Genomic DNA, 57,671 nt, shown 5'->3' with positions numbered 1-57,671 from the left:
CGGGCGATAATTGAGGACGAACCACATTACCGCCGCGATCGCCAGTGCATAGAGAAACGGCAGCGGCACGAAGCCGAATAGCCGCGTCTGCCCGAGCGCGAGAAAACTAGGCGGGATCCCCTTGTAGATGACCTGCCCACCCGAATACACCAACACAATGCCGGAGAGCACGCTACCCACGCCAAGGCTCACGACCAGCGAATTAAGCTGAAGATAGCCGACCAGCACGCCCATCAGCAGGCCGATCAGCGCGCCAATTGCAAGTACCGCGACCAGCACGAGCGGCCACGGCCACTGATTGTTCGACTGCAGTCCCGCCGTGAACATCACGCCGAGACTTGCAACGAACCCCGGGGCGACATCGAACTGGCCAACAATCATCGGCACCATCACGCCGACGGCGATAAGGCTGAGAACGGCGCCGTCGCTCATGATCGAACCCGCGTTTTCCAGCGTGGCGAACGATTCGGGCCGAATGATGGAGAAGAAGCCGACCAGCACTAACAACGCAATCAGCAGGCTGTAGCGGCTGAGAAAAACGTTGACGCGACGCATGTTGATACCCTCCAGCAATAAAAATTGATTGTGGATCGCACGACCACGTTAGCGCTCATACACGGCGCGATTTATCACCTCGTGCGTTAACTGCGCGCCCTGGTATTCGCCGACGACCTGTCCGTCACACATGACGATGACTCGATCGCAGAAATCGACCAGGATGTCGAGGTCGGAATCAAACACGAGCGCGCCGATTTTTTTCGCCTCGACGACTTCGCGGATCGTGTTAAAAATCTCCGTGCGCGCACCGATGTCGATGCCCTGCGTCGGCTCATCTAGAATCAGCAGTTGCACATCGCGGCGCAACCACTTGCCAAGCGACACTTTCTGTTGATTGCCACCTGAGAGGTTTTCGATCGGCGTGCTGATGCTTTCCGTCTTCACGCTCATCGTGCGCACGACTTCATCCGCCGCGCGTCGCACTCGTGCGGACACGATGCCGATGCGGCTCATCAACGCGCTGAAATCCGCTAGGACCGCATTCTCCGCGACGCCTAGGCCGTGGAACACGCCGCTGCGGCGCTCCTGCGGCACATATGCGAGGCCCTTCTCAACGAGCGCGCGTGTTGAAAGGTTGGTGATGTTGGCATCGTGCAGGTGGATGGTTCCGGCCTGTGCCTTTTGCAGCCCGAAAAGCAGCCTACCGAGCTCCGAACGTCCCGAGCCGACGAGCCCCGCGACACCGACAACCTCGCCCCGTCCTACAGTTAGATCGACTTGACGAAGCCGGATACCAGATAAGCCGCGTACCTGCAGCAGTTCCGCCGCGCGCGCGGTCGTCGCCGAACGCGCCGTCAGCGGCCTGATCGCCTTGTTGACGATCAGCGTCACGAGCTTTTCCTTGTCGATGGCAGAGGTAGGGCCGTAAAAGACAATCGCACCGTCGCGCAGCACGGATACTTCGTCGGCCACCTGCATCACTTCTTCAAGCCGGTGTGTGATGTAGAGAATTGCGACGCCCCGAGCCTTCACGCGTCGTACCATCTGCAACAAGTGATCGACTTCGGAGATGGGCAGACGCGCCGTCGGTTCGTCGAGCACCAGTACGCCACCACTCTCCGGCAAGCTGTTGAGCGCGCGGGCGATGGCGATCATCGACTGATGCGCGGGACCGAGCGAGGCGACCGCGTCGCTCGCGAGGGTGGCGATGCCGTACTCGTCGAGCAGCTTCTGCGCGCGGCGATGCTCCTCGCGCCAGTCGATCGCGCCCCTGCTTAGCGTGAAGCCGCAGGTGAGGCCGAGGTTCTCGGCAATCGACAGCGAAGGCACGAGCCCCAAGTCCTGATGCACGAACGCGATGCGCTCGCGCGCCGCGTGGCCCGTCGGCGAGATCTCTCCGCTGTCCGGTTCGTGATAGCCCGAGAGAATCTTGACAAGCGTGGACTTGCCGCATCCGTTCGCGCCGAGCAGCGCATGCACGCGGCCCGCGCGAAAGTCGATGCTCACGTCCTTCAGGGCATGTGTCGCGCCAAACGATTTGTTTAGGCCGCGAATCCGGACGCGGATTTCCTGATCGTCCTCGAGAACGTCGCTCATTTCTGCACGCCCCACAGCTTGCGATATGCCGCCCGGAAGTCGTAGCCGCCCTGCCAGCCGTGCGACATCTCGTAATCGCTGAGCATACCGATATTGGTCTTGTCGAACAGTCGCACCGGAATGCCCTGATTGACGGTGGGCTGGCCCTGCATCAACCGGTTCAAGTTGTCGATGACGGCGTACGCGTCCCATTCGCGTGGATCGGCGGCACACACTGCTTCGACCTGCCCGTCCTTGATGAGCTGAAGGCTCTCGGCGTTGCAGTCAAAGCCGGCGCCTCGGACCTTCGCCGCCAGATCCGAGGCGACCAGCGCGCGCGACACACGGCTCATGCAGGCATCGAAGCACCACGTCCAGTTGATCTTCGGATTCGCTTGCACGGCCGCCGAGGCGATTGAACTGGGCTGGGTGTCGATGTTTGCCATGGCCCATTCCTTCACTGTAACTTTGCAGTCCTTACATTTCTTCGAGTCGGTGAGGACGTTCTTCGTGCCAACCCACTGACCATTTCGCGTGACGTAGAGATCCGTATTGAGCAGAATCAGAGCGTTGACGTTGCCATTCGACTTCCAGATCATATAGTTCGCGAGCGCTTCGCCATGCTTGGCATAATCCCACGATACATCCGGAATCGAGTCCGGCGTGTTCTTCAGCGTGCCGAGCGTGATCAGCGGAATCTTCGCTTTCAGCGCACGCGCCACGCCGTCCGAGACGGTCGTCGTATCAACGAATTCGAGCACGATGCCATCGTACTTCGCATCGATGGCGGAGTTCAGCGCCTTGTTCTGCTCCTGAGGATCGCCGCGTCCATCGAGCACGTTGACCTGCCAGCCGAGCGCCTTGCCCGCTTCGACCATGGCGCGCGAAGCGCGCGCCGCGCCATCGGCCGCCTCGCAGCACGACACGACCGCTATGCGCTTGCCGACAATCGGCTTCGAACTGGATGACGGACCTCGCCATTCGATCTTCGCAGTCATCAACTGCTCGGCGGCCACTTTCGCCGCGGAAGCTTCCGGGGTAAGCGGAGCGTCTGCCGCGACTGAAGCCGATACGGGCGTCAGCACCGCGACGAGGGTAGCGGCGCACGCTAGTACAGCGCGCTTGAAAGTCATCGCCGAGCGTGACTGCGCTTTTCGGACTGAGCCGCCGATCGTTCTCCACACTGTCTTCATGCTTGTCTCCGTCAATTTTGAACGTCGCTCTGGCACTGAGGACGCGATTTTTATGCACAGATGATTTAGGTTAGTAATGCTTGTTGCGTACTCGACTCTTTCGGGACGATGTCTGTTCGAATTTTTTCGTCGCTGACATCTGGAACGAAGCGTACTGAGCCCGATCTGCGTCGACTAGGACTTTTGCGCCATCGCGTTGAACCACGACCCTTAGTGTTTTCCCTCAGGAGGAAACACCGATTGTTTCCTGTAACGATTTCGGTAGCGTGGCTTTGAAACTGTGGCTAGGTACCGGCTCGGTTGTTGGCATAGTCGGTGTCACGGAGGGCGCGGCCAATCGGTCAGAATCTAGAGGCGGGAGGGACGGTGTACTTTGAAGCGTGGAACGCTGCACTGCAGCAGAATTGTGGTCATTATTTCGGAGCGCCGCGAAAAGGCCAAAAAGTCATAGATGGTCATTTTTGGTCGCGCGACGTGGCAGGGCTGAGCACGGTAGATATCGCGTGTGATATCGAAAAGATAGACCGCCCGATCGAGGGAGTCCGTAGAGACGGCAGAGAGTACGCCTTTCTCATCGCGCCAACCTCGGGTCAGATACAAATGGAGCAAGACGGGAAGCGAAGCATCGTAGCGCCCGGCGACCTATTCCTGCTTGATTCCACTCTTCCGGCGACCGTCGGCTTTGGCGACGCTTTCTGTCGGTACATTGCCGTCCATGTTCCGCGTGCACTGTTAATGCTGGACGGGCCTCCGGGGCTTATGACCGGTGCGCCTCATTGCGCCGACCGAGCCGCTTTGCTGCGCTTGTATCGCTATGTCTTGAATTGGAACGATACGAAGCGTGGCGGTGATGCCGACTACCTACTTGGACTGACGCGAGCGACTTTTTCCCATAACGACGCTTCTCGTCCGGCGAAAGTTATGCGGACGCCACGATTGCGCTTCGAATTGGCCGTTCGGGAAATCGACACATTCTTGAATTCCGCAGAGCTATCCCTTCCGTGGCTAGCTCAACGCCTCGGCATATCGACGCGTCAGCTTGACCGAGATTTTGAAGCGAACGGAACGAGCTTCGTTCAAACGCTCCGTGCCAAGCGTTTAAAGCTCGCCGCAGAGTATATGGATGTTTCAGTCCGTTCTGGTCGAGTGGTGAGGATCATTGACCTAGCTCAAGACTCCGGCTTTCGAGACTTATCGAACTTCAACCGAGCTTTTAAAGCTGCTTTCGGTGTTACGCCAGGCGACTATTTGCGCGGGGGCTGCCAAATTGGACTTGCCCCTGCATGACCGGACATGGGGCCACGCTTAGATTGGTGAATTTGCTCGCTGGCGATACTCGCGTGGTGAGCAGTATTTCAGGGCGCTGTGCAGATGCGACTCGTTGTAGTGTATATGAACGCCTCCCTTTGCGAGAGGCTTCGATTGGCATTCCAGAACAAGACGGGCTGCAGCTGTATATCCGTACATGGACTCCCGCCTATGAGCAAGATCGGTTTGCATTTTGAGGGTCACGACTGCGTCCGTACATTCGGCTTCTGATGTGCTTGCTGCTGCACGAGCCATCATGGAAATTTGCGCGCTTGCTCCTCATCGGCCTTCTGGCTTCGTACTGCAGCCACCGGATATATCAGGATCTGCAAGCGCCGGTCCGACCGGTTCGCCGTGCTTGCCGCTTCTTGCGCAATCGCGAAAGAAATAAAGCAATACTCAATATCTGTTGCCTGTTACGCACCTCGGAAGCAGCCGTTACCTGTCAATATTGCCCAGGCAATGCGCGCCGTCTTGTTCGCCAGGGCGATCGCAGCAATGCTCACGTGGCGGCGTTGCATCACAGCCTTGATCCAGCGACTGTGCCGATCGTCGCGACGGTTCACGAAGTGCATGACCGCGCGGGCGCCCTGTACAAGCAGGGTTCGGAGATAAGTGTCGCCGCGCTTTGTGATACCGCCTAACCTGGTTTTGCCTCCGCTGGATTTTTGCCTTGGCGTCAGCCCCAGCCAGGCCGCAAATTGCCGCCCGTTCCTGAACTGGGACGGATCACCGACACTGCTGACGAGCGCGGTCGCGATCACGGGTCCGATTCCTGGAACGGTAGCGAGCCGTTGGCAAGCCTCATTGCTCTTGAAGATCTCCGCTATCTCGGCAGCAAGTTCGTCGATCCATTGCTGCAGCGCCGTCAGTTGTTCGAGGTACATCGAGCCAAGCCGTCTGAGCAAGGCGGTAATGGAGGAATCGGGATTGTTGACGAGCTCAACCACTCCCTTTCTCAATTGCGGAAGACCTATCGGGAAGATCACCCCCTCTTCAGCAAACATGCTCCGGATCTGATTGGATTTGGCAGTACGCTCCAGCACGAGCCGTTGGCGCATGCGATGCACCGACTGTAGCGACTGCTGTTCTGCGCTCTTGATCGCGACGAAGTGGATGTTCGGACGCATCACTGCCGCACAGATCGCCGCCGCGTCATTCGCATCGTTCTTGCCGCCGACCAGAAACGGCTTCACGTACTGCGGTGGCAGCAGGCGGACCGTATGACCCAAGGCGGTCAATTCACGAGCCCAGAAATGGGAGCCGTGACAGGCTTCGATTCCAACCAGACCCGGTTCCAGCTTTGCGAAGAACTTCAACACCTCAGCTCGGCGAAGTTTCCGCTGAACACCGGTTTTGCCATGGCGGTCGACGCCATGAATCTGAAACACGTTTTTTGCGATATCCAGACCAATGGTTAGTGCAGGCATTGTCGTTCTCCCGGGAATTGGTGGGGTAGGTGTCACCCCTCTTGCTGATTCCAAACAAGCTTACGGCTCCTCGCCTTCCCGATGCGGACCGGTCCATGCTGCAACTGGCCAGACTGGAGATCTCCCGGTTCCTGTACGAGGAGCGAGCGTGCGTGCCAGGGTCTTCGACCACGCCGAGCCGACGGAGTGCTCGCATTAGCGCTCCCCGTCGTGTTGCCTTCCGCAATGTCAACAGCGTCGGCGCTCGGGATAATTAAACTATCGCGGCTCAATGGCTGGCCCGCACTTACCCCTGTCAACGCTTCGCCGCATGTCTCGCGACAGACTGCGCATGACTCGGGGACAACGTGGTTTGCTAGACCTTCGTTGTCAGAGACTTCCACTCTTTACTCCTTGCCGGTCTCCCGGCGCACTGACAATTTCCTTCGGTCTACGCCTACGCTTACGATGAGTGATTGATTGATCCATAAATCGCGAAGACGCCCTTCAACTGCGATTCGGCACAGGTGCCGCGGCGCCAACCCTCTGATCAACCATCAGCACCCGGTCGGAGCCGGGAAGATTGGGCTTCCGGATGGCGGTCCACTTTGCGTCTGACTTGGCGAACCGTGAGGCGCGATGCGGGGGCTTGCAGCCGCCAGATCCAAAACTACCGGAATCCGTAGCAACAGGCGAAAACCGCAGCCCACTGGCGCTACGTTGCAGGGCCGATCGACAGTGGGCAAACCTTCCGACCTTCGACTTCCGTTCGACACCAGCCAATAGCCAGGTCTCCCTCACTCAGCCCGCCCGGCGCAGCTGACCTGCATGCACGACCTGTTCGGCAAACGGAGCGGCCTCTCGCGAAGCCAGCATAACGGCAAGCCGCCCCACTCCATCAGCCGTAATCCATTGGGCTTTCGGATGCCCGTTCGACCGCGTCGCAACAATATTGTCGACAAGCAGAGTCAGTGACCGCGCACCCGAGGTCGCGAGTTCTTGGTCCAGAACGCGCATAAGCACGGATCCGGACGACAGCTGCCTATGTCAGCACTGCTCCTTGGGAACGTCGAACGCCCCTGCGCGCCTGGCGTCCGGCACTTCGTCCGCGCGAAGTGCAGCGCCGAGCTGTGATCCGTGGAGTTGCCCGCTCGCCGCCATCCGGTCGAACGCCTCGGTTGGCGTTGGGACATTTGCGGTACGCACATCGATCACCACGGCCGTTCGTGCCTGCAGCGCCTGCTCGAATCTATCCGCGAGGTCCGATGCGTTGTACACGGTCACGCCGCGCGCTCCAAGCGACGCGGCGAATTTCGCCCAGTCGTGCGTCGGCAGCTCATGCAATCGCCCCAACTCCGGGCTGACCCGGTCGGCGCGCAGTTTCGGATTGCCGTACGCCGAGTTATTCAGTACCACGCAGATCAGCGGAACGCCGTAGCGAGCAGCAGTTTGCATTTCGATGCCGTGCATCAGCATGCAGCCGTCGCCGGTCACGACCACGCACGGGTCGTCAGGACGGGCCAGCTTCGCGCCGATCGCCGCGGGAATCGCCCACCCCATCGATCCCATATACTTGATCGACGTAAAGAAACGACGCGGTTCGTATGCGGTCCAGTAGTGACCCGCGAAAAAAGCATGCGCGCCGCTATCAATGAACAGCATCGTTGAGCGGGGCATCACGCGACGTAGCACCGTGATTGCTTCGGCCGGGTGCAGCCCCCTTGATTCAGATGCACTACGCCGGATTGGATCGGTCAGCGTGCCGTTCGGTTTCAGCGATACGAGCCAGTCCAGCCGGGCTCCCCGGCTCGCTCGCAGGCTAGCGGACAGCGACGGCGCGGCGCAGTTAAGCGCGTCGAGGCAGCAGCGGACGTCGCCGAGTATCGGTAGGTCGACACGATAGTCCTGAAACACACCGCTTGCGTTGATGTCGTTTGCGATCAGCGCATGCCGAGGCCTGAATCCAGTCGTCCAGACCAGCGTGTCCAGCATGTTCAGTCGCGACCCGAGCACAAAAAGCACATCGAGGTTGCCGGACGTGAGCGCGTCGATCGCCGGCCTGTTGCCCGGCCAGCCCATCACACCGAGGCTAAGGCGATGGTCCTCTGGGAACACACCTTTTGCGGGCAAGGTCGTCGCCACCGGTATGTCAAAGCTTTCCGCAAAACGAACCAGCGCTTCGGTAGCGTCCGACTGCACGCAGCCGGAACCGGCAAGCACGGCAACTTTGGCCTTGGTTCCGACCTGCTCCCAAAACGCGTCGCAACTGCCGGTGTCCACGAATCGAGGCTGATACAGCGACGAAGGAAGTCTTGCCCACTCGCCCGTGATGCCGGCTTCTTGGACGTCGAACGGAATTGATAGATGTACTGGGCCGCGTGACGCGTGATCCAGCATACTACGCAGTAAATGACCGAGGTGATGCCAAGCAAGCGATGGCGAAGTAAGGTCCCGCTGTAATGCGGTGACCGAACCCGACATATCGGCACCCCGGATTCCGGTAGCGCTGGAGTCTTGGTAAGCGCCCCGTCCTGCACGGTCCTGCTTCACTTCTCCCGAGATCGCCAGCAGCGGCGATCGATCCGTGTGGGCCATTGCGAGGGCGGTCAGCGTATTCGTGAAGCCTGGCCCGCTCGTCGTCGCGCAGACGCCGAAGCGGCCTCCTGCACGTGCATACCCATCGGCCATATAGGCTGCGCCGGCTTCATGCGCACAAACGATGGGTTGCACTTCGTGCTGCCGCGTCAGGCTTCTGAGCAGCGGGTCGATCATTTCACCCGGCACGCAGAAGAGGTGCCCGATGCCTTCCTCGCGCAAAGCGGTAACGATGGCGTCAGCAACGTTCACGCGACCTCCGCCAGTTCGGATCGAACGACCTGAATTGCGTTCAGCGTGCGCGGCACGCCGATGTAGACTGCGAGCAGGATGATGCTTTCGAGAATCTCTTCGAATTTCATGCCCCGTTTCAATGCGGTATGCACATGCTGGCGCAATTGGAGTTCGGTATCGCCCTGAGTAATCAACGTCGAAAAAACGACGAGTTCCTTTTCGCGTGCCGTCAAGCTCGGCCGTTGCCACAAGTTGCCCAGCCCGAACTCCTCGACAATCGAGAAGTAGTCCGGGCAAAAGTCCTTCAGCGTCCTTAGCGAAGCGGCGTGCGCTGGATGATAGATTTCATTCAGTTCCCGCTGACCAGCGCTAAGAAAACTATCTTTTTCCTGTTCCATAAATCATTTCCTCTATCGTGTGGAAGTACCGCTTTGAAGAGTCCCTGTGCCATAGCCGGCGGTAATGCGGCCAGTGGTTGCGAAAATCGAGCCTCGTCGATTCGTTGCAGCGATAAGTTGCCGGGTCGAGCCTGTCTTCCTGCGTCAGCGCGCCATGCGGGACGCTGGCCGACAATGCAGCATCTCGCAGCCCTCGCCGTGAAATCTTGCCCCAGCGCTTCGCGCAAACGGAATGCCAATGCGCCGCGCGCATGGCTTATATCAACCAGCCTGTATCGCAACTCTGGCTAATTCATCTAGCGGAAGCCACCTCCAACGAGCAGGTTGTCGCCCGTAATCCACCGCGCGTCATCCGACGCGAGAAACACCGCCACAGCAGCAATATCATCGGGCTGCCCAAGACGACCCAGAGGCGTCTGTCTGAGCACCAGAGCGTCAAAATCGGACCCGACGATGCCCGCACTGTGCGTACCTTCTGTCAGGACTATGCTAGGGTTGATCGAATTAACGCGAATGTGGCGTGGTCCGAGTTCGCGCGAAAGCACCCCCGTAATGGCATCGATGGCCCCTTTCGTACCCGCATAGACTGCCGTTCTCGGAAGTGCCGCGTGACTTGCGACGGAACTAAGGTTGATGATGCTGCCGCCGCCGAGCAGATGCTTGATCGCAGCTTGTGTGACGAGCAGCGTGCCAAGCACATTGATATTGAACTGCTCATGAAAATGCTCTTCCGTCACGTCCTCTATGGAAGCTAGTTCGTAGATCCCTGCGTTGTTGACGACGATGTCAAGGCGACCGAAATGCTCGATCGCGCCATCGACGATAGCTTGTGCGTCCGCCAGTTTCGATACATCGCCGCCGATAGCGACGGCTTTGCCTCCGGCATCTGTAATTGCATCGACAACCGCATCCGCTCCCTTCTTACTGCTTGAATAGTTGACGACGACGGCCGCGCCTTCGGCCGCCAGCGCCTTTGCAACGGCAGCACCGATACCCTTCGATGCGCCCGTTACGACTGCTGCTTTATGTGCAAGCTTGCTCATTGCTCTCTGTCCTGTAAGAAATCATGACGCGATAAGATCTGTCAGATGCTGCACCGGCGCTGCGCATACAACGCAACCAGATACATGTTGTTCAAATCGCCACTCTCGGCAAGGACGGCAAACGTCGGAGTGTGCCATCTTCGCGGACGGAACTACCTCACCGCGACGCTCTGTGCGCTCATTGCCGCGAGGCGGTGCGCTTCTTCTACGATCACGTCCTCTTGCCCCGCTACCAGCTTTCGCTGGGCAAGGGCCTGACACAGCTCGAATGGATCGATCTTAAGCTCGGACGCTAGGCGCTCGATGTGCGGAACGAAGCCCGAGAAGAGGCCAAAAACGCCCGTGATGATGTTAGCGATGGGGATGTGAGGGGTCCGAATCGGCAGCACCTCGTCTGCGCACTTCGCTAGTCTGGCTATGCGCGCGAAGTCTGTACCTAACTGGTACCGATGGCGCTCAAGAACTGGAACCAACGTTTCGAGCTGCGTGTTGCCGGCGCCGGCGCCGAAACCGCACACGCAGGCGTCGAGGAGCGTGGCACCGCTCTCCGCCGCGGCAATCGAGTTCGCTACCGCGAGCCCCAAGTTGTTGTGAGCGTGATACCCGATTGGTATTGACAGACCATCGATCAGGGTCTCGACCTTTTCCTTGACGAGTTCCGGGGTCGAAAAGCCCGCGCTGTCCATCAGGACGATCGCATGCGCGCCGTACGATTGCATCAAGCGGGACTGATCCAGGATCTCTCTGGCATCGGCCATATGCGACATCATCAGCACGCCATAGGCGGTTTTCCCGACGTGCCTCACGTACTCGATGAAACGCCGGGTGATGTTGGCCTCGGTGCAATGGGATGCCAGCCGAAACACGTCGACGCCGGCTTCGAGCGCCACCTCAATGTCGGATATCTTGCCGAGCCCGGGAATGAAATGAACTCCGAGCTTCGTATGCCTGAGCTTTTCACGCACGGACGCCAGCATGTCCGCATCGGTGCTCGCCGCTTTACCCAGCAAAGCCGATGAGGCACCCAGTCCGTTACCGTGGCCCACCTCCACGATATTGATCCCAGCCTCGTCGGCGGCCTGCGCGTAGCGGACGATCTGCCCAATTGTCAACTGGTGCCGCACCGCGTGATTTCCGTCGCGCAGGGATGCGTCGGTCAGAGTGATGTAGCCTTTCACGATTGCATGCTCCTCGTCACACGGCCCTTGTGCCCCGCTACCGCGACAGCCGCGCAATTGATGATGTCGAGATTGCCCGCATAGCTCGGTAGATGATGTCCGCTGCCTTGCACCTTCACGCTGACAGTGATTCGTCCTTCATCCAGAATCGGCGCGAGCACGATCTGAAAGCCGGGGACGTATTCCTGTACGGAAGCGACGGCGCTACTGATTGCGCCCTCGATTTCGGAAAAGTCACCACATTTCGCGTAAGCGTAGATCGTCGTTTGCATCATTACGCCCGGTTCCGCAGGATTGATATTTAGGATCGCCTTCACCTTGTTCGCCCCCGAAAAGAGAGACAGGGCCCGCTCGGTAGTAGTAAGGTAATTGTTGATATTTTCCCGCGTCGCCATGCCCGCGCTCGCGGCCGCTATTGTCGAAACGACCTCGAGGTAGTCAATCTGCTGCGTCGCCTGCCTGAACGCATGCGCGAGCGGCAAACTCGCCTGTCCGCCGCAGGTAACCAGACTGATGTTTTGCTGCGCGGCGACGTCGGCGAGATTGACCGATGGCACACACACCATACCAATGCCAGCCGGCGTCAGATCGACGGCAAATTTCCCGCAAGCAGAAAAAACGGCATTGTGGTCGACGTGCGCATAGGCTGAGGTCGCATCGAACACGATGTCATATGCATTGCGGTGCGCTTTCAGGAAATTGATTCCATCCGCCGACGTCTCGACGCCACGCTCTTTCGCAACGGCGAGCCCGCGGCTCTTCTGATCGCGTCCGGCCAAAAACGCAAGGCTCAAGCTTTCCGACGCGAGGACCTTGCACATCAGATCGGTACCAAGCATTCCTGATCCAATGATGGCTACGTTCGTGCGTGAATCACTCATTTCGCGCTCTATTTGGGCTAAAAATCATCGACATTGGCACCTTCCAGTTGAGAAAAAGTTAGAAACGTGGTTGCGAATCGGGGCTGCATAGCGCGACCATGTCTCCGTGTGCTTGGGGCATATGGTCTTTCTCCGCGGTTGCGGCAGCGACCGGACTGTATCCACGCAGTCTCTGAGCAGCTTCCGGGCCATGTGGGTCGCAAACCCTCGGAATCCCGGCACGACAGGACCTCTGGCCCACTTGCGAAGAATTGTGCCGCTCGCTAACGTCGGTCTTCAGACAATGAGGTCGACTTCCCCACGAACCGCACGCGTTTAGACTCAGAGCTAAGCGGCGAGCGCATTTGGTTGGGCAGTTTGAAAGGTGAAGTGCAACCGGTTTAATGAAATGCAAAGGGACGTGTTGAAGCGACTTCGCGCATGCCTGCGAAGACTTTCTGGACGCAGCGAATGAGCCGAAGCCCATGCTTGCAAAAGATTCCAACAAGATTGCGCCGGGGCCAGTTCGAGCAGCTTGTCTGGCGGCATCTGAGAGCCTGGGCCGTCGCGGACCTCTCCCCACGCTGGCCTTGCACAGTCGGAGTAGGAATGACAGTCACCCATCACCCCCTCCACAGATCCGTACGTGCGGAATTACCGCATACGGCTCCTGCCTTGGGTCGTAACGATCAGACGTTGATTCGGATATGGATGACATATATGAGCCAGGGGCAACCAAAGTGCTACGAGCCGGGTCATCCGCAGCCACGTCAGGCGATGCTTCTGACTACGGCGGCGCAACGTGCGGTACCACAGGCGGGCAATACCAACCCGGAAGCACCCGAGGCGCGATCCGTTTCGTGGCATGCCAAAGTACCGCACATGCCCAGCCACCACGGCGCGCAGATACCGCCCCTGCTCCGCAATAGTCTGGTGCATGCGTCGTCGCAGTTGTTCCTTGACTGCCTGAAGCTTGGCTCGCATTCGTTTGGCGCTGGTCAGCCGCAATACCGCAAACTTTCCTTTACGGGTCTTCCCGCAGCAATGCGTGAAGCCCAGGAAGTCGAAGGTCTGCGGCTTACCGCCGCCGCGGCGTCGACAGTTCTCGCGCGCAAAGCGTCCGAACTCGATCAGCCGCGTCTTGCTCTCGTGCAGCTTCAGGCCGAAGCGGGCCAGTCGTTCAGTCACTTCGCGCTGGAAGCGCTCCGCATCCCGCACGTACTGGAACCCCGCGACCCAATCATCGGCATACCGCACAACGATCATGTCGCCTTCGGCGTGCCGCGCACGCCACTGCTTCACCCACAGATCGAACGTGTAGTGCAGGTAGATGTTCGACAACAGCGGCGAGATGCTGCCGCCCTGAACGGTACCAACTTCACTTTGCGTCAACCTGCCGTCTTCCAGCACGCCAGCGTGCAGCCATTTCTTGATGAGCCGCAGCACCCGCGTGTCCGCTACCCGGTGCTCGATGAATCTCATCAGCCAGTCGTGTTCGATTGTGTCGTAGAACTTGCTGATGTCCGCATCGAGTATCCAGCTCACCTTTCTGCGCTCGATACCTACACTCACGGCGTCGAGTGCGTTGTGCGCACTCTTGCCGGGACGGAAGCCGTAACTGAACCCGACGAAGTCCTGTTCGTAGATCGCGTTGAGTACTTCGACCGTGGCGAGCTGGACGAGTTTGTCTTCCAGCGCCGGCACGCCCAGCGGGCGCTTGCTGCCGTCGGCCTTGTCGATGTACACGCGCCTGACAGGCTGGGGCCGGTAAGCCCCCCGGGTCAGCCGGTCGGACAGGTCCAGAAGCCGTGCTTCGAGGTCCAGTCCGTACGACTGCCACGTCTGGCCGTCCACCCCGGCAGCCGCCTTGCGCTCCAGCGCAAAGTAGGCTACCCGCAGGCGGTCGACCGCGTAGATGTGATGCATCAGGGTGGTGAACTTCGCACCCGGTCGGCCTTTGGCCGTCTGTCGTATGCCGTCGAGCGCGGTTCCCATGTCATATTCCCGCCCCAATCTGCGGGACATGCGCGCACCGACTGCATTGCCCTTGGCCTGCCGCCTTCCCTCCACCGCCTCCGCCACCGCAGGAGTTGCGCCCGCAGTCTTGTTCGGCAGCTTCTCAGGTACTACGCAGCAGTCCGACTTCCCACGCCCGTAGCTCATCGTCGTGCGCCCTCAGGCTTCACGATGCGCACTGCGCCCGACGCTTCCCAGCGCGGCACAGTAGGGCCCGGGACCTCCCGGTTCCCGAGCAAAGTGTTTCCGCACGTGCACGGGGTCTCTGACCGCGCGGGGTCCGGCACTGCCTCGCCAATGCGGCAGCGTCGGTGTGGCCCTCGGCGTAGACCCAGCGCCTCGGCACCCCGATCATCTCGTAGCTCATGCCACGAGGAGTTTATTTCGCGGCTCAATACCCGGCCCGTGCGTACCCCTGTCAACGCTTCGCCTGCACCCTCACGGGTACAAACGCATGACTCGGGGCCGCCGTGGCTGGCTAGGCCTTCAACGTATGACTCTTTCATTCACAACACTTTGCCGGTTTGACCGGCGCACGGATCTTCAACTACATCCTGCAGGCACTGTACATGGGTTGCCAATGGAAGATGCTGCCGATCGACAGGAATGCAGAAGGTCACCCTGAAATTCACTATACGCGCATCTACCGCACGTTTCGTCGCTGGCAGGCCGATGGTTGCATCGATGCCATCTTTTCGGGCTCGGTGCAGCAACTTCATCAGGACCAGTTGCTTGACCTTTCGGTCATCCACGGCGACGGCAGGCACCACGACGGCGGCGAAGAAAGGCGGCGACAATCTCGCGATCATTTCTGAATGGGTGCATTGATGAAGAAGATATTTCTTGTGGCTATTTCCCTTCCGATCGCTTGCTTTTCGAGCGTCGCGTCCGCTGAAGATTGGTCGACGATCAGGTTTAGAGTGGATCCAACTTCTCCGCCGTTCGAATCAAAAACGCCGAGTGGCACTCTGATCGGATTTGATATCGATCTTGGGACGGAGATATGTGCGCGTTTGCATGCGAAGTGCGTATGGGTGGAAAATGAATTTGATGGTCTGATTCCCGCGCTTGCGGCGGGAAAATTCGATGCTATTCTGTCTTCGATGTCAATGACGGAAAAGCGACGTCAGCAAATAGATTTTCCCTCGAGGCTGTATAAGACACCAAATCGCCTGGTTGTACGAAAAAGTTCAGGTCTGGAGCCGACCCCCACGTCATTAAAGGGTAAAAAAATCGGGGTTCAACAAGGCTCCATCCAGGAGACGTACGCAAAGAAATATTGGGAGCCAGCGGGTGCAATTGTCGTGTCCTATCAAACCCCGGATCAGGTCTACGCCGATTTGATTTCCGGGAGACTTGATGGAGCATTCCAGGACGCGGTGACGACGGAATATGGCCGAGGGCGTGTGGAAACTCCATTTCAACCGCTGAGGGCGACGTTGCCGGTCGGATCGATCAGGTTAGATGCGCCGAGCTTGCGCTAATCGAACATCGCGGCCGCAAGAAGCCCCTCGGGGCCTCAGCTGGTAGCCCGCTTCATCGCCTTCATCATTCCGGCGACCCCCAGTATATTGATGACGCGCTTGAGGTTGTAGGCTAGCACCTGAAGGCTCATTTCGGTGCTCACCCGTCCCAGCGTCCGGGTCAGGAAGTGGGTGGCCCCCATCCAATGCTTCAGCGTGCCGAAGACGTGTTCGACCGTGCTTCTTCGAATGGTCATTGCATCGGGCATGCGCTCGAGTCGACGCTGCACGGCTTCCAGTACATGTTCGTGTTCCCATCGTCGGATGCGGCGGTAGTCGCTGGGGGAACATCGCTCCTTGAGATGGCAACGCGGGCATGCGCTGGGCCAGTACACGCGCAGGTTCATGTCTTTCTCAACGGTCTTGAATCGAGGAATTGCGCGCTCACCGGCGGGGCATCGATATTCATCGTTCCTGGCAACGTAGATGAAGTCGCGCTTGGTAAAGAGCCCTTTCTTCCTTGACGCCGAGGTGAGTGGTTTCGGGACATACGTGGTGATCCCAGCCAGTTCACAGGCGCGGATGTCCGGACCGCTGTAGTAGCCTCGATCAGCTAGCACCTTCAGCCCCGGCTTGCCCATCGCCTTCTTCGCTGACACGGCCATCCTGCTGAGTTGCCCGTGATCGCCTCCGATATTCGTCACCTCATGTTCCACGATCAGATGGTGCTTCGTATCCACGGCGGTCTGCACGTTGTAGCCGACAGTTCCGGTTCTTTTGCCACCGCTGGTCATAGAGCGGGAATCCGGGTCGGTAAGCGACAGTTGTCCGTCAGGTTCTTTCTTCAGCTGCGCTTTGATTTGCTCGAGCTCACGCATCCGCTGGCGCAACAAAGCGATCTTCTCGTACAGGCGCACGGTCTTCACATCGAAACCTGTCGGACTGGTCCGGTCTGCGGTTTCAATCATGTCGAGGTATCGCTGGACGCTTTCCTCAATCTGTTGCTGACGCTTGTCGATCTTGCCCGCCGTGTAGTTCCTGTCGCGGCTGTTCACCGCCTTGAATTTGCTGCCGTCGATGGCGACCATGTCGCTCGATAGCAGCTTCAGTCCTCGACACAGCTCGACGAAGCGACGGCATACGTTGCGAATGGCCGGCCCGTTGTCGCGGCGAAAGTCGGCGATCGTTTTGAAGTCTGGCGCCAGACGTCCTGTCAGCCACATCAACTCGACGTTGCGTTGGCATTCGCGCTCAAGACGCCGACTTGAGGGTACCCGGTTCAGATACCCGTAGATATAGATCTTGAGCATCACGCCAGGGTGGTAGGACGGGCGCCCGGTGATTGCGGGCGTGGTGCCGTTAAAGCCGAGAGTCGTGAGGTCCAGTTCATCCACGAACACGTCGACGATTCTGATCGGGTTGTCCTGGCCGATGTAGTCATCGACGCATTCGGGAAGTAGTGCGACCTGCTTGCGGTCATCGCCTTCAACGAATCGCTTCATGAGTCACCCGGCCTCAATGAGTTGATTCAGTTTAGGCGATGAGTGCGTTTTCACACACCCTTAGGTGAGTAGCCCGTGGGAATCGCACCCACAGGCCCTCCCAGAACCGGACGTGAATCTCTCGATTCATCCGGCTCCTATTGCCCACCGTTTTGCGCCAGAATCCAGTGAGCAAACAGACCCGGCTGCTGATGTCTTATCTTGACCACCAGCTCCCGTGCCCGACTCACTTTATCCTTCAGGCGCTTGTATTTCCTGCGCACCCACCGCACCAGGTACTGATCCAACGAATCGAACACCGCGTACAACGCCGAACGATAGAAGCGGCCATAATATTTCAGCCACCCTTTGAGCACAGGGTTGATCTCCTGCGCCAGGTCCGTCAAGTCCACGGTGTGTCGGCAATGCAGTCGCCATCGACGCACTGTCTGGCGAATGGCTTTGGCCGCTGTTTGGCTGATCGCAGGCAGGAAGCTCACGAACACCGTACCGGCGCGCGATCTTGCGAATCGCGGTCGGAAACAGAAGCCCAGGAAGTCAAACTGATGAACGCTAAAACGCTCCCGCCGATTGTCATCGCGACAGTAGACGACTTTCGTCTTCTGTGGATGCAAAGCAAGTGAGCACTGCGCCATCCGCTGTTCCAGGGCTGCCTTGAGCGCCTGCGCCTCCGTCAGGGTGCGACAGTGGCAAACTACATCATCGGCATAACGTTCGAACGGCACGCCCGGGTAGTTGCGGCGCATCCATTCGTCGAACACATAGTGCAGAAACAGATTGGCCAGCAACGGACTGATGACTCCGCCTTGCGGTGTGCCAGCGTCCCGCTGCTGCGTCGTGCCGTCTGCCAGACTGACCGGAGCCCGAAGCCACCGCTCAATGTACAGAAGCGTCACCCTGCACTTCGTGTGATGCCGTATCGCCTTCATCAGCAAGGCGTGATCGATGGAATCGAAGAAGCCCTTGATGTCGAGATCAAGCACCCAGGCATATCGCCAGCAACGCACGCGCGCCATGGCCACTGCCTGATGTGCCGACCGACCCGGCCGGTAGCCGTAAGAGTCGGGATGGAAGCGCGGTTCCAGTTGTGGCTCAAGACGCTGTTTGACCACCATCTGAGCCACCCGGGCGGCGACCGTCGGTATCCCCAACGGTCGCACACCGCCACCTGCCTTCGGGATCTCCACACGTCTAACAGGCGGAGGTTGGTAACTTCCCGAGGCCAGTCGATTCCAGAGTTTATAAAGGTTGTCAGCCAACCTCGAATCGAACTCCTCAATCGTCTGCCGATCAACTCCAGCAGCGCCCCGGTTGGCCTTGACCTTCTTGTAGGCCTCCCACACTTCGCGCTTGGAAATATCAAACGGTTTGGCATGCCGAGACAGATCCTCCCGTTGCCGGTTGTCTGCCTCGTCTTGCCGGGCAACGTCGCCCCTTCGGTCCAGCCCCGTTACAGGGCCTTCCTCCCTACTACGGACGACTCCGCCCCCGTGCCGCGCATCGGTACTCAGGCTCTTGCAGGGGCTGCCTGCTTGAGCTTCTCCCTTCGCATCGCGACGACAGGTTCCTACGTTCCTCATTGAAGCCTGCGCTGGCGTCACGCCACCTTCATGCCGGACGCCAGACAGCCCGTCAACAGGCTCCGTCTGTCCTTGTCCCGGGGCATCCATACCCCCCGGTTTTGGCGTCGTCATGGGGTTTCGACACGTCATCAGTGGTTCACTCGCGTTCGTCTCACCAGCACTCATCTGACAGAATTTCTCTCCGCCTTTTCCTCAACGCTCACCACGCGGACTCTTTACCCGCGCAGCTTGAGGTGATTTGAAGCCAGCTCCTGCAAGCCGACTTCGAGGGGCCCGCCCTCATCTTCAATAAAGCATTGCTCACGCAACCGCTGCGCTTGCATTCGTAGCACACTATGGACACCGCCCGGTTTGCCAAGTTGATCGTGATGTGACGTTTTAACGAGGTATCGGCAGCAGACTTATATTCGGCTTTGCGCAAGCCGAAGCCGCGAGCCCTGATGGAATGCGCCAGGAACGTCCTCATCTCGGCCACGTACTTTTCAGTACAAGGGTGTGTTCAGGTTCACGTTCCTGCGGTCCGACCTGTTTCGCCATCACATGTTAATCAACCTCAGCAACCTATCGAGACTACGATCTTACCTTTTCCGCTTCCCTGCTAAACAGATTTCACACTAACGTGATGCTTCTCGTACATGCTGCCGTGAGCGAGAATTGCCCATGCGGTGCGTGCGATCTTGTTGGCCAGGGCCACGGCGACTACATTGGCAGGTCGTCGCTCCTGAATTCCTTTCTGCCATGCTGCCGGAACCTTGGTATGACACATCACCGAGCGGGCTCCATGGATCAACAACGTACGCAAATAGGGATCCCCTCGCTTCGAGATCGAGCCCAGCCGGATCTTGCCACCGGTGCCGCTTTGCCGTGGAACCAGTCCGAGAAACGACGCAAACTCGCGGCCAGATTTGAACGTCTTTGCATCCCCGATCGTTGCCACCAGCGCTGTTGCCGTGAGTCTGCCGATGCCAGGCACTTCAGCGATTGCACGGCACGCCGCTTCGTGCTTGTGCCAAGAGCCTATCCGTTTCTCAAGCTGATCAATATCCTGCTCAATCCCGTCGATGCGCCTCAACTGGTCTTGCAGGCTGGAGATCATCATTCCCGACACGGCGTCTTCAAGTTCAGCCATGCGTGCGCGGATCTCGTTGAGTCCGGCGACCCGACCGGCTCGGAACGACATACCGAACTCGTAGAGCAAACCTCGCAATTGGTTGACCCGCATCGTCCGGAACTTGATGAGCAGCGAGCGCATCCGGTGAAGACCGAGTATGGCCTGCTGGTCTTCCGTCTTCGTTGCTACGGTCCGCATTCCCGGTTGCTGCACCGCCGTCCAGATCGCGCGCGCATCCGCCGCATCGGTCTTGTTCGTCTGGACAAATGGCCGGATAAACTTCGCGTGCAACAGCACCACCTCGTGTCCCAGTGCCTGGATCTTGCGGGCCCACCAGTGCGCGCTGCCGCATGCTTCAAGTGCCACCCGGCCAGCCGGCCGCTGCGCGAGAAACGTGATCAACTCGTCGCGTCGAAAGCGCCGATTGGCAATCTCGCCGGTCGGTGCATCGACCCAGTACATCTGGAAGATCTGCTTTGCAACATCCAGTCCGTATGTCGTAGCATTCATTTGGGCCCTCCGTTCCTCAAGTGGACGTGTCGAAACGCCGCTCTGGCACACTGATGCCGATCGGTTCTGGAGGGCCTCCGTACACCTGCTGGGCCCTGCGTCCCCGAAGCAACTGTGTTGAACGTCAAGCGCTTTCGCGCTTCGACTGATGAAGCGAAGCATTCCAGGACGCTCCTGTTTTGACCATTGCGTTGAGGATGCTTAGGAGCTTGCGCATGCATGCGACGATGGCGACCTTCTTTGGCTTGCCCGCTACGACGAGACGGTCATAGAACACCTTTATGACAGGGTTAAAGCGAGTCGCGGACAGCGCCGCCATGTAGAGCACTTGCCGCACGCTGCTACGGCCGCCGAAGATTGTGCGCTTTCCTCGCATCTGTCCGGAGTCGCGGTTGACCGGTGCGACGCCAATCAACGCGCCGATCTCGCGACGCGACAGTTTGCCAAGTTCAGGAACCTCGCAGATCAGGGTCGAAATCGTTGTCTTGCCAACTCCCTTTACGCTATCGAGCAGCGCCGACAGATCGGCGAAATTCGTCTGAACGTGCCCGGTCATGTCACTGCCGATACGATCGAGTTCTTTGGCCAGCGCTTCGACGATGGTGTCGATGCTTTTTCGGGTTGCCGCAGGCGATTGGGCCAGCCGGTTGCGTTCGGCGACGAGCATGGCGATCAGTTGACGACGGCGTGTGACCAGAGCCGCGAGGGCTTGCTGCTCTGCGCTCGGCAGAGGTTTGACGTACTTGTCGCGTTCCGGACTACGTTCAATGACTTCGCCGAGCTGCGCGAGAATGCGTGCATCGATGCGATCGGTCTTCGCCAGTTGTCCCATCGCTCGTGCAAAATCTCGCGCCTGTCGGGGATTGATGACGGCCACCGCGTAACCTGCAGCCTGCAATACAGCGGCGGCAGCCGTTTCAAGACCACCCGTGGCTTCCATTACAACCAGTGCAACCTTATGTGTCGCCAACTGCCCCAGTAACGTATCGAAGCCTTCGGCGTCGTTCGTCAGCGTCAGGGGTGGTGCATTCAGGCCTACCGCTATGTCCAGCGTGGTTTTCGCCACATCAATGCCAATCGTGACCGGTGTGGAAGTCGAATCTGGCAGGCTCGTCATTTCCCATCCTTGCTTATGCGAATTAGGTTCAGGCAACTGTTCGGGCTTCCGATGAGCGGCTCGGCTCGTGCGCCATGTGCTTCGGGACGGGCTTGTAAACCCCAGGGAGGAGATCAGGCTGCACGAGCTTTGCCAAACCGACATCAACAACAAAAATTAACGACAGGCTGTGGATTTGTGGACGATGCGCCTGCGGCGCACCGGCGAGCTTACCGTGGACAACGCTACACGTTGCCCACCGCGCTCACCTTCGCCCACAAGCTCCACAGCCTCCTATCATGATTATTAAAGACCATGAACTTCAAGATACAAGGGAGGGCGGTGTCCATTCCATCTCGGCCTTCTGAAGACGCAGAATGGAAAGAATTTCGAATTTTCTGGCGGAGACATTTATTCGAGTAACGGGGCCGGAATCGGTTTGAGAAAGAGTGACGTTGATCTGGAAAATAGAATAAATAAAGCTATTGAGGGAATGCTGGCTGATGGGACTTGTTCTAGAATCGCAAAGAAGTATTTCGAATTTAATCCATACGGTAGCTGATGATATTCGTGTGCGTTGTGGCAATGCAATGACGTGTGTTGCCTCCGCGGATCGGATCGTTGTGTGCCTTCCGCAGGACCATCCTTGCCCAGCGGAGACGCGATGACGACACCGTTCAGTGATTCCTTCCGAAGCATGCCGCTGCGGCTTCAGCCGGCGCCAGGCCGGCGTGGAAGTAGCCCTGGAGACGTTTGATGTTCGTCGCGTCAGGGTGATACGGCGGGCGCACGAAATTCGCTGCAACGGCTTCGTCGTACCAGGCGCACGTCCATACTTCCAGCTCGCGGGCGTACTCGGGCGTTAGCGGCTTCGATTTCTCTGACCTTGCCCCTGTTTGACGAATCCCTTAACCAAGCGAATTATGCGGCTTCACCTTGCTGAGCCGCGAACCAGTTCTTCTCGAATGTCATGGGGCTGACGTAGTCGAGTGTCGAGTGTAACCGGCGTGCATTGTAAAAGCCCAGCCAATCAATTACCTCATCCATTGCGGCTCGCCGCGTGGCGAAGTGCCTGCCGTGCATACGTGCTACCTTCAGCGAACCCCACAGACTTTCGGTCGGCGCATTGACGCTCCTATGTCAAGCGGCACGCGTCGAATCGGCCAGGTCAGCCAGGATGAGCGGATACAACTCCCTGACGATATAGCGCTTCAGGCAACGATGGATCTCCTTGGTGGACATCCTTGGACGACACCAGCATACGTTCTGTGTCGGTGACGAGAGAAAAAATATCGGATCCAACGCTGAGCACAATTGCCCCTCCTGATCAGGTGATGCTGTGCGTCCGAAAAACGATTTGGATGGATGATGCGCCGATCATGCACGACACGACCTATCTTTCTCCGGATATCGGTAACGAAGTTGTGGATGAGTTTGGAGAGCGCTTCGTCGTAGATGCCCTGGTCAGGCACTCGATTCATGTGACCAAAACCCATCTAGTCATTGACGCTGCTCCCGCCTCCGCCGAAGTGGAAGAAATATTCGGCATCCCGAATGGTTATCCCATGCTACGGCGGCTATATCGAATGGTCACGAGCGACCCAGGGATTACTGTTTATGGTGTTCTCCAGGCGCCGTTTGACAGGCTCGCGTGTACTGTGGATTTCCCTTGAAACGCAAGCCTCCATATCGTTGCATCGCCGCTCGTGGACTGGGTTGAATGGCATCGAAATCTCGGCGAGAGTTCGGTCCTTGTCCGTGCTTGAATTCGATGCGCGGTTCGTCACGGTTCACTGGAACTACCACCTACAGGTGCTGAACCTGATGTGGAATGACCCGAGCGTCGATTCTGATCGCTTCTAATCGGCGTGTTAGGGAGCAAAGCCGTACGCTTCGATATCCTCATACGGATGTTATCGACCACCGATATCATCACTGCACTCGGCATCCCGAAGACGGCGGCTCCCCTCCCGTGCACCTGCTCGAGAAACTCGGCTTTCTTGATCACAGCATCGAACGCGGGCGCTATCAGGTTGGTCCGATTGCTGGAACTCCCGACCAACGTAGTCGCTCGTTACTTCGTCTTCGCACAGCCACGTCCACGCACTTTTCAGGGAACCTGCAAGGCGCATTTCGGAAACCGTGAGTGTTGACGTTATGCACCGATGAGGGGTGGCTTACGTCGGTAGTGCAATCGGCGATTCACATCTGACGCTCAATTTGCGCCTTTGCACGGCAAGTCGAGCGGCCGAGTGCTCATCGCCAACGTAGATCAGAAGCAACTCAACGCTTATATGTTGAGCGGGTCGTCGGAAACCAATTGCTCCTTACACAATCGTCAACCCAGATCGTTTAGGACAGGAAATCGATATGGCTCGCACGCAGGGCGATGCGACCAACGACCTGGAGTTCGCTAACGGTTTCGTTGGCGCAGCGGGCATTTCTGCACCGAGGGCGAAAGTCGCGCGAAGACATCCCCCTGCTCGTACCGACGTTACAAGCCGCAGCCTTGCGAATCACGAAGGTCCTGGGCGTGACCAAGAGTGACGATGTCCGTGAGGAGGCCGAAAGCGCCGATGGACGAAGGCGCAGTTGACGTCAAAATTGGCGGCAAACTCGTAACTAATACTGACATTGTTCGGCGCCGCGCGATATCGGTTAGCTCCTGATCGCCAGATTGACGACGCCTTGGCGGTACATTGTGCGTCACTGTTTGAAAGACCGTTCCGGCACTGAAACGGTCGACAAGCCAGCCCCCGCCGAGCCCCACAACGCTGCTGTTGGTCCGGTTGCCGCAGCGACGCCACTGCCTGGATCAGACGACCGCAGACGGCGCCACGACCATCATGTTCGCGTCTGCTGGCTCCGTGAAAAAAATGCCGGCGACGAGCCGCGTGATAACCGCGACCGGAAGAGTCGACTGCAAGCATCGCCGCGGCGAGTCGCAACGCCCCGTCAACTGGTGCATGCGTGCCTTGGCACCGGCTGAACCAGGCTCCGTCGCGCCGCTGCCATGACCAGTCCACTCATTGTCGCGAGCGGCTCGGGCTCCTGCTCCCAGTGATGCCAGTAAAGATCGATCATCAGGTCGTGCCCGGGGGCGAGCGCAACCAGTCTGCCGCCACTGATCAGTGGGCCGGCCTGCATTGCGGGGAACCGCAGTCCAGTGTCGTTCCGGCGCGACAGGCAGCAATATTTTTTGAGCCATCGACTGATGAGTACATCAATAAGTACACTGAAGGGTCGATATGGTAAAAATACCATTAAAGATCAAACGATTGCGCCGGAAATTATGGTCCTCTCCTGGGCACCAATAGATGTTCCGGCGAAAGCCGAAGTAGTCCGAGAAACCCCGTAAGATCAACGTCTTACGGGGTTTTTTGTTGCCTGCAGTTTCCGTTACGTTCCGCTGACGTCGATCATTTTTACGTATACTGTTGCGTATACCAGATTCGGGGGCTTTTCCATGCCCAGACGCGTCGATTCGAAGTCGGAATTGGTCTTCCGCGCCGCCAAGCCGCGCGCAACCTTACTTGCTCGCTGACGGAAATGGTCTTGCACTGAGGGTCCGGCCAAACGGTACCCGAACATGGCTGTTGCGATATCGACGACCGGGCACTGGCAAAGAAAACTTCCTCAGCCTCGGCCCTACCCTGAGGTCTCGCTCGTGGATGCACGTAAAGCAGCCACCATCGCGCGCAACCTCGTCCGCGAAGGCACCGATCCCGTCGAGCACCGGAGAGCCGAAACAGCGGCGCGCAAGCGCGCAGCCGAAAGCGCGTTTCCGCTTGTGGCTCAGAAGTGGCTCGCATTCAAGCGCAAGGAGTGGGCCGATGAGACATACCGGAAAGCCGCGTTTGTGGTGCGCGAGTACCTGAGTCCGGCGCTTGGCAATAAGCCGATCTCAACGCTGGCTACGCCCGAGGTTAAACCCGTGCTGGAAACAATTGCGGCGCACGCGCCGAACCTCGCCACGAAAGCGCGCCAGTACGTCGGCGGCATCGTGACCTACGCAATACAACACGGTCCAAGAGAAGACGGTATTCCGCTGTCGCTGCGCGGTGTGATTCCGCGGCACAAGAAAGGCCACATCCCGGCAATCACGAAACCCGCCGAGATCGCGCCGCTTGTACAAGCCATCAACACCTATAAGTCGCCGATCACACGGGCTGCCCTGAAATTGACCATGCTTACCGGCCTGCGCCCCGGGGTGGTCGCTTCCGCATCTTGGGACGAAATGGATCTCGATGTGGCTGAATGGCAAGTCCCGGCCGGCCGGATGAAGATGCAACACGAGCACATCGTGCCACTGCCGAAGCAAGCGGTTGAGTTGCTCGAGGAGCTCGAGGCTCTGACTGGCCGCGGACACTACGTGTTCCCCTCACCGGCGCGCCAGAAGACGCCGCATTTGCACCGGGATGCCCTAAGCAAAGCATTGCGCGAATTGGGCTTCCAGGGAAAGCATGCAAACTCACGGATTCCGCGGCATGCTACGCACCGGGCGGAGGGAGCGGCTAGGCATCGACATTCTGGAGGCGCAACTCGCGCACGCAAAACGAGGGGACGTGCAAAAGGCGTATGACAGGACAACGTTCGACGATGACCGTCGCCGCGTTATGCAAGAGTGGGCTGATTACATTGACCGGCTCTGCAACACGAAGTCGTAATTGAGCCGAGCGACGGCGACTCCATCGCCGCCTGGAGCACCGCCCAATTCATTCAACGCCTTCCCCCACTCCTTGGCCACGCTCCCCACTCGATTGTCAATCAGCGGCCGCGCCCCTTGTCGGACGGCGGTTCCGCCAGTTCGCGCGACCATGATACCGCCAGATACCGAAAAATCCTGCCAGCACTAAGCGGCTCTCGGCCGATCGCATCGGAAATGAATGTCGCTTCGTCAAATTATCATGGAGATGGGCTACCCACGAAACGATTTACGGCAGTTGATACCGTCGTCGGTACCGTCAGGTGGTTTCCAACCTGGTCCGATCAAAGCCCATTATCCGGCGCGGGCGGACGACACTGAACCGGCGAACGCCAATCACCATCGGTTTCTTCTTCTCTTTTTTACTGCCAACCGAAGCACCGTATAGCTCGATTGTGAGACCGGCGGCGCAAATCATGAACTAGCGTCGTTCCGGCGTGACTCGCAGTCACGGCGATCCTTACCTGGATCGGCACACTTTGCGCGGATCAGCCGTTGCAGTGAGACTCGTCATCATCCATTGCAATCGCAGCTCTGCGGCATGCATAGCGCGGCGAAGCGCATCGCGGGACTCGCTTCGGCGGGCGGGAATACGCACCACCCGCCATTGTCATGGCGGAAGAAAAACATCGACAGCATGCCGGTCGGGCGCCGCGTCGCCACGAGTGCATAGCGCCGCCGGTTCGCCGGCGTGTGCCCGAAGCGCATGACGCGGACGGGGTTCGCCAGTTCCAGGCCAAGCCACTTGTCGACCAGCGAGTGCAGGGAATTATCGGCGGCGCGCATGACTGCTCTCCTTTGGCTGCAATGGATATACCGTGCCTTGACCCGGTGGCAGCGAACGCTCCTGATGGTGCGGGAGCGCTTGCACGGCAGAGATCCGAACTGCTAACCACGATCCAACAATAGCGACGCCGGATAAACACAATCTGAAATCTGCATTAAAAAATTTAAGGAATTCTTAGGGCGACGTCGGACGGCTCGTGCGCGTCGTCAACGGCATGCTCGACGAGATCAAGCGGCTGATGCGCGACGTCAAGGGCGTATGCGACGAGATCGCGCACGACTTGCGCGCGCCGCTCACTCGCCTGCTCGCGGGGTCGAGCGCCCCACGCGGGCACGGATCGAGGCGAACTATCGAGCAGGCATCGACGACGTGATCGTCGCGGCGGGCAGCATCCGCACACATGCAATGCGCTGCTGCGCATTTCCGCGATCGAGTCCCACGCGTGCCAACAGAGTTTCGCCCTCGTGGATCTCGCCACGGTCACGAACGACGTCGTCGAACACTGCGAACCTACCGCCGAAGACAAGCGCCTCACGCTCGACTACAAGCGGGCGGCGGACGGTCCGCTCGAACTGCATGGAGACCGTGACCTCCTGTTCGAAGCGCTGGCCAATCTCATCGACAGTGCGATCAAGTTCGCGCCGGAACGCGGCCATGTATCGATCCAGTCGTTTCGCAACGCGACGGCGGTATCGGCATCACGATCGCCGACGACGGCCCCGGAATCCCGCCCGACGAGCGCCAGGCGGTGCTGCGACGGTTCTATCGCGCGCAGACGAGCAGGCATACGGCCGGCAGCGGCCTTGGCCTCAGCCTCGCCGCCGGCGTCGCCGTCGCCGTCGCCGTCGCCGTCGCCGTCGCCGTCGCCGTCGCCGTCGCCGTCGCGACGATGCACGGGATGGCACTACGCTTCAACGACCTCGCGGCCGGCTGCAGCATCACGCTGTATGCGCCGCGCGGGCGAAACGCAGCCCCACACCGGCCGCCCCCGCGCGAACAAACCCTTCTGCTCAGTGCAGCGTACGCAGCGCTTCGTCCACGAACGCATTGGTGTAGGTCCGGTCGACCTTCACCGACCCGTAAGCCGGATTCGCCGCGGCGAGCACCTGCCACTCCTTCCTCGCGCCGTCGTCCGGCATGCGTCCGTCGTTCGCGAACATCGGGATCTCCTCCTTCAACACCTTCAGATAAGCCGCGCGGTCCTTGCCGCTGATCTCCGGCGGAATGACAGCGAGGAGCTGCTCGGGGGAATGGGAATTGATGTACTGCAGCGTGCGCACGAACGCGCCGGCCAGGTGCCGCGCAATCTCCGGATGCGCCCGAACGCGTGCGCCCGACATGTAGACCGTGCTCGACGGAAACAGCGTGCCCAGATTCCGGCGCGTGCCGTCGACCGACGTCAGGTCCGCAAACACCGTGGCCACGCCTTTCGACTCGTAAACGTCCCCGTCTGGCGTCGGCGCTACGACGAAATCGGCGGTTCCGTCACGCAGCGCGTCAATGTTCTTCTCCTTGCCGTCCGTCCCGAGCCGCGTGTAATCGCCGATGGCGTGACCACCCGCCAGCACGAGCGCGTTCGCGACCGTGCTCTTCGACGACCCGGCGCCGCCCGCAATGAAACGCGCGCCCTTGAGGTCTGTCACGCTCTGGTATTTCTCCCTCGCCTGGTTCGCGACGAGCACCTTCGCGCCCGGCGTCACGCCGAGCGTGACGACTGCCTCCGTATCGATGCCATGCGCCTGGTTGACCACGCTGTGATGGTAGTAGGCGACCACCGCGTCGACCCGCCCATCCTTCAGCATGTCGACGGTCGACACGTCGTCCCGGATGTTCATCACGGTTACGGTCGTCCTGGCGTCGTTCAGATAGCCGAGACGCTCCGCCAGCACCACCGGGAAATTGCGGATGGCCTTAACCTCGTCGACGAGCAGGACGATTCGTTGCGGCGCCGTATCGGCAGCGGGCGTGGGCGGTTCGGCGGCGGTGGCCTGCCCGCCGACCAGCCAAGCGGCAACGAGCGTAAGTGCGATTTTTCTCATCGGATATTCCTTGCGAGCAGACAGCTCATTGATTTACGGCGATGGGATCGGCGATCACCACCTGTTCTTCGGTGCGCACGTTCTTCTTACTGTCGCTGATCGCTTTCCATTCAGGGTTGTGCATCAGGCGCTCGCGGACTTTGTCCACCACCGCCTCGCGCGCGCTGAGGGCCGCCTCGTCCCTGTACTGCAGGAGTACCATCGCGGTCCACTGACGGCCGGCCGGAAACTGGCTCGTATAAAGCGAATAGCTCGACAGCACGCCCTCGTCCATCCATCCCTTGAACTGCGGAATCACATAGGCGTCCGCGTACTTCTCGTAGTCGCCGGCTGAGACCAGTGTCTTGTACGGGATGACCACGTAGACCGGATTCACCGCCTTCGCGTCGAGCGCCTCCGCGCGTTTGGTGTCAACCGGCGTCGTATGGATTGAAGTCGTCACCGCGAGCGCCTTCCCGGACAGCGCTGCGGGCTGCGCCTGCTCGAGCGTACGCCAGCGGTACAGGTCGTCGGGCGTCGCGAACGTCAGCAAGGCCATCGCGTCCCAGTTGTCTGAATCGGCGTAGCGATTGAACAGCAGGCTGTATTGCCTGATTCGCCCGTCGTGCTTCCAGCGCGCGAGCTCGCGCGCGGTCGACTGCGCCAGTTCGTGGCGCAACGCGGGCCGGTTCGCGGGCGCGGTCTGGTAGGTGATGATCAGCGACAGCGCGTCGTTATCCGACGGCCCGGTCGCACGAGCCGCGCTCGGGGGCAGCATGCCCGCCAGTACGACGGCGACGAAGAAGGCACGGCCGATGGCCCGAATGTAGAGAAGATTCATGATGGTTCTGTCAAGGTTGGGCATGGAAAGGGCTCTGCGTTTTTTCAGAAATCGATCTTGGCCACCATCCGCACGCTGCGGTCCATTCCAGTGCCAAGCGTGCCGGTCTGCACCGAGTTCCAATAACGCTTGTTGAACAGGTTATCGACGGCCACCCTGATGTCGACGTGTTTGCCCGCGATCCGGGTCGCGTAGCTGGCGCCGAGCGAGTAGATGGTGTAACCGGGGAGGTAACCCTGGTTCTGCGGGTTCACCGGGCGCTTCGTGATGAACGATGCACGCACCGTGAGCGACAGGCCGGGGAGCCAGAGGGAACGGTGCGTCAGTGCGATGTTGCCGATCCATTTCGGCGTGTTCTCCGGAGTACGGCCCCTGATCGACATGTCGAACATCGGTTTCTGGACGGCGTGCAGGTACTGGACAGCTTCGGATACCGACCACTGGCGCGAGATGTCCTGCGTAAGCACCGCCTCTGCGCCCCGGTATTCGATCGTGCCGTCGTTCGCGAAAATCTGCGTCGTCGAATTGGTCACCGCGTTCGCGCGCGTGATGTCAAACACGGACGCACTGAACTGCAGCCACTTGAAGTAGTTATCGCGAACGCCGAACTCGTACTGCGTCGACACCGCCGGGGCAAGGACCTGATAGGCGTTCTTCGCGTTTGCGGGGGCGACGCCGCCATCCTCGATGCCTTTCATGTAGCTGGCGAACAGCGTGGTGGTCGGCAGCAAATCGTAGAGGATGCCGAATGCCGGAGACCCGACCCAGGTCGCTGACGACACCACACCGTCGTTCGATGAGGACCGGCTCTCGCGGAAGCCGAGCAGCAACTTCCATTTCGACCCGACGCCGATCATGTCGTAGGTATAGAGGCCGGTATCCGCGTTGACCTGCTTTGGCAGCGACGTGTCAGGACGGGTAGGCACCGGAGTAGGCAACGGGATGGGATCGAAGATGTTGACTCGCACCGGCAAAACGATTGTGTTTTGTGCGGGTGTCTCGGCTATGCGCTCGCTGCGCGACACGCCGAACGTGATGTCGTGCGACAGCGGACCCGTGGCGAATTGGCCCAGCAGCTCCGCCCGCTTGTACTTGTTGAAGTAGATCTGCGTCACCTCGCTGACGGTCGGGATTCCGCCCGCTCCGGTGAACACGTTGTATCCGCCGATCCGGGTTGTCGAGCGCGAACGATTCGAGTCCGACTGACCGATTTCGACGAGCGCCTTCCAGCCGGGCGCGATGTCGTAGTCGACCCGCCCTTGCACGTTCGTCGTCTTCGCCGAGAAAACGGCCCACGGGCCCGATAGCAGATTCCGCGGATCGGGCACGCGCGGCAACGTGATGCGCCCTTTGACTGCAGTCGGCAAGCTGATGCTGCCTTGTTCGACGACTTCCTTCCGATAGCTCTCCACATCGAACTGGAAATGCAGGCGGTTGGTGACCCGCCAGTCGGCGCCTACGCTGCCGAACCAGCCGCGCCCCTGCGCTCCCCGCACACCGTTTTCGAGGTGCGTATCGGATGCGTTCACCCGCAGGCCGAACTGCTGTTCGCTGCCGAACCGATGGCTGACATCGGCCGCGGCACCGAACTGCCCGAACGAGTTGCCGAGCAGCGCCACCGACGCGACGTCCTTGTCCATCGGCGCGCGCTTCGTCACCATATTGAGAATGCCGGCGGGGCTTGCAACACCGAACATCAGCGCGTTCGCGCCCTTCAGCGTCTCCACGCGCTGCTTGTCCTCCGCGGGCACCGACATCACGTTTGCGGTCGGCAGACCGCCGTTGAGCCGGTAGTTCGCGAACAGGTTGACCTTGATGCCGCGAATGCTCGCCGCGTCGGCAGGACTACCCGACGAGTTGGTCGGCGCGACGCCGGCCTGGTTCTTGACCGCGTCGGTCACCCCTTCCTGCGCGTTCTGCAGCGTGCCGGCACCTGTCACCTCCTTGGTCATCGGCAGCGATTCCTTGTTGCCTAGCGCCTCCTCGTCGAGCCGCGCCGTGATCACCGACGTCGCCGGCACGAGCCGCCTTGGTTCGTACAACGCTGCCACACCGGGGATCCGCCCTCGCAATTCATCGCGGATAGCCTCGGCTTTCTTCACGAGCGCCGCCTGATCGTCGTTAACACGGTACGGCATTACCACGCCGAGCGCTCCGATAGTCGCGCCACCGGCGTCCAGCAGCGGCAGTTCAACTTCCAGGCGATCGCCCTCGCGGCCGACTTCAAGATGCGGGTTGCCGGTCTCGATCACACGCCGGTCATCCGCATCGGCAGGCTTGCCGATGCGGCCGATGTTCGACGCGATGATCGGATAGTCGCCGTCGCCGTCCGGGCGCGCCACGTGCATCGCCAGCACCATCACGTCACGGCGCTTGCGGATCACCTCGTCGACAAGCGTCTGCGCGTACGGATTCGCCGGGATGCCGGTATCCGTGGCCACCGGATCGAAGAGTTCATTCCCGTAGCGGATCTGCCGGCTCAACTCGTCTCGGATGAGTGCGCCCGCGCGGATCAACGCCTCGTTGCCGAGCCCGGACCCCGGCGGATACGGAAAGGTCACTTCGACTTCGCCGATCACCTTGCGCATGACGTCGAGCAGCGGCAGATGCACTTCGACGTTCTGATCGGCTCGCTTGTTAACTTCCACGAACGGCGTGCCGGTCTTGATCACGTCGAGATCGTCGGGGTCCGACTTCCTGCCGATCCGGTTCGCGGACCTGGCCGCGACGATGACGCTTTGCGTGCCGCCGGGGGGGCGCATATGGATATCGAGTTCGACGAGTTCCGGATGCAGCGCGATTGTGCGGTCCACCAGTTGCTGCACATAATCCTTTGCCGGTCCCAGCCGCGGCGCGAGTGCATTCTCGCGCGGGGCGCCGTCGGCCTGCGCGTAGAGCGCCGGCGAAAACAACGCCATGACGGCCATTGCCACCATAGTTCTTGTGATCACAACGGTCTCCTCCAGATTGTTTGCATTATCCGTCCTGATCCAACCGCTGGATCAGATGTCCAGCACCAGCAGACCGCCTTTCGCCCGCGAACAGCACGGTGTGAAATGTCCGTGCCGTTCACGTTGCACGGCGGTCAGCACGCAGTCGAGGTGTTCGACTTCACCGGCAATCACCCGCGTCACGCATGAGCCGCAGACACCCTGCTCGCACGACGTCGGAATCCTGATGCCGTGTTCGGCCAGCGACACGGCGACGGACTTGTGTTCGGGAATCCGATATACCTTGCCGGTGCTGGCGAGCTGCACGTCGAACGCATGCGGCGCCTTTGGCTTCGGTGCACTCGACGCGAAGCGCTCCCAGTGCAATTGCCGCTCCGTCCAGCCGCGTTTGCGCGCGGCGCACAGCACCGCATCGATGAACCCGGCGGGTCCGCAGACATACAGATGCGTGCCCGGCGACTGACTGGCCAGCAGGCGCTCGACGTCGAAGCGCTGCCCGGAGCGTTCATCGGTGAAGTGGAATTGCACCCGGCTGGCGAACGGTGCTCGCATGAGCTGTTGCACGAACGCCGCGCGCGACCGCGAGCGTCCGAAGTAGTGCAGCTCGAAGTCCGCGTGGCAACGCGCGAGCCGTTCCGCCATGCCGAGGATCGGTGTGATGCCGATCCCTCCCGCAAGCAGCAGCGAACGCGGCGCCATCTCGTCCAACGCGAATTGATTGACCGGCATGCCTATCTCCAGCAGATCGCCGGCGTGAACCCGCTCATGCAGGGCCGCTGAGCCGCCGCGCGAATCCGCCACGCGCAGCACGGCAATCAGGTAGCGCCGCCGCTCGCGTGGATCGCCGCACAGCGAGTATTGGCGGACCAGACCGTCGCCAAGGCGCACGTCGATATGCGCGCCGCACGCGAACCGCGGCAGTCTGCGTCCCGCCGGGTCCCTCAATTCGAACGAACACACACCGTCGGCCTCGATGGTCTTCTTCGCGACGCGCAGGACGAGGCGCACATCGCGCGCGACCGGGCGCTGCCTGCGTTGCAGCATGTTCCGGATGCCCGTGTAGGCGAGTATCGGAACGCACAGCGCGCCGAACAGCAGCAGCAGTTGCCCGAACACACCGCCAATCGCGCCGGTGTGCCACGACAACGCCCAGAAATACAGCTTGTGCCCGACGCTGCTCCCGGAGTACGGAGTGAACCGCAACACCTGGCCCGTGTATGCGTCGATGAACAACATCGTGCGTGCGTTCGGATGCGGCGCCCCGCGATCGATCAGGTACATCTCTACAGGGTCACGCGATTTTTCGGGGATGTGCAGCAGCGCATCCTGCGGGTCGGGCGACAGCGCCTGTGCGGTGCGCCAGGAGCTTTCGAGCGTTTGCCGCCTTGCGCCGTTCGAGGGCGCGGCCGATCTCGGCGGACTGGCGGGCCGCGGTGAACCGGTGATCGCATAGATGCCGTGCGCATACCAGTCGAACGCCCACGGCAGCCCGGTCAGCACCGTCAGCAGCAGGATTGCGCTGGCATAGACACCGATCGTCCGATGCAGCCGATAGGTCAATGCCTGTCCACGCGCGCTGGAGCCGGTCGTGAACCCGACTCGCCAGCCGTGACGTGAGCGTGGCCACCACAGTGCGATACCGCCGCCGATCATCAGGATGCCGAATAGTAGCGCGCTTGTGCCGGTAATCAGGTTGCCGTGCTTCATGAAGCGGAACTGATGAATCTGCTCGAGCGTGCCAAGCAGGCCACCGTAGCGCGAGCGCTCGCCCAACACCTCTCCGGTGCATGGATTCAGGTAGACGAACACCTGATCGGTGAAGCGCACCATCGCGGACGGCATGCGCGGCGCTTGGTGCTTGCCGGCCACCAGCCGAATGTAGTCCAGCGTCGCCGACGGCCGGGATGCGGCAGCATTCGCGGTCAATGTGTCGAGCGGTACGCGCGCCGCGCAGGCCGGCACTGTCAGCAGATCGCGATTGAGCACCGGCTCGAGGCCAGGGCGGAATACGATGGATGCACCCGTGATCGCCATCAGGAGAATCACGACCCCGACGGTCAGGCCGCACCAGCGATGGATCTGCAAGACGATCGGACGGAATGCGGGTTTCATGGGTTGCCCAGGCGACGACTGTTGATGTCCATCATCTTTGTCGGCGAACCTGAATGAAGTCTGAATTCAGCGCAAAGTCGGGGTAAGTCCCGACTCGTTGCGCGTGACTTATCGCCCCACGACCCGCATGCGCGCTTCCAAGCTGAAATAGACGTGAACGCTTCCTGAATTTGCGTTCAGAAAAATCGGGAAAACCCCCGCAGGGCCATGCTTCGCTTGTCACGGACATCCGCTTGCGCTAGCCTGAAATTCCCTCGCGCTCGCGCTTTTATCATGAAGATCCTTATCCTCGAAGACCAGCGCAAGCTCGGCCTGTACCTCAAGCAGGCGCTAAGCGAACGCGCGTACACGGTGACCTGGGTGGAAAGTTGCGCCGAGGCGCGCGAAGCGCTATGTGAGTCGAGCTATGACGTCATCGTGCTCGATCTCGGCTTGCCCGACGGTGATGGTCTGCAGCTGCTTCGCGAATGGCGCGCGGCCGGGTTCAATGAGCCGGTGTTGATCCTCAGCGCGCGCGACGCCGTGGAGGATCGCGTCAAGGGCCTCGACGTCGGCGCCGACGACTACCTGCCTAAGCCGTTCAGCCTGGAAGAACTGCTCGCGCGCATGCGCTCGCTGCTTCGCCGCCAATCGTCCGTCAAGGAAACCGTGCTTCAGCATGAGGGCATCAAGCTTGACCTGCTGAGCCACACCGTTCATCTGAACGGCAAGCCGATCGATCTGACCAGCCGTGAGTTCGCGTTACTGGAAGTCTTCCTGCAGAATCCCGGCCGCATCCTGACCCGGACTCTGATCGCGGAGAAGATCTGGGAATCCCATTACGACGTCGACACCAACCTGCTCGACGTTTACATGAGCCGGCTGCGCGGCAAGTTCGAGGCGCCGCTCGGCAAGCCGCTGTTCAAGACGGTGCGCGGCGTCGGTTACCAGCTGCTATGAAATCCATCGGCGCGCGGCTCGCCATCTGCTACGTGCTCGCTTCGACTGTCACGTTCGCGTCGCTGTTTCTTGCCGGACGATACTTCGTCGAACATCACGCGATCCACGCGCTGGATCTGCTCAACCAATCTGAGTTCGAACAGATTCGCGCCAGCCAGACCGCGCTCGGGACGAAGCCATCGGAGGCGGAGTTGCGCAAGCGTGTTCAGGCGATGATGTCCGACAAGCTCGAACTCTTCTTCACCGAGATTTACGGGCCCGCCGGGACGGTAGTGTTTCGCTCGCCGGGTCTTCACGGTCGCGATATGGTGCCGTCGCCTCGCCACCAGGCGTTCAATGTGGATGTCGGTGGGCTGGGCGAACTGCGCGCGGGCAAGTTCGCGCTCGGACCGTACACGGTCGTGGTGGCGACGACGAAAGAACACGTACGTGTGGTGATGACCGCGTACGAACATACTTTCTACGGATTGCTGATCGTCATGATCGCGATCAGCAGCGTGATCGGCTACGGCTTCAGCCGAATGGCGCTGCGGCCCCTGCGGCTGATCCAGGACACGGCGGACCACATCCGCTCGGACAATCTGAGCGAGCGCATTCCGTTGTCAGGCGCGCGCGACGAGATTTCGGACCTGGCGCGCCTGCTCAACCAGATGTTCGACCGTCTCGAAGCGTCGTTCGACCAGATCCGGCGGTTTACAGCTGAGGCCTCCCACGAACTCAAGACGCCCCTGACGCTCGTGCGCCTTCAAGCCGAGAAACTGGTCGTCGACGGTCAGTTGACGCCAGCGCAGGAACAGGCGGTGCAAATTCAGATCAAGGAACTCGCGCACCTCAACCGCATCATCGAGGACCTGCTGTTCCTGTCGCGCGCCGACGCACGCGCGATTTCGCTCGATCTGAGGCCGCAGGATCCGGAACCGTTACTGCAGAACTTTGCGCAGGACGCCCACGTACTCGCCGAACACCGCCAGCAGCGCTTCTTTCTGACCCATCACGGCAGCGGAAAGGCCGCAATCGAGTCGAAATGGATCCGCCAGGTGCTCCTGAACCTGCTCAGCAACGCACTGGCGGCCTCGCCGCCGGGAAGCCGGGTCACCTTGCGTTCCACGCTGGTGAACCAATGCTGGCAAGTCCGCGTGGAGGACGAGGGGCCCGGCGTAGCCGCCGAACAGCGCGAACGCATCTTCGAACGCTTCGTGCGCATTCATCGTCCGGGCGACGAAGACAAGGGCAGCGGCCTGGGCCTCGCCATCTGCCGCAGTATCGTCGAGCTGCACCTCGGCCACATCTTCGCGGAAGCCGGGCCGGACGGCCGCGGGTTGTCGATGGTCTTCGAGATCCCCGCCGTCACGCCGTCCCACACCGCCGGCAATATCCCCTTCAACGCGCCGCTTCATTCCACCGACGCCGCCTGAACATACAGCGGGCGCGCGTCACAGGTCGAGCTGATAACCGACGTAATAGGAGAAGCGATTCGTGTCGCTCACGTGAGTGAGGCCGCGGCCGACGGAGAACAGGATGCGGTCGTGTTCCGTCAGCCCGTAGGCGCCGCCGAGGTTGAAGCCAATCGCGGACGGATCGTCCTTGGTCGCCGCCCCGGTGTAGAAGACCTCGCCGCCAAGCTGAAGTCGTTCGCCGAACTTGCGCAGGACGGCCCAACCGCCGGTCCAGTAACCCTTCTGTCCCGCATGGCGGTTGACGACGTATCCACCACCGCCGAACGTCGTCCAGTCACCGATCGTCTTCTGCGCCCACAGCGGCAACAGCACATGGGCGTGCCCGTCGCCGAGGCCCCGGTGATCGTTGCCGGAAGGTAGCGTGACCCTGGGTGCGAACGCGACCTGCGGACGCCAGCCCGCCTCGTCCTCGGTGATGAAGCGGTACTTCGCGCCCAGTTCGGTATCACCGAATCCGTAATGAGTGCGATCCCCGGTTTCGTGCATGAACGCCACGCCGGCCGTCGCGTTGATCTGCAGGTTCTCCACCAATCCGTAGTTGATCTCGAGGCCCGGCAGCGTGCCGCTGTGACTGCCGGCGCGCACGGTGCCCGACGCGGCGGCATCGATTTCAAAATGCCCCCGTTCGACGGGTTCCGGATCGTCGGTCACGAACGGCGGGCCGGCAAGCGCGCCATGGCAAACCAGGCATGCGCCGACGGCGAGCGCGGCCTTGACGAATCGCGCATGATGCGGTGCGCGGGGCGCGGCCGACTCCGGATGACGGGTGGACGACATGAGGCCGATTCTCCTGATCGAAGGGTGGCCGGCGCTGCGTGCGAGCGCCCGGCATGAGGCACGAGCGGGATGGGTCCGATGAAGGACGTTTGGGGCGGGCAGATTCAACGGCGACGCGTGGCCGCGCGAACTGCGGATGCCGCGCCGGGCCCTCAGACAGGCGGACCGGCGCGGCGCGCGGGGATCAGTGACCAGCGTCGGAGAACTGCGGCGGGCGCCATTTCAGGAGCTTGTTCTCGAGCTGCGTGAGCACGAACTCCGCACCCAGCGCGACGACGGCGAGAACGATCATCGCGGCGAACACGCCGGCCGCGTTGAACGCGCCCTGCGCGGTCGAGATCAGCAGCCCGATCCCTTGCTTCGAGCCGAGAAATTCACCGACCACGGCGCCCACCAGCGCGAAGCCGAAGCTCACGTGCAGGCTCGCGAGAATCCAGCTCATCGCGGCTGGCAGGACGACCGTGTAGGTCACCTGCTGCTTTGTCGCGCCGAGGATATGGGCATTGGCGATGAGATTCCGGTCCGCTTCCCGCACGCCCTGGAATGCGTTCGAGAACACGACAAAGAAGACCATGACGAAGGCCAGCGCGACCTTGGACGCCATGCCGAGCCCCAGCGCGATGATGAACACCGAGCCGAGCACCACGCGCGGAATCGAGTTCGCGACTTTGATGTAGATGCTGAAGACGTCCGCTAGCAACTTGTTGCGGCCCAGCGCGATCCCGGCAACCACGCCTGCCACGCTGCCGATCAGGAAACCGAGCGCGGTTTCCTCCAGCGTCACCAGCACCTGCACCCAGAGAGGGCCTTGCGACGTTCCCTCGGTGAGCCACTGCCAGATCTGGACGGCGATGAGCGAGGGCGTCGAGAAGAAGAATGGATCGATCCAGCCCACCCGCCCGGCGAGTTCCCATCCGCCCAGCGTGACGACGAGTACCGCCAGCCGCAACACATGCACCAGCGTCTGGCGCCGGCGCATGCTTGCCTGGGCGCGGACTTCTACTTGCCGCAACTCGATCTCATTCGATACGGCTCCTGCCATCGGGGTATTCATGTTTTTCCTTAGCGCGCCGCCAGGCGCTCAGATGTGGACCTCGTCGCGAAGATCGTTCCAGATCTGCCGCGAAAGTTCGATAAAGCGGGGGGAATAGCGCGCTTCCGCGACATCACGCGGGCGCGGCAGGTCGATTTCGTACGACGTCTTGACGGTCGCCGGTCCGGACGTCAGCACGAATACCTTGTCCGCGAGCGCGATGGCCTCCTCGATATCGTGCGTGACGAACACCACCGATGCGCCATTCACGCTCCAGAGATGCAGCAACTCGTCCTGCATCAGCATGCGTGTCTGGACGTCGAGCGCCGAGAACGGCTCGTCCATCAGCAGAATCTCAGGTTCGTTGATGAAGGTCTGAGCCAGCGCCACGCGCTTGCGCATGCCGCCGGAGAGCTGGTGCGGATAGTGGCGTTCGAAACGAACCAGACCGACGCGGCGAATCCATTCCATCGCGCGCTCGTAGGCCTGCGCCTTGTTCTCGCCGCGGTACAGCGGACCGGCCGCGATGTTATCGAGCACGCTCTTCCATGGGAACACCGCGTCGGACTGGAACACGAAACCGATGCGAGGATCGATGCCGGTGATCGGCTTGCCCCAGATCCTGACCGCCCCGGCGCTCGGCGCGGCAAGGCCAGTGATCAGACTGAGCGTTGTGGACTTGCCGCAGCCGGTCGGGCCGACAACGGCGCAGAACTCGCCCTTCGCAACGCACATGCTGAAGTTCTGCAGCGCCATGATCGCTTTACCCTCCGGGCTGACGAAGCGGCGGCTGACACGATCGAGTTCAATCGCAGGAACGTCGTTCGACGCAGCGGCGGGATACGGCATGATTGCCTGGGAGGCTGTCATTGGATTGCCACCTTTAGGAGATTGGCTTCGACGAAACGCCTGCGACGGCTCGCTGCCGGGCCATCACGCGGCGCGGCTACTTGACCTGCGCGGCGTTGACGAACTCGGTGGTGAACGTCTTCGACAGGTCGATCTTGTGCCCCATCACAGCTCTATCAAACGAGCCGAGCACCTTAAGCACAGTGGGCGGCCCCGATTCCGGCATGCGGCCGTCGGCGATGAACGACACCTTGCCGTTGGCGAGCGCCTTCATGTATGACGCGCGGTCCCCAGCGTAGTAGTCGGCGGGCATCTGGGCGGTAATCTCCTCGGCGCTGTGCGTATTGATATAGCGGAGTGTCTTGACGAACGCGTTCGCGAGTTTCTGCACCGTCGCCTTATGCGCCTGCACCCAGTCGTTCTGCATGTACAGGCTGGCCGCCGGGTACAGGCCGCCGAGCCACTTCTGCGTGCTCTCAGGCGAGCGCAGGTCGACCAGCACCTTCGCGTCGCCGGTGTTGATGAGGCGCGAGACCGTCGGTTCGGTCGTCATGCCGCCGTCGATCTTGCCCTGCTTGATCGCCGCGATGAACGTGTTGCCCGCGCCGACCGGCAGCGACGTCATCTCCGACGTCTTCACGCCGTGCGATACGCCGAGGTATTGTGTGAGGAAGTTGGTCGACGAGCCGAGCCCGGTCACGCCGAGCGTCAAGCCGCGGAAGTCGGCGGGCGACTTGACCTTGTCGGCGAGCTTCGACGAGATCAATTCGACTTCGCCGGGCGTGTGGCTGAACTGTACGACGGACTCGATGTACTTGCCTTTGGACTGCAGGTCGATCGTGTGGTCGTAGAAGCCGACGACGCCCTGCACGGTGCCGGCAACTAGCTCGTTCTCGGCATCGACGCCCGCTGCCTCGTTGATGAGTTCGACGTCGAGGCCCTGCTCCTTGAAATAGCCGAGCCGCTCGGCGAGCTTGGCCGGCAGATAGATCTGCTTTTCCATGCCGCCGACCATCAGGGTGAGTTTCTCGGCGGCATGCGCGGCCGGAACCAGGGTGCCGAGCACCAGCGCGCCAGCGGCGATGCGCAGGACAGTGTGTTTCATGGGATGTCTCCTCCGGTTTCGATAGGTATGGGTGCCGTTTTCCAGGTGGCTTTCGTGCGGTGTCCCGTATCGGGACAGGTGGGCTCATGGAACGGTTTCAGTTATACGGAGCAACCTTAAAGTCAGGCTGAACGGAAGATAAATCTCTATTCAGGGACAACCGGCGCCGCCTGCGGCATGCGCGGGGACGGATTCGCGCAACGCCTACCTGAGCTTCGCCAACTCTTCGCGCACCTCTGCCGCGCTCAACGGGAAGTACGCCGAATAGCGCACCGGTTCCTGGCCGTCGCGGCTGAGGATGTAGCGCAGGAACGCTTTCACCGGCGGCGTGAGCGGGCGATTCAGGCGGATATACATGTAGCGCGTGAGCGGGTACCTGCCGCTCGCCGCGTTGTCTGCATCAAGCGCATAGAACGGCTCGCCCGCGCGGCGCGCCACCGTCAGTGTCTTGAGTCCGGGGCCGCCTTCCTCGAGCCCGCCGAAGCCGAGCGCGCCCGGATCCGCAGCGATCGCGCGCGCGGTGTCATCGATCGATCCTTCATGTACGGCGTTATTCCACGCACCGCCTGCCAGCACCATGATCTGCATCGACATCGCATTGGGCGCGACGCGCGGCGGGATATAGATTGTTATTGGACGGTCTGCCCAATCCCCGGTCAGGCCAAGCTGGCCCCACCGCGTGACGCCCGGGTTGCGGCGCAGGATCGACGCCAGCTGCGCAAGCGTGATGCCTTTGAGCGGATTGTCCGGATGCACGAAGATCGCCTGCGCCGTGGTCCGCTGCGGCGTGTTGAAGCCGCCGCGCGCGACACGAATTTCGAGTGGCGCCGCGTGGCGGATCTGCGCATAGACAGCCCGCTCGTCCGGCCAGAGTTCGCGGCCCATCGGCGCCATGGCGGTGTCGCCCGCGAGCAGCGCGTGGAACCCGTTCAACGTGCCAAGGTGTTCCCATCGGTCGCCCTTGCGGACGGCGGGCTGGACCTGCGTGAAGCCGTCGATCCAGGCGTCCATCAGCGACTTCATCCCGTCGCTGCCGACACTGTCAATCGCGCCGTGCAGGCCGGCCACGGGACGATAGACGGCCAGATGCGCGTCGAGCGGCGGCAAGAAGCCGCCGAGCTTCGCGCGTTCATGCGCGGCCTGTGCGGCGGTGAGCAGCGCGAAGCGTTTCTGCGCGGCGACGATCGCCTGGCCCTCGTCGCTTAACGCAAACGCGAGGAACGCGCTGATTTTGGGCGGCAGCGGCGCACCTGGACGCCGATTCACGGTGAGATAGGCCGCCTGCCCGTGGAGGCTTGCGACGCGAACCAGCAGCGGCGATTTCATCATGTCGCCCGCGAACTGGTGCGCGTACGGTTGCAACTCCGTCGGCAACGGCTCACGCGCGAGCGGTGCGATATCGGCGTCGCCGAACATCAATGCGCCGAATGCGGTCGCACTGCCGGCGTGCCGCCAATGCGGCCCGCGATGGATGCCCGGCTGGCGTCGCTCGAATGCGGCGAGCCATGCATCGAGCAGCGGCCCCATCGCGTCGTCGCCGACGCTGCTGAGGGTGCCGCTAAGCTCCGGGAGCGAGTGATAGACCGGCAAGCCTGCGACGGCATCGGCCGTCTGCGCGACGCACGGCGTCATGAGCGCCAGGCAGGCGGCAAGCAGGAGGCCGATTCCGGCACCGCGTCGGCGCGCCAACGGCGAGCATGCATGCTGCGAACGCAATGGCAGGAACGAGCGCGACAGGGGCGGCATCGATGACGATGCACGCCGCAACGGACAATCGAAAACAGGCACGTGGGTCTCCTGCCGAACGTGGAGAAGGACGCGCAGCGGGCCGGCTTCCTGTCAGAAACACCGCACCGCCGTCGCGCCGGGAAAGGCTGCCCCACAGTACGGCGGCACACTGAACCGAAGCTGAACCGATGCTGAAAAGTCATTCATGCTCGATGGGCCGTTTCATGAATGAATTTTCAGGATCTCTTCAGATTGCGTTCACTCGGCGACACTATCGTTGGATACGTGGCATGGATGCAGCGCTGCTCGCCGGGACACGCGCCGAGCGGCACGCTCCCCGCGCTTCGGCTTTTCGCGAGAACTGCCTCACAATGGGACGGTCGCGGAATCACGCGCGCTTTGAATAAAAGAGGAGACCACTCGTGAATCGAAACGAATCCAGTCGCGATGCAAGCTGGCACAAGTCGCACCGCCGCTCGCGCCGTTTGGTCATTGCCGCTGCGGCAGCGTCGATCTGGACGGTGGGCGCCGCATGCGCCGACGCTCCGTCCACGCCGATGGTCGAGTGGCTCGCGCCCCCGCTCGAGACGGTGACACCCCAAACGAAGGAACAAGCCGACGAAGGAATGAAGGTCGGACGCGCCCTGACCGAGCCAGAAGTCCTGCAACCGCGCCTCGACCCGGCGCTGCCCGACTTCCGGCCCCGCACCGACACCAAGCTCGCCGCCACATTCAGCGGCGCGGCTTCCGACGTGCTGCCGTCGCTCGTCAACCGGTGGATCGAAGGCTTCAAGCAGTATTATCCGAATGTCAACATCCGTATTGCTCCGCCGTACGCAGGCAGCGTCGGCGCGAAGGAATTGCTCAAGGAGAAGCTCGACTTCGTGTTCGTGTCGCGCGAGCTCAAGCCAGATGACGTCACCGAATTCAATGCCAAGTTCGGGTACGATCCGCTCAGCGTGCCGATCTCCGGCGGCTCCTACCGGCATTTTGGCTTCCTCGACGCAATCGGTTTTTTCGTCAACAAGGACAATCCGCTCGAAAAGCTCAGCTACGAGCAGATCGACGCGCTCTTTTCGCGCACGCACTTGCGCGGCGGCAAGCCGATCAGGACCTGGGGCGACCTCGGGCTCACCGGGGAATGGGCAGACAAGCCGGTGCATGCCTACGCGATCAAGCCATGGAACGGGTTCGAGGAGTTCATCCGGCAACGCGTGCTGAGCGTCAACGGCGAGCGCGGCGAGTGGCGTGACGACATACATTACGACAAGCTCGTGTTCCCGCTCGCGAAAAACGTCGCCGACGATCGCTACGGCATCGGATTCTCGGGCATTGCTTATATCGACGCGCCCGTGAAAATGTTGCCGCTCGCCGCTTCGTGCAACGGTCCATACGTCGCACCGACGTACGAAAACGTCGCGCTGGCGACCTATCCGCTGAGCCGGCTGATCTACTTCAACACCAACAAGGCGCCCGGCAAGCCGCTGAACCCGGCTATCGCCGAATTCCTGCGCTATGTGCTGAGCAAGCAGGGGCAGCAAGCGGTGATCGATCACGCAATGTACGTGCCGCTGCGCGCGCCGCAGGCGGAAAGCTCGCGCGCGATGTCTGCGAACTGACTGCCCGCCGCCCGTCTCTCCCTCGCCAACCCGGCGCCGTCCGCCTCCCCGCGCATGTGCGCCGGGCGGCGCCGACTCCAGGAGTGTCCACATGCACCGACCCATCCGCGCCGCGACGGCGGCGCTTTTGCTCGCGTCGGCTGGTTGCGCTGCATTCGCCGCGACGACCGCCATCACCGCTGCCCCCTCCGCTCAGCAGCTCGTCGATACCACGCTGGCCGCGCACCCCGAGCTGACGGTCCTCGCACTGCACGTCACCCCGCCCACAGAGAGCGACAACGTCATCATCGCGTCGAACATCGGCCGTATCGGCAAGCGCGCCGATGCGGATGATCTGGCCGTGCTCGAGAGCGGCCAGCCCCGCGTGGAGCTGACGAGAACCGGTGATCTGTCGGTCGAGCTACCGATGCGCGACGTGACCGGCAAGACGATCGGAGTCATCGGCTCAACGTTCCACTTTGCGCACGGCGTCAAGCGCGATGTGATCGTGCACGAGGCCGAGCGCGTGCGCGACGAGCTGGCGCGGCGCACGCCATCGCTCGCGGCGCTGTTTGAACCCACGCACTAGCTGTCGTCGCCCGTCTGAAAATCCGTTAAGGAAACCTTCAGGTCGAGTTTAGGTTGATGGTCCACCATCGAATCACCCCGCCGAGGGTGAACTCACGAATTGTGTTCAATCAGGAGACGCACATGAACAAGACTCAGAAGGCTGGCCGGATGCGCAGGTCAGTGGCGGCATCGGCCGCCGCAGCGATCGGCATTGCAACGCTGGGCGCGCTGAGCTCCCCGCCGGCATTCGCGCTGAAGTACGCGGCCGTCGAGCATCACCTCAAAGTCGACCCGTCAATCCCGGTCTGGCATCCGGGTGAAGTTCAGTCCGTGCCGGAGGAAGAGCTGCGTCTCGTCGGCGCCGATGTGATGGATGAAATCACGCTGGGATGGATCAAGCAATACCGCCAGGCCTACCCGCGCCTGAGCGTCACGATGGAAGCGAAGGCGTCCGGTGCCGGCGGCCCGGCGCTGACCAACGGCACCGGGGACCTCGCGCCGGTCGGTCGCGAATTGCTTCCGGCCGAGGAGAAAGCCTTCGTCGACAAGTTCGGCTACAAGCCGTTCGCCATTCGCGTCGCGACGGGAAGTGTCGGGTCGCTCGGCAAGACGGCGACGTCGGTTGTGTTGGTCGACAGGGACAATCCGATCAAGGGATTGACGATGGCCCAGCTCGACGCGATCTATTCGAAGACGCGCAATCGAGGACACGCCGATATCACCAGGTGGGGCGACTTGGGACTCGGCGGCGAATGGGCCGACCGGCCAATTCATCTCTACGGTCTGAAGCCGGTCAACGGCATCGAATACTTCCTCAAGCTGAACCTGCTGGAAGGCGGCGAATACAAGGACGACATCCAGTTCGTCAAGGGCAAGGGCTTCACGCATGCCTTCACGGTGGCCGCGGAGGACATGGCGACGCATCCGGGCGGGCTCACGTATGCGCTGCTGGCCAACGTGACGCCGAACGTAAAGGTCGTGCCGCTCGCGGCCAGCGAAGGCGGACCCTTCCTCGCGCCCACGCTGCAGAACGTGTACACGCACAGGTATCCGCTCTCACGCTATGTGTACATCTTCGTGAACAAGAAGCCCGGCGAGCCGCTGCAGCCGAAGATCAAGGAGTTCCTGAAACTGGTATTGAGCCGGCAGGGACAGGACGTGGTCGCGAAAGAAGGCGTCTATATCCCGTTGACCCCGGCCGTCGTCAATGAAGAGCTCGCGAAGCTCGATCAGGCGGATTGACTCCGCGACGCGCCGGCCTCGCCATTTCAGCCTGAATTTGCGTTCAGAACGCGCTAACGCTCGTTCAATCTGGCGAGCCTACATTCGACTCGCACCTGCTTCCATGATGCCCATCGGGCAAAGAGAGGAGAGACATGAAGACCCTGACCAAAACCCTGCTCGCCGTGACGCTCGGCGTCCTGTCGGCTTCCGCGTCGTACGTGGCGGATGCTGCCACCGCCGCGCCCGAACCGCACGCGAGGAACTGGACGCCGCCGAGCGCGAAGATCTACGCGCAGAAGATGTCCGAGCAGATCATGAGCCAGCATCCCGAGCTGCTCAGCGTGACCTTGCACGGCGTTCCGCCGGGTATGCGCGACGCGTACACGATGTTCGCCGGGTCCTACCTCGAGCGCATCGGCAATGCCGACGATCCGGACGATATCGACATCTCTAAAAAGGGCATCACGATCGTCGACCCGCGCTGGCATCGCCCCAACGACACGGTCAAGAAGTTCGTGATGATGCTGCCGCTGCGCGACGCGAGCGGCCAGAACGTCGGCGAGATCGTGCTTGCGTACAAGAACGACGGCGCCAATGCAAAGGGCGAAACCGCCTTCTTCCTCGCATCGACGCGCCTGCGGGACGAACTTCAGCAGCAGATCCCGACCTACGCCGCATTGTTCGAGCCCGCGAAGTAGTCGCGCGCTCGCCTCGCCGAGCGCTTTCGCTGCGTCGTCCCGATGTGCCGGGGGACGACGCAGCATTCATCGAGCCATCCCATCCAGGAGTCTGACCATGCGTTTGCGAATTTGCGCGATCGTATCGCTGATGACGCTTTCGGCGCTGTGCGCGACGCTGCCGCAAACCGCTTGCGCAGCGGCGCCCGCGGTCGATGCGCGCAGCCCGGCGGGCGCGCCTCTGCGGCTGATCGGCAGCACGGCGCTGCCGGACTACCAAGGCGATTTCGACCACTTCGCCGCCGACGTTGGCGGCGGGCGCTTATTTCTCGCGGGCGAAGACGGTGCCACACTCGAAGTATTCGATCTGGGCAGCGGCAAGCATCTGCGCACCGTCAAAGGTTTCGACCAGCCCCACGCGATCTTGTACCTGCCGGACCTGAACCGTCTGATCGTCACCGACAGCGGCGCCGGCATGACGCGCATCGTCGATGGCGCAAGCTATCGCGTCATCGGCTCGATCCCGCTCACCGTGGGTGCGGACTCGATGCGCTATGACCCGTCGCGCCGTCACCTGTATGTCGTCACGGGCGGCAAGAACGCCGAGCCCAGGATGACGCAGACGATTGTCTCGGAGGTCGATCCGCGCACCGGCCGCCGCGTCGGCGACGTGAGGTTCGACACCGACTTTACCGAAGCGATGGCGGCCGAGCAGCGCGGCCATCGTCTGTTCGTCAACGTCACGGGCAAGAGCACGCTCGCCGTCGTCGACAAGGCGACGCGCCAGGTGATTGCAAACTGGCCGATCCATGGCGCCGAGCTGAATGCGCCGATGGCATTCGATGAGACACATCAGCGCCTCTTTGTCGGCACGCGCAAGCCGTTCAAGCTGCTTGTGCTGGACGCGGTGAACGGCAACACGATCGCGACGTTCGACGCGCCGCAGCGCACGAACGAGGTGATCTTCGACGAAGTCAACCAACGCATCTACCTGGCCGGCGATAACTATCTGGGCGTGATCCAGCAGAAGGATCCCGGTCATTATCAGGAAATCGCACGCGTGCCGACGGCCAGGGGCGCCAAGACGGCGCTTCTGGTGCCTGCGCGCCACTGCCTGTATGTCGCGGTCTCGCCTGGCGAATCAGGCGCTGGCGGAAGGCTGCTGCGCTTCGATGTGTTGCCTGGCACTGGCGTGAAGACGCCTGCCGCAAAGTAAGTGCTTGCCGCAGCTCGTCCAAATCCCCGCGCTCCGGTCCGGGGTACATTGAAGTATCTCTACCGCGCCGTCGACAAGACCGGCAACACCGTTGACTTCCAGCTGCGAGCCAATCGGGACAAGGAAGCGGCCCGACGGTACTTCGAGCAATTCTACTCGTTGGTAATGTAAGCAATCCTTATCATATCGCTATCATTCGCCGACATCGCCTTACCGCGACAGAACCGAGAACCATGTAAGCAAGCGAAGTTCATTGCTTATACTTCAGGAGACATTTCCATGCAAATCACCGGTATGTTGCACGGCGCGCGCCTGCTGCAATTCGTCGGATTTCCGGCCAGCGAAATTTTGGGTCCGGGCGCTAGCGAAGAGGAAGTCAAGGCGCTGATCGACCGTCACAGCCAGATCTTCATCAAGCCCGTCTTCAAGGGCGGAGTCGGCAAGAAAGGCAAGGCAGGTTTGCTTGGCCGCGCGACCGACCTGAAGACCGCGCTCGCGGAAAAGGAGCGGCTTTACTTCGCCGAGCATACCGTCGGCCACATCAAGGCGAAGGCGAATGGCGTAACGTTCGAAGCCGGTGTGCCGGCCACGCACGAAGTCTACTTCTCGATCACGGATTCCACCCGCTTTCGTGCGCCGACGATGACGCTTTCGCACGTGGGCGGTATGGACATCGAGGAGGTCGACCCGAAGCAGGTGGCGATGGTGCCGTTCGATGCGCTAACCGGGCTAAAGGCGTTCGTCGTAGCGAATGCACTGAGCGAGATCGGCGCGCCGAAGGAGATCATTTCGCCCCTCGTGCAGCAGTTGCCGAAACTCTGGGAACTCTTTCACGACTTCGGCATGACGACGCTCGAGTTGAATCCGATCCGCATGCGCGAGGACAGGCACGGTCGCCTTACGCCGGTTGCGTGCGACTTCAAGTGCGGCTTCGATCGCGACGATCCGCGCTGGGCGCGTCTTGGCCTGCCGCCTCATCTGTTCGCCGCCGATTACTCCGATTTCGAGCAGGAGATCAACCAGCTTCGCACCCATCAGGGCCAGAGCGATGTGTACGTCATCAACGATAACGGAACGATCCTCGCCCCGACCTTCGGCGGCGGCGCCAACTCGCTCGTCACCGAAATGCTCGGCGACGCCGCGATCATCTCGTCGGATTTCGGCGGCAATCCGCCTTACGCCAAGATGAAGGAAGTGGCGCGCATCTGTTTCAGGCACTGGATCGAACAGGCGAACGTGCTTTTCATCATTGGCGGCAAGTCCAATAACACGGACATCTACGAGACGCTGTGCGCCATGGCCGACGCCCTGCGCGAGCACTTCAGCAAGCACGGACCGACGCCGCTCTATGTCGTGCTGGGCCGTGGAGGTCCGAACCTCGTGCGGGGCATGTCGGCGCTGAGGGACACATGCGACTCGCTGGGCCTGCCTTATCGGCTGTTCGGCTTCGACTCTGACATCAGCGAAGTGATTCAGTACGCACGCCAGGCGGATGCCTGGATGCGCGCCGGCGGCCGCGCCCAGATCGCAGCAAGGATCGGCGCGTCGGCGACGCAAACCGAAATGGCTCGTGCCTGAGGAGATCGACATGTACAAGCAAGGCAGCAATACGTTCAAGTATTTCGTCGGCATCAATTCGCTCGCGCAGATCGCCACGCGCGAGGATCGCGTGTGCGTGCTCAACATCCTGGGCGGTGAATCGTCGGACGTGACGCCCGTGAGTCACGCATTCTCGGGCGGTAACGTCGTATTCGGCACGGCGCCGGGCAAGTGCGGTCAAGTGCTCGCGACGCCGGCCGGCGATATCCCCGTCTACAACAACGTCCGCGAGGGGCTGCAGGCGGGACACCGGTTCAACTGCGGCGTCGTTTACCTGCCGCCGTCCGCAGCCCGCGATGGCGTCGCTGAACTGATTCGCGTGAATCCCGAGCTGCGGAAAATTTTCATCATCACCGAGAAGATCGCGGTCCACGACGCCCGCGAAATCCGCGCGATGGGCCAGCAGGCGGGCATCGACATCTTCGGCGCCAACGGCCTCGGCGTCGCAGATTCGTGGAATCGCGTGAGGATCGGCGGAGCGCTCGGCGGCGACAATCCTGACGATTCGCTGCGCAAGGGCTCGATCGCGATCTTCTCCAACTCCGGTGGCTTCAGCACGACGATTGCGCAATACCTGCGTATGGGTGGCTGGGGCACGTCAACGGTCATCTCGAGCGGCAAGGACGTCTATATCCACTATGCCGCGCCGGAATTCGCGTTCGCGCTCGCCAACGATGCGCGCAGCAAGGCCGCTGTGCTCTACTGCGAACCGGGTGGCTACTACGAGGCCGATGCGGTCTTCACGAAGCCGGTCGTCGCGTGCGTCGTGGGACGGTGGAAGAGCCGCCTCACGCGGGCAGTGGGACACGCCGGCGCGATGGCTGGCGGCGCCGACGATGCGCAAGCCAAGGAACGCTGGTTCATGCAGCAGTTCGGCGTCGAGCGCCTCTTCACGCCGGATGACCCATGCTGCACGACGAAAGGTGCCGTCGTGACGAACATCGCGTATATCCCCGCCGCACTGAGCGCCGTGATGTACGCCAACGCGACGATGCCCGATTTCGACTCGGAGGGCAGTCTCGCACTCAAGCCGTGGTTCGGCTCCGATCAGGGCATCGCGCTGCCGGACGGCCTCGCGATTCCGGTCGTGGAAGCTGTTGCGCCGTACAACGAGCAGGTCCATCAGGTCAATCGACAGATCGGCGTGATCGCTCCGCGCCAGGCGCTCAAGGACGCATCGGGCGCGTCGCAGATGGACGCGAAGACGCAGGCGAGCAGCCTGCACGGCGCGTCGATGCTGGAGGCGGCGACGCGTTCGCTCGAAGCGAACGTCGGCCTCGCCCTGCTGCACGAATTCGGCGGCGAGAACGACGAAAAACTCATCGATGTCGCGATCGCCGCATTCGTCAACCTGCACGGCAGGCCGGAACTCGCGGCGGCGCAGGCAGCACGCGAAGCCGGCAACGCCCCGAATGCAATTCTCGCGGCTGCGGCGTCGATCGTCGGGCCGAAACGTCAGCGCGCAGCGCGGGACGCGGCCAAGTGGCTGATCGATCGTTTTGCGGCCGCTGGTCTTGCCGACGCGCTGAACGAAGCCTTCGACGTCGCACGCATCGACACAAGCGGCTGTGGACAATTCTTCGCCGACTCTCGCGATCCGCTCGCCGAAGCAATGCTCGCGGGACTCGCCGCGCGCGGCGCGAAATCGGCGTTCGTCCGCTGGCTGACGTCGCAGACCGCTCACCCGACCGGCGACGCGGTGCTGGCCGCAATCACGACGACGCTGGCGTGGGGCCCGCTCATGCGCAAACGCATCTCGCGCGTGACCGCCGAAAGCCTGCCCTGGTGGAGCATGCTGTTCGGGACGCTGATCGGTGCATCGGCCGATGCGTCGCGGCATGGCCCGGACGGTTTCTGCGGCTTCTCCACCGACGAATTGCTGAACGAGCGCAGTCTCACCGAAATCGGCTTCGCCGCGCTGCTCAACGTGAAGCCCGGCCCCGACGACCTGTTCGCCTTCAGAACGCTCGTCGGCCTGCTGCTCACCAACGGTCCGGGCGCGATCTCGGCGCAGGGCGCGAAGGGCGCGGTATCCGCCGACGGTCCGGAAGGCCCCGAGCGCGTGCAGCTCAACAAGGCGCTTGTCGGCTTTCTCTCGCATACCGGCTACGCGCACGGCGGGAACGGGTACGAGGGCATCGCGTTCCTGATTGATACTTTCAAGGAAACCGCGCTGGACGATCCGTCGAAGCCCGGCCACGGTGTGGACCTGCGCTCGCTCGCCGAACGCTCCGTCGAGCGATACGCGCAGTACAAGGCGCGGCAGAAACATGTGGGCAGCCTCGACATTGCGAAGCTTCCGGGCGTGAACCATCCGGTGTTCAAGGACAGACCGGTCAACCACGACCCGCGCGAAGTGTTCATCGCCGACTTGAGCGAGAAGCGCGGTGAATACAACGTGTTCCATGCGTACTATCGCGAGCTGGTGCAGGCGTTGTTCGACGCAGGTGTCTCGCGCAACGTCTATTGCGTCAATGTCGATGCGGTGATCGCCGCATTGCTGCTGAAGATGCTGTGGCAGCCGCTGCGACGCGGTGAATTCAGCGAGTCCGATCTGGAGACTGCCGCGTTCACGATCTTCCTTTATCCGCGCATGCTCGGCTGCGCGGCGGAAATCGACGATCATCTCAACCGCGGACGCAACATGGACACGCGCACGCCCGCGTCCCACTGCCGCTTCGTGGCCTGAGCGCGAGTCTTACCGGCGCGGGGCAAGGCAACGACGTGGCAACTGTGCTTTAGGCAGTTGCGGGCTTTCCGCCCGCGTCCCTTGATAACCAGCCGACATCGATCGTTCCGAAGACAACGTTCGCTCGAATGCCGCATGCGGATCGCGTGATGCCGAGATCTTTGATAACCGGCAGCGCACACAGGAGCGTTTGGACTATCTGTCGCCGGCCGCTTTCACGCAGCCATAACTTGCACGACGCTTACGTCAAGGTGTGGGGCGTCATAGCCGACCTACAGGAGATTCCCCTGTTCGACGCCAGGCCACGCCAAGGCTTCCGTAAGCATCCGCTTCGCTGATCAATGGGAATGCTTACGACATAAACGACTAACGATCGGCGGGTTCAGCAGTCCTCCTAAGGGGATACTTCAATGAATCTGAGCCAGGCAAAAGCCGCGTTGTCGCAACTGGCCACGTGACGGCTATCGTAACCAGTCCGGATCGCAGCGTGTACATGTTCCGCGACTCCACCTACAGCACTGAAGTGCGCGCCGACGTTGGCTACTTCGATTCGAATACCGGCATCGCATGCTACGGCGATGGGAGCGGTGAGGCGCAGGATTGGTGCAAAAGCGGCGTGAATAAGAGGATGACGCAGCGGCCAAGGGACTTATGGATACCGCTGAACTGATCGACGTTCATGGTCAGAGCCTCCAATCGAAATCCTGCTGGCCGCGTGCATTGCGTATCACGAACACGAAATGGATGCCGCTCGCGCGATGGCCAGGAAGGCCCTGACGTACGTAAAACTACGCAGTCGCCCGGTCAACTGATGTTCACGCGGAGTCTGGCGCGCGCACCGCAAGCTGGGCGATTCGCGAGAAAGAGAGGGGGCGCGTTATCTGCGAGATATTCAATGATCGCGCGGTGGCCACCCTGAATACATCGAAATATGAGGCGGTTCCTATCCCGGGATACCTTCAGGGGTGAATCGCAAGCTCCGAAGCGAGGCCCAATGTCTACCCGAGACCTGATTGAGTCAGCCCGCGCGCTTGAGCGAGCAAGCGTTCCAACGTCCGCGCTGATTCATGCTGTCGCAGATTCTGCCGCGCGCTGTCTGGCAGCGGCTGCGGGAGGCCGCGTTGATATCGTGCTGCCGGGAATGGTTGTTATCTCGCGAGCCCCCAAAAAGCGCGCGACGCAAACAAAAAGGGACGAGCCATGAATGAACTGGTCAAGAAGACCAGCATTGAAAACACTCTGCACCAACGCGACGCCGGGACTCGATCACGGCTAACATGCAGGGATAGCTCCGGTCTCCATGTCCAACAACGGGGCGCGGAATGAATGCGCGGAACTGGTAGTCGCGGCCCGGGAGCGTAGTGATCGGATATTTGTCGCCAAAGACTGCTTCGATGTCGCCGCGGCGGCGCGCGCCTACCATCAGAGCGGTCCGGTCTTGGTCGCTCGCGACACGAAAAAGGAAGCTGTCCGAAAGGCAAATCCACATGATGAATCTCGGACTTCAATCGCGAGCCATTGCTCAAACTCACGCAGCGTTAGTGCGGCCGTCTTTTCGGACTGTCGCGCTTTGCGCCCTTTCGGGAACGATCCGGTCACCCTCCGCAGACCCCGCACCCGTTCCATGAAAGTCCGGTTCAGGCGCTCTATATGGCCACCGAAATGGGACGTCCCGCAGGCCGATACACGAGGTCAATGCCGTATTCGCGGCACCCGCTGCGAAGCGCCCTGCTTTTAAACTCGGCAGCGTTGCCGAGATGTAGAACTTCCTGAATTCCACGCCTCGGCGAATCCGCGTCCGCCTCTATCTTCGCAAGCCAAGGCTCCTTGCATAGTGCCGCTCTGGTCAGGAGCGATCCCACCGTTGCCGTCGTCGCCACGTACAGCGCGATGGTCAGCCACTGACGGCCGATCATCCGTCTGTCGTACTGGCTCACCAGCAGCACGCCCGCTTGTGTTTGGTCGACCTGAACGATCTCCAGGGGTACCTGGCAGCAGGCGACCTTCGTTACAGGCTGAAACGTCGCGTCCATGAAAAACCCGCGACGTCCCCGTGTAACGTGCGGGTTAGAAGGCAGCGCGAATTGCCAGGCCCGCGCTGCAAGCAGTGCGTGGAAATCTAGAAGCGGTGACGCAAGCCGACAGCCGCGGCGATCTGGTTACCGGTCGACGACGGCGCGAGCGTGTTGATCGCCGCCACGTTCGAACCGAAGTTGCCGAGTTCGCCCGATGCATGCTGATACACGCCTTCGACGTAGACGTCGGTACGCTTGCTCAGCGAGTAGTCGCCTTGCAGTGACACCGTATGCCACTTCGGATCGCCCGAGCCGTTAGCGCCCGACATCTTGCCGTCCGTGAACGTGTACGAAGCCGCGAGGCTCATGGCCGGCGTCAGCGCGTAACGGCCGTTTACCTCGTAGTTGTCCAGATGCAGGTTCGTGCCGGCGATGCCGGGCAGTGTCGCGCCGCCGACGTCGATGCCGGTGATGCCGTCCAGTTGCGTATGCGTGTACACGAAGCCCGCCGTTGCCGGACCGTACGAGTAGTTGATGCCCGCACCGAACGTGCGCTGCAGGTTAGCCGCGACCTGCGCGGTGCCGTCGCCCTGCGAGACCGCGCCGCTCAGATTCGAGCTGCCCGAGTTGTTCAGTTGCAGGTAAGCCGCTGCGACGCTCAGCGGGCCATTGTCATACGAAGCGCCCGCGCTCCACGCGCGATTGTTCGAGAACTGGCCGGCCGAATTGCTGAAGCCGTACAGCCCGCCGAACTTCAGGCCCGCGTAGTTCGCACTCGTGTACTTGACCGCGTTCTTGATCGAGAACGAGTTGTCCAGGTTGTCGTTATCGAACGGGTGGGCCGCGAGATTGTTGCCGTAGCCCGCGCCCGCCTCCGACAGCGGCGCGAGATAGTCGACGACCGAATCGTATTGACGGCCGAGCGTCAGCGTACCGAACTGGTCGCTCTTCAGGCCGACCAAAGCCTGGCGGTTGAACATGGTGTTGCCTTCGGAGAACTGGCCGTTGTTCAGATTGAAGCCGCTCTCCAACGTGAAGATGGCGTGCAGACCGCCGCCCAGGTCTTCGCTGCCGCGCAGGCCGAAGTACGTGTTCGACACCGAACCGCTACCTTGCTGCCAGTTGCTGTGGCCGCCCTGGTTGTTCGAATACACGAGGCCGGCGTCGAGCGTGCCGTACAACGTGACGCTGCTTTGTGCGTGTGCGTTGAGCGCAAACGCGCCCATGAGACCTGCTGCGATGAGGGTTCTTTTCATTTCATGACTCCAGGGACAATGCATCGAGAATCGCATTCGGTGCGGGCCGTCCATTGCGCTGATTGCGCCGGCCGCGTGACGATCCGTTGCGAAGTGTATTCCCCGTATTCGCTTATCCAATCGCGTGAATGGCGCAACAGTCATTTCCTGAATTCGCAACCAAGCGATTTAGGTGGCGTAAGTACACAAAAATAAAGGCGAAAACGCAATCGCGGGCGAATAAAGCGCCGCATTACAGCTTATGGTGCTGTTGCCCGCGCGCGACGGCTTTCAACCAGCCTTACTGCCAAAGTCCAAAAGAGGTTGCTGGATGAACCCGAATTCACAGCGATTCACGCAATAGAGTATTCGTCGCCTCGGGCGCTATCTAATTCGTCGCCAGTTTGGAAGTATTCTTACCGGCCAGAAAGCCGATTCTTCTATTTTATATGCGGCATTGGATCCGCTTTATTTGCGATTTTATAACGCTTAAATAGGTTCCGTTTAAGCGGTGAAATGGACTATTTCCGTGTGCGAAATGACAGCGAACACTTGTCCGTTCGTTAGAGCGCGGCGTTCGACGCGCCGGAGGCGGGTAGAATCGCATGCTCCAGATGTGTTTTAAGTCCAGCGAAAGTGAGCGGGCCTGTAATGACCGACCCCAACCCTTCCATCGTCCGACAAACCTGCTGATCCCACGACGGAAGGCATGTTGGCACCCGACAAACACGAGGCCGATCCACGGGAGCCCCCTCGCCTGCATCATCGCGATGGGCAAGGATAAAACCTGTTTCATTTTTTTGACGCCGCTCCGGTAGGTCGCCTCGACTAGCCTGATGCCATCCCGCTGCATTGTTCGCGGGACGACTTGAACCTTCTCGTCGATGGAATCAAAATGTGGCTTACAACGAAACCCCTGATCACCACCCTTCTTCTGATCGCCAGCGCGTCGGCAATGGCCTCCCCGGGACTCACACAACAGCAATGCAACGACTACCCTTTCGTGCAGTTGAAAGGCGAAGTGACGCACAAGCAATTGATGCGGGAATTGAATGAGTTGGAAGCGGTCGGTTACAACCCCGACGACGCCAACACCTACCCGGACGATCTGGACCACGCGCAACAGAAGTTGCAAGCCGAGTATCGCGCGGACTGTGTCCCGGCTGCAGGGCAGCACTCCGCCAGCGCAGCGCAGACGTCGGCCGGTGCAGCACCCGCGCAAGCGGCGGGTCAGCCGGCTGGTTGACGCGCGTTCGATGCCGGGGCGCACGTCGGGTAGTTCAACAATGTGATCGAGCGGGATATGAAGAACGTAACGGGCAGTATCTGGGTGTCGATGTCCGCGGTCGTGGCAGCGCTAATGATCGGTGCGACGGGCGTTGCGCATGCTCAGCCGCCAGGCGACGCCGGGGGCAGCGTGAGCGGCGCGGGCGCCGCGGCGGCAACCAGTGTGGGCACGGGGGCCGGCGCCAGCCCAATTGCGGGCCTGGGAACCTCGGTCTCCGCAACAAGAGGCATCGGCTGGGGGCCGGCGCTCAACAACATGCGGGCGAACGGCACGAGCCTGTATATGAACCCCGATCCACGCGCGCCAAATGTGACCGGCAGGGCCACGCCACCTCGATAGACCCGGTCTGGCTACGCGATGCAGTTTGTTGGCGGGTCGTAGAACTCGCGGAACGAATATTGATCTATGGCGCCTGCGATCTGGTCGCAGTCGCGGCGGCGCGTACGTCATAGGGAGCCGTGACGGTGCGAAACTATCTGCTCGAGATGATGGCGCAGAAACCTGGGCGGCGCGTTAAGGAAGGTCTGCAGAAGTCGTTTTCGGAGCGATGATCTTCCATATCCATCGCAGCCTGAAGGTTGATAACATTTTTGGTGCGGAGATCGCCTAGTACTGCCACCTGTCAGGGGCTGTGCCGGCGAAACATATGGCGACACCGGCCATATTTCAAGATTTTCGCAAAGCTC

Annotated in this window: 45 protein-coding genes and 5 pseudogenes (1 of these 50 running past the window's edge); 21 read left to right on the top strand and 29 right to left on the bottom strand. The window is 61.1% G+C overall.

All coding sequences use genetic code 11. The features are described from left to right. The 3 genes in view from C0Z16_RS21935 to C0Z16_RS21925 are tightly spaced (at most 48 nt apart) and all read right to left on the bottom strand, a layout consistent with a single transcriptional unit that may run on beyond the window. Positions 1-555: the 5' portion of an ABC transporter permease gene (locus C0Z16_RS21935; protein WP_102634189.1), read on the bottom strand. The gene continues 489 nt to the left of window position 1, outside the view; 555 of the gene's 1,044 nt are visible here — the first part of the coding sequence; the start codon lies at positions 553-555; the stop codon falls past the left edge of the window. Positions 556-603: 48 nt separating this feature from the next. Then, entirely contained in the window at positions 604-2,094 is a 1,491-nt protein-coding gene (locus C0Z16_RS21930) for a sugar ABC transporter ATP-binding protein (RefSeq protein WP_102634188.1), read from the bottom strand. Then, complete coding sequence (locus C0Z16_RS21925; RefSeq protein ID WP_102634187.1) at positions 2,091-3,266, bottom strand: sugar ABC transporter substrate-binding protein; 1,176 nt, start codon at positions 3,264-3,266, stop codon at positions 2,091-2,093. The genes C0Z16_RS21930 and C0Z16_RS21925 overlap by 4 nt, the downstream gene beginning before the upstream one ends. 366 nt (positions 3,267-3,632) lie before the next feature. Between C0Z16_RS21925 and C0Z16_RS21920 the strand changes: the two genes are divergently transcribed. Further along, the gene (locus C0Z16_RS21920) at positions 3,633-4,553 is read left to right on the top strand and encodes a helix-turn-helix domain-containing protein (RefSeq protein ID WP_102634186.1); all 921 of its coding nucleotides are present in this window, start codon (positions 3,633-3,635) and stop codon (positions 4,551-4,553) included. A gap of 437 nt (positions 4,554-4,990) precedes the next feature. Here the strand turns inward: C0Z16_RS21920 and C0Z16_RS21915 are convergent, their stop codons facing one another. From C0Z16_RS21915 to ltrA (C0Z16_RS21875), 7 genes are all read right to left on the bottom strand, one after another. Continuing rightward, positions 4,991-6,004 (bottom strand): IS110 family RNA-guided transposase, encoded by a 1,014-nt coding sequence (locus C0Z16_RS21915; protein WP_102634185.1) that lies wholly within the window; start codon positions 6,002-6,004, stop codon positions 4,991-4,993. A gap of 1,026 nt (positions 6,005-7,030) precedes the next feature. Continuing rightward, positions 7,031-8,830 carry a thiamine pyrophosphate-binding protein gene (locus C0Z16_RS21900; protein ID WP_244201308.1) on the bottom strand — a complete coding sequence of 600 codons (1,800 nt, stop codon included), beginning with the start codon at positions 8,828-8,830 and terminating at the stop codon, positions 7,031-7,033. Next, entirely contained in the window at positions 8,827-9,210 is a 384-nt protein-coding gene (locus tag C0Z16_RS21895; RefSeq protein ID WP_102634182.1) for a carboxymuconolactone decarboxylase family protein, read from the bottom strand. Before C0Z16_RS21895 ends, C0Z16_RS21900 begins: the two co-directional genes overlap by 4 nt. A 296-nt stretch (positions 9,211-9,506) precedes the next feature. Continuing rightward, the gene (locus tag C0Z16_RS21890) at positions 9,507-10,253 is read right to left on the bottom strand and encodes an SDR family NAD(P)-dependent oxidoreductase (protein WP_102634181.1); all 747 of its coding nucleotides are present in this window, start codon (positions 10,251-10,253) and stop codon (positions 9,507-9,509) included. 152 nt (positions 10,254-10,405) lie between these two features. Beyond that, on the bottom strand, positions 10,406-11,431 hold the full coding sequence (gene dmpG / locus C0Z16_RS21885; RefSeq protein ID WP_102634180.1) for a 4-hydroxy-2-oxovalerate aldolase: 1,026 nt from the start codon (positions 11,429-11,431) through the stop codon (positions 10,406-10,408). Beyond that, positions 11,428-12,312, bottom strand: coding sequence for an acetaldehyde dehydrogenase (acetylating) (locus C0Z16_RS21880; RefSeq protein ID WP_102634179.1), 885 nt, complete (start codon positions 12,310-12,312; stop codon positions 11,428-11,430). The genes dmpG and C0Z16_RS21880 overlap by 4 nt, the downstream gene beginning before the upstream one ends. Before the next feature lie 633 nt (positions 12,313-12,945). Further along, complete coding sequence (gene ltrA / locus C0Z16_RS21875; protein WP_455430266.1) at positions 12,946-14,454, bottom strand: group II intron reverse transcriptase/maturase; 1,509 nt, start codon at positions 14,452-14,454, stop codon at positions 12,946-12,948. Positions 14,455-14,894: 440 nt separating this feature from the next. On the opposite strand from ltrA (C0Z16_RS21875), the gene C0Z16_RS21870 reads away from it, so the two are divergent. Beyond that, positions 14,895-15,122, top strand: a complete 228-nt coding sequence (locus C0Z16_RS21870; RefSeq protein ID WP_244201307.1) for a hypothetical protein — start codon at positions 14,895-14,897, stop codon at positions 15,120-15,122. Between the two features lie 12 nt (positions 15,123-15,134). Further along, a complete protein-coding gene (locus tag C0Z16_RS21865; RefSeq protein ID WP_102634265.1) occupies positions 15,135-15,791 on the top strand; it encodes a transporter substrate-binding domain-containing protein in 657 nt (218 codons plus the stop codon). A gap of 35 nt (positions 15,792-15,826) precedes the next feature. On the opposite strand, the gene C0Z16_RS21860 is transcribed toward C0Z16_RS21865, so the two are convergent. From C0Z16_RS21860 to C0Z16_RS21835, 5 genes and pseudogenes are all read right to left on the bottom strand, one after another. Continuing rightward, complete coding sequence (locus tag C0Z16_RS21860) at positions 15,827-17,272, bottom strand: IS1182 family transposase (RefSeq protein WP_102634178.1); 1,446 nt, start codon at positions 17,270-17,272, stop codon at positions 15,827-15,829. Positions 17,273-17,409: 137 nt separating this feature from the next. Then, complete coding sequence (gene ltrA, locus C0Z16_RS21855; protein WP_102634177.1) at positions 17,410-18,852, bottom strand: group II intron reverse transcriptase/maturase; 1,443 nt, start codon at positions 18,850-18,852, stop codon at positions 17,410-17,412. A gap of 601 nt (positions 18,853-19,453) precedes the next feature. Continuing rightward, on the bottom strand, positions 19,454-20,476 hold the full coding sequence (locus C0Z16_RS21850; RefSeq protein ID WP_102634176.1) for an IS110 family RNA-guided transposase: 1,023 nt from the start codon (positions 20,474-20,476) through the stop codon (positions 19,454-19,456). 124 nt (positions 20,477-20,600) lie between these two features. Then, a complete protein-coding gene (locus tag C0Z16_RS21845; protein WP_102634175.1) occupies positions 20,601-21,593 on the bottom strand; it encodes an IS110 family RNA-guided transposase in 993 nt (330 codons plus the stop codon). 900 nt (positions 21,594-22,493) lie between these two features. Beyond that, positions 22,494-22,700, bottom strand: a pseudogene (locus C0Z16_RS21835) (IS3 family transposase); the annotation flags it as partial. 116 nt (positions 22,701-22,816) lie between these two features. Between C0Z16_RS21835 and C0Z16_RS21830 the strand changes: the two are divergent. Continuing rightward, entirely contained in the window at positions 22,817-23,245 is a 429-nt protein-coding gene (locus C0Z16_RS21830; protein WP_102634173.1) for a UTRA domain-containing protein, read from the top strand. Between the two features lie 1,282 nt (positions 23,246-24,527). Here C0Z16_RS21830 and C0Z16_RS38895 read toward each other — a convergent pair. After that, positions 24,528-24,725, bottom strand: a pseudogene (locus tag C0Z16_RS38895) (HTH-type transcriptional regulator ArgP); the annotation flags it as partial. A gap of 284 nt (positions 24,726-25,009) precedes the next feature. Here C0Z16_RS38895 and C0Z16_RS39585 point away from each other — a divergent pair. Together C0Z16_RS39585 and C0Z16_RS38885 are read left to right on the top strand one after the other, a co-directional pair. Further along, a pseudogene (locus C0Z16_RS39585) lies at positions 25,010-25,260 on the top strand (Arm DNA-binding domain-containing protein); the annotation flags it as partial. Then, positions 25,240-26,154, top strand: a complete 915-nt coding sequence (locus C0Z16_RS38885; protein ID WP_407070693.1) for a tyrosine-type recombinase/integrase — start codon at positions 25,240-25,242, stop codon at positions 26,152-26,154. The pseudogene C0Z16_RS39585 and the gene C0Z16_RS38885, both read left to right, overlap by 21 nt. 636 nt (positions 26,155-26,790) lie before the next feature. On the opposite strand, the gene C0Z16_RS21815 is transcribed toward C0Z16_RS38885, so the two are convergent. Then, the gene (locus tag C0Z16_RS21815; protein ID WP_102634172.1) at positions 26,791-27,063 is read right to left on the bottom strand and encodes a hypothetical protein; all 273 of its coding nucleotides are present in this window, start codon (positions 27,061-27,063) and stop codon (positions 26,791-26,793) included. 197 nt (positions 27,064-27,260) lie between these two features. Here C0Z16_RS21815 and C0Z16_RS38880 point away from each other — a divergent pair, with 197 nt between their 5' ends. Next, a complete protein-coding gene (locus C0Z16_RS38880; protein WP_244201322.1) occupies positions 27,261-27,437 on the top strand; it encodes a hypothetical protein in 177 nt (58 codons plus the stop codon). Here the strand turns inward: C0Z16_RS38880 and C0Z16_RS38875 are convergent. Next, positions 27,412-27,720: a hypothetical protein gene (locus tag C0Z16_RS38875; protein WP_244201306.1), complete on the bottom strand. Its 309-nt coding sequence runs from the start codon at positions 27,718-27,720 to the stop codon at positions 27,412-27,414. The two genes, C0Z16_RS38880 and C0Z16_RS38875, sit on opposite strands and share 26 nt — an antisense overlap. Before the next feature lie 2 nt (positions 27,721-27,722). On the opposite strand from C0Z16_RS38875, the pseudogene C0Z16_RS39580 reads away from it, so the two are divergent. Then, positions 27,723-27,923: pseudogene (locus C0Z16_RS39580) on the top strand (ATP-binding protein); the annotation flags it as partial. A 151-nt stretch (positions 27,924-28,074) separates the two neighbouring features. On the opposite strand, the gene C0Z16_RS21805 reads toward C0Z16_RS39580, so the two are convergent. From C0Z16_RS21805 to C0Z16_RS39485, 4 genes are read right to left on the bottom strand one after another with little or no spacing between them, the layout of a single operon-like run. Next, positions 28,075-29,103 carry an ABC transporter substrate-binding protein gene (locus tag C0Z16_RS21805; RefSeq protein WP_102634171.1) on the bottom strand — a complete coding sequence of 343 codons (1,029 nt, stop codon included), beginning with the start codon at positions 29,101-29,103 and terminating at the stop codon, positions 28,075-28,077. Between the two features lie 25 nt (positions 29,104-29,128). Further along, the gene (locus C0Z16_RS21800) at positions 29,129-29,923 is read right to left on the bottom strand and encodes a hypothetical protein (protein WP_102634170.1); all 795 of its coding nucleotides are present in this window, start codon (positions 29,921-29,923) and stop codon (positions 29,129-29,131) included. A gap of 44 nt (positions 29,924-29,967) precedes the next feature. Then, positions 29,968-32,874, bottom strand: coding sequence for a TonB-dependent siderophore receptor (locus C0Z16_RS21795; protein ID WP_244201305.1), 2,907 nt, complete (start codon positions 32,872-32,874; stop codon positions 29,968-29,970). Positions 32,875-32,925: 51 nt separating this feature from the next. After that, on the bottom strand, positions 32,926-34,986 hold the full coding sequence (locus C0Z16_RS39485; RefSeq protein ID WP_102634168.1) for a PepSY domain-containing protein: 2,061 nt from the start codon (positions 34,984-34,986) through the stop codon (positions 32,926-32,928). 273 nt (positions 34,987-35,259) lie between these two features. Here C0Z16_RS39485 and C0Z16_RS21785 point away from each other — a divergent pair, with 273 nt between their 5' ends. Together C0Z16_RS21785 and C0Z16_RS21780 are read left to right on the top strand one after the other, a co-directional pair. Continuing rightward, positions 35,260-35,925 carry a response regulator transcription factor gene (locus C0Z16_RS21785; RefSeq protein WP_102634167.1) on the top strand — a complete coding sequence of 222 codons (666 nt, stop codon included), beginning with the start codon at positions 35,260-35,262 and terminating at the stop codon, positions 35,923-35,925. A 215-nt stretch (positions 35,926-36,140) separates the two neighbouring features. Next, entirely contained in the window at positions 36,141-37,340 is a 1,200-nt protein-coding gene (locus C0Z16_RS21780; RefSeq protein ID WP_208638639.1) for an ATP-binding protein, read from the top strand. An 18-nt stretch (positions 37,341-37,358) separates the two neighbouring features. On the opposite strand, the gene C0Z16_RS21775 is transcribed toward C0Z16_RS21780, so the two are convergent. The 5 genes from C0Z16_RS21775 to C0Z16_RS21755 form a co-directional block, all read right to left on the bottom strand. Continuing rightward, positions 37,359-38,159 (bottom strand): hypothetical protein, encoded by an 801-nt coding sequence (locus C0Z16_RS21775; RefSeq protein WP_102634165.1) that lies wholly within the window; start codon positions 38,157-38,159, stop codon positions 37,359-37,361. Positions 38,160-38,343: 184 nt separating this feature from the next. Next, entirely contained in the window at positions 38,344-39,213 is an 870-nt protein-coding gene (locus C0Z16_RS21770; protein WP_407070690.1) for an ABC transporter permease, read from the bottom strand. Between the two features lie 27 nt (positions 39,214-39,240). Then, complete coding sequence (locus tag C0Z16_RS21765) at positions 39,241-40,062, bottom strand: ABC transporter ATP-binding protein (protein WP_407070689.1); 822 nt, start codon at positions 40,060-40,062, stop codon at positions 39,241-39,243. A 76-nt stretch (positions 40,063-40,138) separates the two neighbouring features. Beyond that, positions 40,139-41,146, bottom strand: coding sequence for an ABC transporter substrate-binding protein (locus C0Z16_RS21760; protein ID WP_102634162.1), 1,008 nt, complete (start codon positions 41,144-41,146; stop codon positions 40,139-40,141). A gap of 204 nt (positions 41,147-41,350) precedes the next feature. After that, positions 41,351-42,934 (bottom strand): substrate-binding domain-containing protein, encoded by a 1,584-nt coding sequence (locus C0Z16_RS21755; protein ID WP_244201304.1) that lies wholly within the window; start codon positions 42,932-42,934, stop codon positions 41,351-41,353. A 362-nt stretch (positions 42,935-43,296) separates the two neighbouring features. On the opposite strand from C0Z16_RS21755, the gene C0Z16_RS21750 reads away from it, so the two are divergent. The 9 genes and pseudogenes from C0Z16_RS21750 to C0Z16_RS37815 all read left to right on the top strand — a co-directional run bounded on the left by C0Z16_RS21750 (position 43,297) and on the right by C0Z16_RS37815 (position 53,117). Further along, positions 43,297-44,493 (top strand): PstS family phosphate ABC transporter substrate-binding protein, encoded by a 1,197-nt coding sequence (locus tag C0Z16_RS21750; RefSeq protein ID WP_102634161.1) that lies wholly within the window; start codon positions 43,297-43,299, stop codon positions 44,491-44,493. A 91-nt stretch (positions 44,494-44,584) separates the two neighbouring features. Then, complete coding sequence (locus C0Z16_RS21745) at positions 44,585-45,061, top strand: hypothetical protein (protein ID WP_102634160.1); 477 nt, start codon at positions 44,585-44,587, stop codon at positions 45,059-45,061. Between the two features lie 122 nt (positions 45,062-45,183). Next, the gene (locus C0Z16_RS21740) at positions 45,184-46,284 is read left to right on the top strand and encodes a PstS family phosphate ABC transporter substrate-binding protein (RefSeq protein WP_102634159.1); all 1,101 of its coding nucleotides are present in this window, start codon (positions 45,184-45,186) and stop codon (positions 46,282-46,284) included. Positions 46,285-46,418: 134 nt separating this feature from the next. Beyond that, positions 46,419-46,964 (top strand): hypothetical protein, encoded by a 546-nt coding sequence (locus C0Z16_RS21735; protein ID WP_102634158.1) that lies wholly within the window; start codon positions 46,419-46,421, stop codon positions 46,962-46,964. 97 nt (positions 46,965-47,061) lie between these two features. After that, positions 47,062-48,159 carry a YncE family protein gene (locus C0Z16_RS21730; RefSeq protein WP_102634157.1) on the top strand — a complete coding sequence of 366 codons (1,098 nt, stop codon included), beginning with the start codon at positions 47,062-47,064 and terminating at the stop codon, positions 48,157-48,159. 36 nt (positions 48,160-48,195) lie between these two features. Beyond that, positions 48,196-48,309 (top strand): annotated as a pseudogene (locus C0Z16_RS21725) (DDE-type integrase/transposase/recombinase); the annotation flags it as partial. A gap of 129 nt (positions 48,310-48,438) precedes the next feature. Next, positions 48,439-49,737, top strand: a complete 1,299-nt coding sequence (locus tag C0Z16_RS21720) for an ATP citrate lyase citrate-binding domain-containing protein (protein WP_102634156.1) — start codon at positions 48,439-48,441, stop codon at positions 49,735-49,737. 10 nt (positions 49,738-49,747) lie between these two features. Beyond that, positions 49,748-52,447, top strand: coding sequence for a CoA-binding protein (locus C0Z16_RS21715; protein WP_102634155.1), 2,700 nt, complete (start codon positions 49,748-49,750; stop codon positions 52,445-52,447). Between the two features lie 493 nt (positions 52,448-52,940). Then, positions 52,941-53,117, top strand: coding sequence for a hypothetical protein (locus tag C0Z16_RS37815; RefSeq protein ID WP_158244507.1), 177 nt, complete (start codon positions 52,941-52,943; stop codon positions 53,115-53,117). 976 nt (positions 53,118-54,093) lie between these two features. Here C0Z16_RS37815 and C0Z16_RS38220 read toward each other — a convergent pair. Together C0Z16_RS38220 and C0Z16_RS21705 are read right to left on the bottom strand one after the other, a co-directional pair. After that, positions 54,094-54,480: a transposase family protein gene (locus tag C0Z16_RS38220; RefSeq protein WP_244201303.1), complete on the bottom strand. Its 387-nt coding sequence runs from the start codon at positions 54,478-54,480 to the stop codon at positions 54,094-54,096. 86 nt (positions 54,481-54,566) lie between these two features. Next, a complete protein-coding gene (locus C0Z16_RS21705; RefSeq protein ID WP_102634154.1) occupies positions 54,567-55,718 on the bottom strand; it encodes a porin in 1,152 nt (383 codons plus the stop codon). A gap of 847 nt (positions 55,719-56,565) precedes the next feature. On the opposite strand from C0Z16_RS21705, the gene C0Z16_RS21700 reads away from it, so the two are divergent. Together C0Z16_RS21700 and C0Z16_RS21695 are read left to right on the top strand one after the other, a co-directional pair. Continuing rightward, positions 56,566-56,943: a DUF4148 domain-containing protein gene (locus tag C0Z16_RS21700; protein WP_407070688.1), complete on the top strand. Its 378-nt coding sequence runs from the start codon at positions 56,566-56,568 to the stop codon at positions 56,941-56,943. A 57-nt stretch (positions 56,944-57,000) separates the two neighbouring features. Then, positions 57,001-57,324 (top strand): hypothetical protein, encoded by a 324-nt coding sequence (locus C0Z16_RS21695; RefSeq protein ID WP_102634152.1) that lies wholly within the window; start codon positions 57,001-57,003, stop codon positions 57,322-57,324. The last annotated feature ends 347 nt before the right edge of the window (positions 57,325-57,671 follow it).

The sequence above is a fragment of the Paraburkholderia rhynchosiae genome (assembly GCF_002879865.1).
Lineage (GTDB): Bacteria > Pseudomonadota > Gammaproteobacteria > Burkholderiales > Burkholderiaceae > Paraburkholderia > Paraburkholderia rhynchosiae.
Note: the sequence above shows the minus strand (reverse complement) of the source record. Positions and strands in the feature narration are given on the sequence as shown.

What these genes read in the sequence shown, in the direction of transcription:
- C0Z16_RS21930 (WP_102634188.1), bottom strand. Translation starts at nt 2,094, where the DNA reads ATGAGCGACGTTCTCGAGGACGATCAGGAAATCCGCGTCCGGATTCGC.
- C0Z16_RS21925 (WP_102634187.1), bottom strand. Translation starts at nt 3,266, where the DNA reads ATGAAGACAGTGTGGAGAACGATCGGCGGCTCAGTCCGAAAAGCGCAG.
- C0Z16_RS21915 (WP_102634185.1), bottom strand. Translation starts at nt 6,004, where the DNA reads ATGCCTGCACTAACCATTGGTCTGGATATCGCAAAAAACGTGTTTCAG.
- C0Z16_RS21895 (WP_102634182.1), bottom strand. Translation starts at nt 9,210, where the DNA reads ATGGAACAGGAAAAAGATAGTTTTCTTAGCGCTGGTCAGCGGGAACTG.
- C0Z16_RS21890 (WP_102634181.1), bottom strand. Translation starts at nt 10,253, where the DNA reads ATGAGCAAGCTTGCACATAAAGCAGCAGTCGTAACGGGCGCATCGAAG.
- C0Z16_RS21880 (WP_102634179.1), bottom strand. Translation starts at nt 12,312, where the DNA reads ATGAGTGATTCACGCACGAACGTAGCCATCATTGGATCAGGAATGCTT.
- ltrA (WP_455430266.1), bottom strand. Translation starts at nt 14,454, where the DNA reads ATGAGCTACGGGCGTGGGAAGTCGGACTGCTGCGTAGTACCTGAGAAG.
- C0Z16_RS21870 (WP_244201307.1), top strand. Translation starts at nt 14,895, where the DNA reads ATGCTGCCGATCGACAGGAATGCAGAAGGTCACCCTGAAATTCACTAT.
- C0Z16_RS21865 (WP_102634265.1), top strand. Translation starts at nt 15,135, where the DNA reads ATGAAGAAGATATTTCTTGTGGCTATTTCCCTTCCGATCGCTTGCTTT.
- C0Z16_RS21860 (WP_102634178.1), bottom strand. Translation starts at nt 17,272, where the DNA reads ATGAAGCGATTCGTTGAAGGCGATGACCGCAAGCAGGTCGCACTACTT.
- ltrA (WP_102634177.1), bottom strand. Translation starts at nt 18,852, where the DNA reads ATGAGGAACGTAGGAACCTGTCGTCGCGATGCGAAGGGAGAAGCTCAA.
- C0Z16_RS21850 (WP_102634176.1), bottom strand. Translation starts at nt 20,476, where the DNA reads ATGAATGCTACGACATACGGACTGGATGTTGCAAAGCAGATCTTCCAG.
- C0Z16_RS21845 (WP_102634175.1), bottom strand. Translation starts at nt 21,593, where the DNA reads ATGACGAGCCTGCCAGATTCGACTTCCACACCGGTCACGATTGGCATT.
- C0Z16_RS21815 (WP_102634172.1), bottom strand. Translation starts at nt 27,063, where the DNA reads ATGCGCGCCGCCGATAATTCCCTGCACTCGCTGGTCGACAAGTGGCTT.
- C0Z16_RS38875 (WP_244201306.1), bottom strand. Translation starts at nt 27,720, where the DNA reads ATGGCCGCGTTCCGGCGCGAACTTGATCGCACTGTCGATGAGATTGGC.
- C0Z16_RS21805 (WP_102634171.1), bottom strand. Translation starts at nt 29,103, where the DNA reads ATGAGAAAAATCGCACTTACGCTCGTTGCCGCTTGGCTGGTCGGCGGG.
- C0Z16_RS21800 (WP_102634170.1), bottom strand. Translation starts at nt 29,923, where the DNA reads ATGAATCTTCTCTACATTCGGGCCATCGGCCGTGCCTTCTTCGTCGCC.
- C0Z16_RS39485 (WP_102634168.1), bottom strand. Translation starts at nt 34,986, where the DNA reads ATGAAACCCGCATTCCGTCCGATCGTCTTGCAGATCCATCGCTGGTGC.
- C0Z16_RS21785 (WP_102634167.1), top strand. Translation starts at nt 35,260, where the DNA reads ATGAAGATCCTTATCCTCGAAGACCAGCGCAAGCTCGGCCTGTACCTC.
- C0Z16_RS21780 (WP_208638639.1), top strand. Translation starts at nt 36,141, where the DNA reads ATGTCCGACAAGCTCGAACTCTTCTTCACCGAGATTTACGGGCCCGCC.
- C0Z16_RS21775 (WP_102634165.1), bottom strand. Translation starts at nt 38,159, where the DNA reads ATGTCGTCCACCCGTCATCCGGAGTCGGCCGCGCCCCGCGCACCGCAT.
- C0Z16_RS21770 (WP_407070690.1), bottom strand. Translation starts at nt 39,213, where the DNA reads ATGAATACCCCGATGGCAGGAGCCGTATCGAATGAGATCGAGTTGCGG.
- C0Z16_RS21765 (WP_407070689.1), bottom strand. Translation starts at nt 40,062, where the DNA reads ATGACAGCCTCCCAGGCAATCATGCCGTATCCCGCCGCTGCGTCGAAC.
- C0Z16_RS21760 (WP_102634162.1), bottom strand. Translation starts at nt 41,146, where the DNA reads ATGAAACACACTGTCCTGCGCATCGCCGCTGGCGCGCTGGTGCTCGGC.
- C0Z16_RS21745 (WP_102634160.1), top strand. Translation starts at nt 44,585, where the DNA reads ATGCACCGACCCATCCGCGCCGCGACGGCGGCGCTTTTGCTCGCGTCG.
- C0Z16_RS21740 (WP_102634159.1), top strand. Translation starts at nt 45,184, where the DNA reads ATGAACAAGACTCAGAAGGCTGGCCGGATGCGCAGGTCAGTGGCGGCA.
- C0Z16_RS21735 (WP_102634158.1), top strand. Translation starts at nt 46,419, where the DNA reads ATGAAGACCCTGACCAAAACCCTGCTCGCCGTGACGCTCGGCGTCCTG.
- C0Z16_RS21730 (WP_102634157.1), top strand. Translation starts at nt 47,062, where the DNA reads ATGCGTTTGCGAATTTGCGCGATCGTATCGCTGATGACGCTTTCGGCG.
- C0Z16_RS21720 (WP_102634156.1), top strand. Translation starts at nt 48,439, where the DNA reads ATGCAAATCACCGGTATGTTGCACGGCGCGCGCCTGCTGCAATTCGTC.
- C0Z16_RS21715 (WP_102634155.1), top strand. Translation starts at nt 49,748, where the DNA reads ATGTACAAGCAAGGCAGCAATACGTTCAAGTATTTCGTCGGCATCAAT.
- C0Z16_RS37815 (WP_158244507.1), top strand. Translation starts at nt 52,941, where the DNA reads ATGTTCCGCGACTCCACCTACAGCACTGAAGTGCGCGCCGACGTTGGC.
- C0Z16_RS38220 (WP_244201303.1), bottom strand. Translation starts at nt 54,480, where the DNA reads ATGGACGCGACGTTTCAGCCTGTAACGAAGGTCGCCTGCTGCCAGGTA.
- C0Z16_RS21705 (WP_102634154.1), bottom strand. Translation starts at nt 55,718, where the DNA reads ATGAAAAGAACCCTCATCGCAGCAGGTCTCATGGGCGCGTTTGCGCTC.
- C0Z16_RS21695 (WP_102634152.1), top strand. Translation starts at nt 57,001, where the DNA reads ATGAAGAACGTAACGGGCAGTATCTGGGTGTCGATGTCCGCGGTCGTG.